Origin of the sequence: Pelagicoccus sp. SDUM812003 (genome assembly GCF_031127815.1) — a bacterium.
Lineage (GTDB): Bacteria > Verrucomicrobiota > Verrucomicrobiia > Opitutales > Opitutaceae > Pelagicoccus.
In genome coordinates this window covers 1-57,671 of the sequence record NZ_JARXHY010000022.1, presented here as the reverse complement: position 1 = coordinate 57,671, position 57,671 = coordinate 1, and the positions used below count along the sequence as shown (strand labels likewise).

Genomic DNA, 57,671 nt, shown 5'->3' with positions numbered 1-57,671 from the left:
GGCTTCAGTCGCGAGTGGCTGGAACGCCTCAACAGCTTCATTCAGGACTGGCTGCATAGCCACATCTGCGCTGTGGACATCGAGCTAAGACACTGCCGAGGCGCTCCGAAAACCTGACACAGCGCCTCCCCAAAACGCTACGCAGGCCCCGATCGAACCGCCCGAACGCGCCGAGGACGTCGCGTTCCACCCGCTCCCCCAAAAGGTGGTGCGTGACGTCCCCGGCACGCTCTTTCCCATCAGTCCGACCAGCACCGGACCAGCACCGGACCAGCCCTCTCCTACGCCAAGAAACCAAGTTTTTGCTACAACGTTGTAGCAAAAACTTTACGGCCGGCGCACCGGCGGCTCGCTGATCTTCTTGATGGAGTTGTCCTCGTTCATGAGGACGAGCTTGGGACGGTAGTTGTCGATCTCGTCATCCTCCACTTCCTCAAAGCTGGCGATGATGACCTTGTCGCCGCGATGCACCAGACGGGCGGCGGCGCCATTGAGGCAGATTTCCCCGGGCTTGCCCCAGATGACGTAGGTGGTGAGACGATTTCCATTGTCCACGTCATAGACGTCCACCTTCTCGAATTCCACCAAGTCAGCCGCCTTGCAGAGGACGGGATCGATGCTGATCGATCCTTCGTAATTCAGGTCCGCATCCGTCACCGTAGCGCGGTGCAGCTTCGACTTTAGCATGTGTCGCTTCATTGTAAAAATTCCTATTTCGCTCTTAAACTTCCGCCGCTTCGGCGGGCTCTTTCACTGGATTCAGATCCAGCACCGCATTCACTCCTCTCAGCACCAGATCCGGCACCATGACATCGAAAATCCCCGTTTCGCTAAACAGCCGCGAAAAGCCGCCCGTAGCGATGATCTGACATTGCCGATCCGAGAAGGCTTCCTGCCGGATGCGAGCGATGAGCTCTTTGATCATGCCGAGGTAGCCGAAGTAGAGGCCGCCTTGGATCGCTTCCGTGGTGGAGCGGCCAAGGGCGGATTTCGCCTTGGTGATTTCCACGAACGGCAGCTTAGCGGTCTTGGACCCGAGAGCGTTCATGGCCAAACCAAGACCGGCGCAGATGGCTCCGCCGAGGTACTCGCGATTGGCCGTCACCGCGTCGAGCGTGATCGCCGTTCCGAAGTCCACCACCACCGAATCCTTACCGGGAAACAGCTCCGTCACCGCGATTGCGTTGGCGATGCGGTCGGCGCCGACTTCCAGCGGATTGCGGGTCTTGATCTTGAGCTTGGTCTTCACCCCGGCTTCGAGGAAAAGCGGCTCGAGGTTGAAGTAGATGCGACACGCGTTGCGCAGAGAGTGCATCTCGTCCGGCACCACGCAGCTAATTCCGATGCGTTCGATGGCGTGCGGATCCACGCCATGTTCCTTCAAAACGGAAACCAGAAACAAGCCGATCTCGTCTCGAGAAGCGCGAGTGCTCTCCTTGCGGAATTGAATCACAAACCGGTCTCCATCGTAGACCGCCCCATGCATCTGGGAATTTCCTACATCTATACAAAGATTCATCTTAAACCCCTTCTTGGATAATAGCTTACGCCTTCGATGCCACCGCTGCGGCCGTCTCGGCGAGGTCCATGTTGTCAATCAACCGCACGCCCTCGAGCACCACCGCCCCGAGGCGACGGCCCTCCAGATCGGCCACGTACTCGACCTCGAAGCCCAGCGTCTCCAGCTCGCGGGTCGCATCCTGCGGCGTCTCGGCGGCGCGCATGGCCTGGTTGAAACGAGCCGCGAGCTCCAGCCCCTGCGGGCTCAGGCGACGGTTGCGCGAGCTCATGGCCAGCCCGCTTTCGGTGCGTCCGGTGGGACACGGCACGATTTCCACCGGCAGAAAAAACGCTTCCACCATGCCGCGCACCAGCTGCAGCTGCTGCCAATCCTTTTCGCCAAAATACGCCCGCGTGGCGTCCGCGATGCAAAGCAGTTTCATCACCACGGTCATCACCCCGTCGAAATGCCCCGGGCGATGCTCGCCCTCCAGCACGGTCGAAATCTCGCTCTCGGTGATGCGGTAGCGGTAGTCGTCGGGATACATCTCCTCGTAGGTCGGAGCGAAAACCGCCTGCACGCCGAGCTCCTCCAGAGCCGCCAGGTCCTCCTGAAAATCCGCCGGGTACTTCTCGAAATCCTCCGGGTTGTTGAACTGGGTGCGGTTGAGATAAATGCTGACCGCGGTCAGGTCGTTCTCCGCTAGCGAACGCTGCGCCAGCGAGAGATGGGCCGCGTGCAATCCTCCCATGGTGGGAATGAAACCGAGCGTCTTGCCGCCCGCTGCGCCATTTCGCCAATCGCGAAACGCGGAAGCCGTCTTGATAACTTGCAACATGGCAACGCCCTCCGCTTAGGAAGCCGCCTTGACCAGCTTCGACGAATATTCGCCGGCCGCTGGAAAAGCTTTGGACTGCACGTCGGCGCAGTAGCTGTCGACCGCCTGACCAATGGTCTCGGCCAAGTTGGCGTACTTGCGGGCGAAACGCGGCTGGAAGCTGCGATCCATGCCAAGCAAGTCGTTGACCACCAGCACCTGGCCGGAAACCTCCGGTCCGCAGCCGATCCCGATGGTCGGGATGGTCAAAGCCTCGGTCACCTGGGCCGCCACGTCGCCGGGGATGCATTCCAGCACCACGCTGAAGCAACCCGCTAGCTCCAGCATCTTGGCGTCCTCGATCAAGGCTCGGGCCGCGGCGTCGCTCTTGGCCTGCATCTTGAAGCCGCCAAACGCGTTCACCGACTGCGGCGTCAGTCCGAGGTGCCCCATCACCGGCACCCCACTATCCACGATGTGCTCGATGAGCTGGATGTTGCCCTTGCGCCGCTCCAGTTTCACCGCGTTGGCCCCAGCCTTCATCAGCTGGTCCACCGCGTCCATGGCGATTTCGGTGCCCTTGCGATTGGAGAGAAACGGAAGGTCGGCGATGATCACCTTGTCCGGCGCTCCTCGTCTCACGGCGGCGGTGTGGGTAGCGATCATTTCCACCGTCGCATGCACCGTGCTGTCGTAGCCGTGCACCACCATGGCGCAGGAATCGCCGACAAGAATCGAGTCCACACTCGATGCGTTCAAAATCTTAGCGGTCGCCGCATCATAACACGTCACCATGGTGATCGCGCGGCCGTCCGCCTTCCACTTCAGGAAGTCTGGTATGCTTTTCATAATTCGGGTGCCTGTCGCGAGGATCAGGATCCAAAGATGAGTGTTAGTAGGATTGTGTTTTCTTGAGAATCTTGGGTCAGCTGGATTAGGCGCCTGGCTGCTCAAGACCCGCTTAACAAACGAATAAGTTCACCTGAAGCAATGCAAAATGGCTCGAAATAGGGACGCTTAACACTTCTTTGCGCAACTGGTTTTTGTAACGTTGCAAAAACCAGTTGCTTAACCGTGGAGCTGCGAGAGGTTCCCTGCACCCGCTCTCCCTTGCGAGCGCAACCTTGCCTCCGCGTCCCCAATTTTATTGAAAACCGCTAGGCGGCTCGCGAAGCTCGGCTTCGAATCATCCCCATGGCCAATCTCATCGTACACGGCGGCAAACCGCTTTCAGGAACCATCACTCCTTCGGGCAACAAGAACGCAGTTCTTCCTATTCTCTGCGCTACTCTGCTCACGGATGAAGCGGTGACCTTGAGCAACGTGCCAGCCATCACCGACATCGAGAAACTGGTCAGCTTTTTCCGCTCAATCGGCTCCCGCATCGACTGGGATCGCGAAGCCAAAACCATGCGGCTGGACCATTCGGAACTGGAAACCGACTTCGACACCGCCTCTCTCCCGCAAGGCATGCGTTCGGCGGTGCTGCTCTTCGCCCCGCTGCTGCATCGCTTCAAAAAGATCGCCCTCGATTCCAACCCCAAGGGCTGCGCTCTGGGCATCCGCGAGCTCGATCCGCACCTCGAAATCCTCGCCTGCCTCGGAGCGACGATCGAGCACAACGGCGAACTGAAACTCACGATCGAAGAGCGCTTCACTGGGGCCTCCCACTGGGCGGACTACATGTCGGTCACCACTACCGAGACCTTCGTCATGGCCGCCGCTTTGGCCGACGGCGTTTCCACGCTGACCAACGCCGCCAGCGAGCCGCACGTGCAGGACCTCTGCCGTTTCCTCATCTCCATGGGAGCAAGCATCGAGGGCGTCGGCACTAGCGTACTGACCGTCACGGGCGCGGAAGCTCTCCAGGGCGCCGATGCCGCCATTTCCTCCGACCACCACGAAGTGGCGACCTTCCTCGCCCTCGGAGCCATCACCGGCGGCGAAGTTCAGGTGCTCGATTCCACGCCTCAGCATTTCGATCTGATCAACCGCAGCTTCGACAAGCTAGGCGTCACCATCGCCTACGACGGCAACACCGCCATCTGCCGCAGCTCCCAGGAGTTGCGTATCCAACAACCGTTTACACCCAACCTCCTTCCGAAAATCGAAGCAGCGCCTTGGCCTTACTTCCCGGTCGACCTGCTTCCCCCCATGGTGGCCCTGGCAACCCGATCGGAAGGCGTAATGCATTTTTGGAACAAGGTTTACGAAGGTGGCTTCTCCTGGCTGCCCGAGCTGGTGAAATTTGGCGCTCACGCCGTGGTGAGCGATCCGCACCGCATCATCATTTTTGGGCAACGCCCCATGCGACCGGCTGTAGTTGAAGCGCCATACATTATACGAGCTGCAGTCGCTCTCTACATGACTGCCGCCAGCATCGAAGGCCGCAGCATTGTGAAGAACGCCGATCCGATTCGGAGGGCCCATCCGAACTTCGCGGAAAACCTGCGCAAGCTCGGGGCGGAAATCGAGTGGGACGAATAGGACTTGCAGGCGAGAAGGGATAAGCCCCTCGCTCCTAGGCGCTTCCCTCGCCATGCAAAGCGCACGGCGCCAGCCCTTGGGCGCTGCATTGCGCAGTGAGAAGAGCGCCAAGCTGCAACTGAAGCCGACTGGCGCGAACATTGCGGAACCGAGAAGTCCTGTTCGCCTATCTGGCAGACCGATCGTTGCTATCGCCCAACGGCGGCGAGAGCCAAGCTCGATCAAGCTCCAAGGACGCGAAACCGACGACACCCAAAACGAAAGGACCGACAATGCTCTACAGTATGAAATACTTCCTCGACCAAGCCTTCATCGTGGAGGGAAAGGAAAACGGGAAGTGCTCAGACTTCTATTTCGACGACAACCAGTGGCGCCTGCGCTACCTCGTGGTGAAACAAGGCATCTTCCTAAACGCGTCCAAATCGCTCCTGTCGCCCAGCTCCTTGCTGCGAAGCGAAATCGAGGCTCGAGCAGAAGGCATCCCGCTCAACATCAGTAGCGAAAAACTGGATACCGCTCCCACTCTCGACGAGCGACTTCCTGTATCCCGGCAAAAGGAGATGGAGATCGCAAGCCACTACAGCTGGTCCACCTACTGGGAAGCTCCCAGCGCCATCCAACCTGCCGCATCGATGGATGTGCCCCCACTGCTCGAGCCGCAGGACGAGCGCGACCAGGACCCCAACCTGCGATCCTTCCAAGAGGTGCTCGGCTACCGAGCGCAAAACGCTAACTCCACGCTCGGGGAACTGAACGACTTCATTCTCGACCTCAGCGACTTTTCCATCCCCTTCATGGCGATCGACGCGAAGCCCGGCGAGTCAGGCGGCACGCGCCTGATATCCACTCGCCTGCCGGAAAACCGTATCCGCTTCAACTACGCGCAAAAAGAGGTTCTAACCGACTGCAGCTCCTTCCACTTGAAGGAAAGTCCCAGCGCCGATCTGAGCGACGGACGCCTTTCTCTGGGCGATCAGCAAAAGGTCACCCTTGCTTCCCATCTCTAGCTACCCCGATACGACCAACCTTATCCGATAAACTGCCGACGAAACCGGCACGCCCAGTCTTATGGACATGAAAGAATTCCTCTCAAAAATCGACGGACAAGCAGTGCTGCAAGGAGCCATCACCACAGTGATCATCCTAGTCGGAGCGATGCTTATTTGGCTCCTCATTTCCAGAGGACTCCAACTCCTAGAAAGACGCCCAAAGGTATCCAAAACGCTGATACTTCCGATCAGGCTCGCATTGCGATACGCCCTCTTCCTGATGGCGGTTCTCCTCATCCTGACCTCGTTCGGCATTCCGATCGGAAACTTCTGGACCTTCGTCTCCACCTTGCTCGGTTTGATCGCCATCGGCTTCGTGGCGGTGTGGAGCGTATTGAGCAACATCTCGGCCACCTTCTTTCTCCTGCTGGTCCAGCCCTTCCGAGTGGGAAACTTCGTGAAGGTCGTTGGCGATGACATCATGGGCGAGGTCATCGATATCAACTTCATGTTCACCACCATCCGCAGTACGGAAGGCGACGTCTTCAACGTTCCGAACAATCAGTTTTTCCAAAAGGCGACGCTCAGACCCGCCGATCCCAAAGCCTACATGAAAAAGCTGGAGGCGAAGGAAGACGAGGCCTGATCTTCGCGAGGCAATTCTAGTCGCCGGAAAGCGCGGGCTCCTTGGTCGGCAGAGATCGTCCGTCGACCCATGTGCCTTCGACCATGGTCGATGTCGGATAGGCCGGGAGGCCGAACTGGTTTTGCTGCAACTGACCCGCCAGGATCTCCACCGCCATCTCGCCCACGCGGTGGCAGTTGTGCACCACTCCGGCGATCTCCCCGTCCTTGCGTTCCGGATACACATCGATGTAAGCGACATCCTCAGGCAGCCTGACGTCCAGCTCTCGAAGCGCTTGCTCGACAAATAGCGAGTGGCTGACGATCACCTCCGGTCGCCATTGGTCCATCCATTGCTTGAGGTGCCGGGCATCGATCCTTCGATTGTTTTCCGGGCCCTTCTCAAAGAAAAGCATGGGGATGCGCTCCTCCTCCCGCAGCGCTAGCTGGCCGGAGAGAAAACCGCTGGACCAAGCCTGATTCACATAGTCGTCCCACCAGCGCGGCATGATGCATCCAATTTTTCGATACCCCGCGTCTATGGCCTTGCGCATAGCGAGCCGCATGATCGAGCGCTGATCGTTCGAAATGGTGTGCACCGCCAAAGAGCTGGGAAAAAAGTCGATCTTCACCGCGCTGAACTTCGTCCAATCCCAATCCAGCTCGTTGTCGATGGTCGGCATGTGCGAGGCGATCACCACGCCACGAATGCCCCGATTGACCAGAATCTCGCCGATGCGCTGGATGGAGAGGTTCGGATCGCCCAACCAAAAGTGATCGAGCTTGTAGCCAAGCGATTCGGCCCGTTCCGAAGCGCCCTCGTAGAACTGGCGGTGCGCGTCCACATCCTTCCAGCCGAAGCGGGTGTTCCAGTGCGTCACGTAAGCAAGAGGCGAGGCCTTGCGCGACGCGGTGGCGTTTCGCCGGTAGGCCACCAAAGCCCCGAGGGCCGGGTCGGGGCGATATCCCATCTTCTCCGCCAAAGCCTGAATTTTTTCGATGGTCTTCTGCGGAAGTCGCGGATGATTGCGCAAGGCCATGGACACCGTCGTCGGGTGGCATCCATACTCCTTAGCAACGTCCGCCAATGTTATGCGTTTCATCACGGGGTATCGAGGTAGTAGATCCGAACCAGCAAAGCGTCGATCGCCGTTTTTCGCAAGAAGGGTCTATAGTTAGACAAGCTTCCCCCATCGAGCCATTGCCCCGCGCGCCGGAAGACCCTAAATACCGGTCATGCTGCGCTTTCTCATCGCTTCATTCAGCCTTGTTTTCCTCGCCCAGGCCGCCCCTCCCATGACACCGCCAATCCGTATCGCGCTCGTATTTGACGATGGCCCAGCGCCCGAACAGGCGCCGAAGCTGCTCGAGATCCTCGCCTCCCGCGGCGTACGCGCCACCTTTGCCCACGTCGGCGAAACCATGAGCCAGCATCCGCAAGTCGCTCGGCTGATCAGCGAGCGCGGACATGAGATCGCCAACCACTCCCTGCGGCACCGCGATCCGGACAGCCTCAGTCCTAGCGAACTGCAGGAGCAGATCCAACGATCCCAAGCGATCATGGCATCGACTCTCGACACGGCCCCGCGTTGGTACTGGCCGCCGTTTCTCAAAACCAGCGAGTCGATCCGCGAAGCCTGCCGCTCTGCCGGCATCGCGCTTTACGAGCCGGCCTCCATCGTCGTCTCCCAGGATTACGACACCTCGGTTTCCGCGGACGAAATCGAGCGCCTGGCCACCACCGGCGTGACCGATGGGGCGGTGATTCTCTTCCATGAATGGCGGAAGGAAACGGCCGACCGCCTTCCCGCCATCCTGGACGAGCTCAAGCGGCAGGGCTGCGTCTTCCACACTTTCACCGAGCTGCACCAAGCCGTCGCGGCCAGCGCTCCTTAGCCGTCACTTCCCATTTCCGTCCGATAGCGTCCCCGAGCATCGCTTGGCGCAAGGATCGAGCTGAGGCGACCTAGGCGCCAAGGGTTACTGTGTATGTACAAACCGCTCCCGCTGCGCTAAACTCCCCGCCCGATCCGGCGGAGGCGCTCCAAGACATGTGCAGCGCTCCAATCCGCTCGTCGAACCTGCGCATGATAGCGGTTCGCCTGACGCCGAGCAAGCAGACTCGGACCAGGCGCCAGCCGGCTTTCAGGTCCTGCGGCCAGCTTTCGAAGTCAAGAAAAACCGAGGAGAATAATTACCCTTCTGTCTTTATTTCTTCTTTAACTTCCAGACCCCGGCGCCTACAAAAATCAGCTCCTTCGTTTTCTGAATTCGTAGCCCCCGCGAACCGCGATTTCACCTCATAGCACACACAAGACTATCCTTTTATTCATTCATGAAACCACTCCTAGAAGACAGCGCCGAAACCGCCACTGACGACATCTCTCTCGACTTGGGCTATGGTCAAACGCTCCAGCTCGAACCGCGCGAAAACCTCATCGGAGGCATGACCATCGAGCGCCGTTTCACCAAGGACAAACGCCATCCGTACGAAACGGTGGAGTGGGTGCGTCGCGACGTCGCCATCATGGACTGGAAAACCGGCAAGCCGAGTTTCGAGCGCGAGGGCGTAGAGGTGCCAGAGCATTGGGGCGACAGCGCGGTCAAGATCACCGCTTCGAAGTATCTTTTCGGCAACGATCCGGGTACGCCGCAGTACGAGGATTCGTTTCGCCACGCCTTCGATCGCATCGCCAATACCTACACCCTTTGGGGCTGGCGACACGGCTACTTCGCCACCCTCGACGACGCCCTGGCCTACAACCACGAACTGAAGCACTTGCTGGTCAAACAGATGTGGGCTCCGAACTCTCCCGTCTGGTTCAACATCGGCCATTGGGAGCAATGGCGCTGGGACCGACCCGACTTGCGTCCGTGCATGAAAGCCCGCGGCAACCGAGCTTACAAAGCCCATATCCCCACCGACGGGACCTCCGAGGACATCAAAGTCAGCGAGCTGGACAACGCCTACATCCACCCCCAAGCCTCCGCCTGCTTCCTGCTCGATGTGGAGGATTCCATGGAGAAGATCCTGGAGCACCAGATCGCCGAAGGCGGCGTATTCTCCAGCGGCTCCGGCGTGGGCATGAACCTTTCCACCATCCGCTCCTCCGTTGAGCCCATCAGCGGTCGCGGCCAAGCCTCCGGTCCCATCTCCTTCGACAAGGGCTACGACCGCATGGCGGGCGCCATCAAGTCGGGCGGAAAAACCCGTCGTGCCGCCCGCATGGTGCTGCTCTTCGCTGACCACCCTGACATTTTCAAATTCATCCGGGCCAAAAACGACCAGGAGGAGATCGGCAAGATCGTCCTGCGCGAGCACAACGTCTCCGTGGCCCTGCGCGGCATCGCGTCCAAGTTCGCCACCAGCGGCACCCCTGCCCAGCGCATGGCGGCCTCCATCGTGCTCGGCATGCCGCTCTCCAACGAGCTCACCTACGGGGCCGGCATGGACGACCTGCTGTACGGCGAAACGCTCGCTCATCAGAACGCCAACCACAGCGTCTCCCTCAAGGGCGACTACTGGCGAGCCCTGCAAAGCAACGGCGACTACCACACCCGCTGGGTCAGCGACCCCAACCACGTGGCCGACACCTTCAAGGCGGAGAAGATTCTCGACGAGATCGCGGAATGCGTGTGGCACAACGCCGAACCGGGCGTGCACAACAACGATTTCATAAACCTCTGGAACCCAGTCAAAAGCGACGGCGACATCCTGACCAGCAACCCGTGCTCGGAGTATCTTCACCTGAGCTTCACCTCCTGCAACCTTTCCAGCTTCAACGTTTATCGCTTCTACGACGCCGAGACCGGCCGCTTCGACGTGGAGGCCCTGCGGCACGCCGCTCGTCTGGCCATGATCGCGGCGGATCTGAACGTGGAGGAAGGCGGCTTCCCCATTCCGGAAATCGCCCGCGGCACCTACCTCTACCGCACCACCGGCATCGGCTACGCCAACGTGGGCGGCCTGCTCATGTCCATCGGCGTGCCTTACGACTCCGACGAGGGTCGCATGATCGCCAGCCAGCTGGTGAGCCTACTCACTTCCGCCTGCTGGAAAGCCAGCGCCGAGATGGGCAAGGAGCTGGGAAGCTATCCGCGTTTCGAACAGACCGAAGAAGACCTGCGCGAGGTGCTATCCCTGCACGCCGCCACCCAAGAGCTTTCCAACGAAATCGCCAAGGGCTGCAACGATGTCCTCAAGGCGGCCGACGCCATCTACAAAAAGCGCAACAAGGAGCTCCCGCAGTCCCAAGGCCTCACCGGCCGCGACGCCCTGCGCGGCTTCGCTCGCAGCATCGAAAACAAGTCCGCCGAATCCCACCCGATCGTGGAGCAGCTGCTGGATGAAAACGCTAAAGGCTGGGCCGAAGTTCTCGAAGCCAAGCGCTTCCGCAACAGTTTCACCACCGTGATGGCTCCCACCGGCACCATCAGCGCCCCCATGGGCGTCTACGAGGAGGGCACCACTTCCGCCGAGCCGGACTACACTTTGGTTAAGTATAAAAACCTCTCCGGCGGCGGCATGTTGAAGATGTTCAACTCCCTCGCCCTCAAGGGCCTGCGCAGCCAGGGCTACAGCAAGGCCCAGGTGCGCGAAGCGGCCTTGGAAGTGGCGGGCATCGACGGTTTGTTCGCTGCTTGCGGCTCCATCGACGAGGCCGCCAACCACCTGCAGCAGAACCTGTTTTTTGAAAAAGGTCCCATCCGCAAACAGCTGGACGACTGGCTGGCGGAAACGCACGACCCGGAAAACCCGTCCATCGAGCAACGCATCACCACCCTGCGAGCGAAGGGACAGGACGGCACCGCCAACGCGGAAGAACTGGTGCTGCTGGGCGGCGACAACCACATGGAGCGCATTCCTTGGCTGAAGCCGGAGCACCTGGCGGCCTTCGATTGCTCCGCCACCACCGGCGACTCCACCCGCTCCATTCGCCCGCTAGGCCACATGCGCATGCTGGGCGCCATCCAGCCCTTCCTCAGCGGAGCCACTTCCAAAACGCTCAATCTGCCGCACACCGCCACCAAGGCGGACATCAAGCAGAGCCTGGTGGACTGCCACGAGATGGGCGTCAAATGCGTCGCCATCTACCGAGCCGACTCCAAGGGCATTTCCGTCTACAACGTCAACACCCCCGAAGCACGCAAGTGGAACCCGGAATACCTCTGGGAGGCCCTGGTGGAATCGGTGCGCGACGAGGTCCAGAAGGTAGTGGTCGAGTCCAGCAAACCGCGCCGCATCAAGCTGCCGGGCCGCCGCATTTCCCAGACTCTCAAATTCACCGTGGGCGGAAACGTCATGGAAGGCTTCCTCACCGTGGGCGTCTATCCGGACGGCACCTGCGGCGAAGTCTTCGGAAAGGTAAACCAGAGCGGCTCTTTCGCCAACGGCATGTTCGAGTCCTTCTGCAAAGCCTTTTCCATCGCCCTGCAGTACGGCGTGCCCCTGCACAGCCTCATCGAGTCCTTCCGCTACACCGCCTTCGAGCCCAGCGGCTTCACCCAGGTGGGCGATGCCGAAGGCCACGCAGACAGCATCAAGACCTGCAAGAGCGTGGTCGACGCCATGATGCAGACCCTGGAGTGGCTCTTCCCCGCCAGCAACGGCGGCAAGCTGCAAGGCCTGGTTGGGCACGAGTTTACGGAAAGCAAGGCTCCCGTCGCTAGCAGCGGAACCAACGGCGCCTCTACCGTCGTCTCCGCCACCACACCGCCCAGCAAGCCAGCCGGCGAAGGCAACGCTCGCAGCGCCGAGTCCTGCCCCAAGTGCGGCTCGCTGGCCTACGTGCACGACGGCAAGTGCCGCTCCTGCCGCGATTGCGGCTTCAAGGACGGCGGCTGCGGCGAGTAAGCCGATCATATGCGAATCATCTCAGAAACCGCGTCGCCTCTTTTGGGGGACGCGGTTTTTTCGTTTCAACGCCTCACATTCTATCATTTCTGACCATACGAACCTTCCGCAAGTCGACTCGCTTGCCTTTCCCGTAGCGAGGCTTTGACTTGAACTTCGATCGTCGAACGTCCGGCAGGAAACGTCCCTTTCCCAATGAAACCAAAACACCTCGTCCCAACCCTACTCTTAACCGTGAGCTCCCTTTTCGCCCAAGACTCCGTGCCCGAATGGGAGAATCCGGAAATCTTTCAGATCAATCGCGAAGCGCCACACGCGTATTTCACCCGATTCGCCGACGAGTCGAAAGCCCTCGCCGACGATCGCTTCGACTCCTCCCTCTACCAGACGCTCAATGGCGAATGGAGCTTCCACTGGTCGCCCAACCCCGCGTCCCGCCCCACCGACTTCTACCAGCCGGACTACGACCTCTCGGACTGGGGCACCATCCCTGTCCCCGCCAACTGGGAGCTGCAAGGGCACGGACTGCCGATCTACACCAACATCGTCTACCCCTTTCCCAAGAATCCGCCGTTCATCGATCATGAGGACAATCCGGTGGGCAGCTACCGACGAGACTTCACTATCCCGAAAGCGTGGAACGGCAAACAGATCTACCTCAGCTTCGGCGCCGTTCGCAGCGCCATGTACATCTGGGTAAACGGCCAGCAGGTCGGCTACAACGAGGGTTCGAAAACCGAAGCCGAATACAACATCACTCCGTATCTGAAATCTGGCGACAACACTCTTGCGGTCGAAGTCTACCGCTGGTCGGACGCCAGCTATATGGAAGACCAAGACTTCTGGCGCCTCAGCGGCATCGAGCGCGACGTCTGGCTCTACGCCACCAATCCCGTGACCCTGCGCGACTTCGAGGTCGAATCCAACCTGGACGACGCCTACCGCGATGGCCTTTTCTCCGTTCGCCTCGACCTCAGCAACGCCACCGAGAAGAAAACCAAGACCACCGTCACCGCTCAGCTTATGGACAAGGACGGAAAACCCGTTCTCAGCTTCAAGGAATCAGTGAGGGTGCCAGCTGAAGGGGAGCTTTCCCATACCTTCGAAGGAAGAGTGGACGACGTTCGCAAATGGACCGCTGAAACTCCGGAATTGTACACCCTGAAGCTAAGCGTCTCGCCCGACAAGCAGGCAAGCGAACACACCAGCGTACAGGTCGGATTCCGTCGCATCGAAATCAAAAACGCCCAGCTTCTGGTCAACGGCAGAGCGATCTACCTGAAGGGCGTCAACCTGCACGATCACGATCCCGTCACCGGTCATGTGGTGGGAGAAAAACGCATGCTGCAGGACCTGGAGCTCATGAAGCTCAACAACATAAACGCCATCCGCTGCAGCCACTACCCGAAGGACAGCCGTTTCTACAAACTCACCGACAAGTACGGATTCTACGTCATCGACGAGGCCAATATCGAAACCCACGGCATGGGCACCACCAACCAGGGAGCCTTCGACGAGAGCGTGCACCCGGCCTACCTGCCGGAGTGGAAGGGCATGCATCTGGACCGTACCATCCGCATGTACGAGCGCTCCAAGAACTTCCCCTCGATCATCATCTGGTCGCTGGGCAACGAAGCCGGAAACGGGGAAAACTTCTTCGCCACCTACGACTGGCTCAAACAGCGCGAGGACAATCGCCCGGTGCAGTACGAAGGAGCGACCATGTATTCAAATACCGACATACAAGCCCCAATGTACTCGCCCATTCACGTGGTCGAAGACTACGCCGCCAACAACCCCGAACGCCCGATCATCCTTTGCGAATACGCTCATGCCATGGGCAACAGCGTAGGCAATCTGCAGGACTATTGGGATGTATTCGAAAAATACGACGCCGCTCAGGGTGGCTTTATTTGGGACTGGGTCGACCAAGGCATTGCGGCTACCGATGAAAATGGAAACTTCTACTGGGGATACGGTGGAGACTTCGGAGCCGGCCACCTGCACCACGACCGCAACTTCTGCCTCAACGGCCTAGTCAACGCCGACCGCAGCCCCCACCCCGCTCTGCACGAGGTCAAAAAGGTCTACCAGCACATCAAGTTCTCCGACTTCGCTCCGGCGACGCAAAGCTTGTCTATAAAAAACGGATACGACTTCACGAACCTGAGCGACTTCCTCTTCACCTGGAAGCTCTTCCGCAATGGCGAGCGAATCGCCGGCGGAAATCTGCCTACACTCAATGTCGCGCCCGGCAAAAGCATTCGTACCAAGCTCCCCTTGCCACAGATCCCCGACGACCAAGCGGAATACATCGTGACCATCGCCGCCCTCACCAAGGTGGAAACGGACATGCTCGATGCTAGCTACCCGCTCGCGAACGAGCAATTCAGCCTGAGCGAGTATCCGTTTTTCACTCACACATCCGCCCCCGGAGAGATTTCCGCGCAAGAGGTCGATAGCCGCCTCATCGTGAAAGGCGACGCATTCGAAGCGGTCTTCGATAGGGAAACCGGAGCTCTGAGCCGCCTCGCCTACGGCGAAAACGAAATCCTCGAGGAAGCCCTCACGCCAAACTTCTGGCGCGCTCCTACCGACAACGATTTCGGCTTCGGCATGCCCACAAAGCACCGCGTCTGGAAGGAAGCGGGCGAGGAGCCCGTCCTGGATAGCCTCACCCATGAGACCTACTACGACGGATCCCTCAACGTCATCGCGACCTATCAGCTCCCGCCAGTCGAAGCCAAGCTGACCATTCGCTACGTGGTCAATCCCGACGGCAGCATCCAAGTGAGCAACGCCCTCTCGCACGTCTCGCAGGACTTGCCATTCCTGCCTCGCTTCGGCAACACCCTCGTATTGAAAGACGAATACAGCCAGGCGAGTTGGTACGGTCGCGGTCCTTTCGAAAACTATCAGGACCGCAACACCGCGGCATTCGTGGGAATCTACGAAATGCCGGTATCCGATATGATGTTCGCCTACGCACGACCCCAAGAAAATGGATACAGAACCGATACGCGATGGGCTCGCTTCATCAATGCAAACGGGAAAGGCATCGAGATTCAGGCCGTGGAGCGGCCTTTCAGCTTCAGCGCCCATCACCAATACCAGTCCGACTTCGACCCGGGCACCGAGAAGGCCCAGCGCCACATGAGCGATATCTTCAAGCGCGATCTGGTAAGCGTGAATATCGACATGGCCCAGATGGGCGTTGGCGGAGACACCAGCTGGGGCGCCCTTCCGCATCCCCAATACCGCATCCCGGCCCAAGACTACCGCTACTCCTATCTGATCAAGCCGATAGAAGTGACCGTGCACGAGGAGCCCAACACGCCCTATCCTTTCGACTAGAGCGATCGACTCAAACGAGCGAGTCTGGCTCCACGCCCCTAGCGGGAGCCAAGCTCGTCAGAAAAGAAACCTCAAGGAAACGAACAACGACACGCCACCACGACCATGAAGATCGAGAGAGCTCCGTAACGACTCTCCATAGCCAGCGACGAGTTCCATAATGTGAATACAGAGCAGATCCCCTGCGAATCGGACCAGGGCGCTTCGGACGACTCCGATCGTCCAAGCCCCGGCAAGACGGCAGCCGCTCAGGGACAGCCCTCGAGCGAAACCGACTCTTCGAAACGAGGGCAGCGACTGGAACTCAATCTCATGATCATCTGCGGAGTCAGCCTCATCGCTGGAATCGCGGCGGAGTCGTTCGCTCCTTTTCGCTGGCTGCCGCTCTCGCTCTACGCGCTGTGCTACGCCACAGGCGGCTACTTCGGCGTGATCGAGAGCGTTCGTTCCTTGCGGGCGGGCAAGGTGGACGTGGACCTGCTCATGGTTTTGGCCGCGCTGGGCGCCGCCTACGTGGGCGCCGCTTTCGAGGGCGGAATGCTGCTGTTTCTCTTTTCCCTCTCAAACGTCCTGCAGAGCCACGCCCTCGATCGCTCCCGCAAGGCGATCCGAGCCTTGATGAAACTTCGTCCGACCGAGCTGCTGTGCCAGAGCGGATCGGGTTTCGAGCTGCGCCCCATCGAGTCGGTCGAGGTCGGGACCATCGCTCGTCTTCGCCCGGGGGATCGCATCGCCCTGGATGGTCAGGTCACCGAGGGCCAGGGAGACGTCGACGAATCCTCGCTCACTGGCGAGTCGATGCCAGTTCAGAAATCGCCTGGCAGCGAACTCTTCGCCGGCACCATCAATCTGACCGGAAGCCTGCTCTTTCGCATCACCAAACGCGCCTCCGAATCCACCCTCGCTCGCATCATCGCCATGGTGGAGAAGGCTCAAGCCCGCAAGGCCAGGACCGAGCGCTTTCTGGAGAAGGCGGAGCAGTACTACGCGGTCGGCGTCATCCTCTTCACCCTCGCTCTCATCGCTCTTCCGCCGTTGCTGGCGGAAAGCGATTTCTCCGAAACCTTCTACCGCGCCATGACGGTCATGGTGGTAGCCTCGCCCTGCGCCCTCATCATCAGCACGCCTGCCGCCTTCCTAGCCGCCATTGCGGGCGCCGCGAAACGTGGCGCGCTGTTCAAAGGTGGCGTGCACTTGGAGCGGCTGGCAGCGGTCGACACCATCGCTTTCGACAAAACCGGGACCTTGACGGAGGGAAAACCGACCTTGACCGCCGCCCTTCCCTTCCCCCTGCAAACGCTCGAAGGGTCCGACGCCGAGGAACGGCGCCTGGAACTCATCCGCATCGCCGCCTCGCTGGAAAGCCAGTCCGAACACCCCATCGCTCGGGCGATCGAACGGGCTGCCAGCGATCTGGATTTGAAACCGCTGCTCGCGCGCGACTTCCAAGCCATCCCCGGAAAAGGGGCCTGGGCCACGCTCGGTGACGCCTCCTATCTGATCGGTCGCCCTTCGCTCATCGCCGAACGCGGCGGCTCGACCTCCCCAGAGGAAGCCCAGGCCGCCGAACAAGCCCCGGCCCGAGGGGAAACCGCATTGCTGGTGGCCCGTCTCGACCACACCGGAAGATGCGAGCGTGCCATCGGCCTGATCACCGTGGCCGACACCATTCGCCCGGAGGCCAGGGAAGCGATCGCAGGCCTGAAGGCTCTTGGCATCCGCAAGATCGTCATGCTCACCGGCGACGCGCGACCGGTAGCGGAAGAGACCGGGCGGCGCCTCGGCATCGACGAGGTGCATGCGGAGCTGCTGCCCGAAGACAAGCTCCGCATCGTGGAGCGCCTAACCGAAAGCGGAAAGGTCGCCATGGTGGGAGACGGGGTCAACGACGCTCCCGCCCTCGCCGCGGCTCACGTGGGTATCGCCATGGGAGCCGCCGGCACCGACGTGGCCATGGAAACCGCAGACGTGGTGCTGATGAGCAACCACTTGGGGCGCCTGCTCGACGCAGTTTCCCTAGCTCGGAAAAGCAGACGCGTCGTGGCGCAAAACCTCAGTTTCTCCCTCGCCGTGATCCTGACCTTGGTTTCCCTTTCCCTCTCCGTCGGGATTCCGCTGCCCCTAGGCGTGGTGGGGCACGAGGGCTCCACCGTGCTGGTTTGCCTGAACGGTCTACGCCTGCTTGCTCATCGCTCCGCTCGCTAAGGCGCTTTTCGGTTTGACGACCCATGCATCGGCCCACGCGTTCGGCGAGGCGAACCCGTTTATCGTTTCTCGTCCTGGCCGTCTCCAATCGCCCGCCCGCTTGCGCAACGTGACAACGCGACTACGCTTCAATTCCCGTTCAACCCTCGGTACCCCTTGTTAGAGATCATGAAACGTCACCTCGCCCCCCTCGCCGCTCTCCTCTCAAGCGCCCTTCTCAGCTCGCTTTCCGCAGAAGTCACCCTGCCTAGCATCGTAGGCGACGATATGGTTCTGCAGCGCGATCAGGAGCTGACCATTTGGGGATGGGCCGATCCAGGTGAGTCGATTTCCCTCTCGTTTCGCGGCCATGAGAGACACGCCACCACCGACGAAAAGGGCCGCTGGTCCTTGCAGCTTCCGCCCCTCGAAGCTGGCGGTCCGGACGACATGCTGATCAGCGGGGAAAACGAAATCACCTTGACCGACATCCTGGTTGGCGACGTCTGGCTGGCTTCCGGACAATCCAACATGACTCACATGTTCAACCGCTGGACCGAGGAGTACGCCGCCGAAATCGCCCAATCGGAAAACTCGGAAATCCGGCAGTTTCACGTTCCCACCAGGACGGCCCTGACCGGTCCGCAGGACCGCTACCCCGGCCTCGAGTGGAAGCGGGCCAACCCCGAAAACCTGCTCTCCTTCACCGTCGTCGGCTACGCCTTCGCCAAAACGCTTTACGACGAGTACCAGGTCCCGCAGGGCATCATCATGTCCGCCGTGGGCGGCACCCTTATCGAAGCGTGGACCAGCGAAGAGGGGTTTCAGGAATTTCCAGAGCAACTCGCCATCATCGAGCGCAACAAGGATGCCGAATACGTGGAGCGGGTGAACGCCGAGGCCCAGGCGGACCGCGAGGCCAATCCCGGGCCGCAAACCGAAGACGCCGGGCTCACGGGCGAAGTCAAATGGTACGACCCTGCCTACGAACCCCTGAACTGGAAAACCATCAACGTTCCTGGCTACTGGGAGCATCAAGGCATTCGCGATCTCGACGGGGTAGTCTGGTACCGCAAGGAAATCGAAATCCCGGACGCCATGCTCGGAACGGACGTCACGCTGAAGCTGGGTCGTATCCGCAACGCAGACGACGTCTACGTAAACGGCCAACGCGTCGGTGGCTGGGGCTACGAGTATCCACAACGTCGCTACACCATTCCGGCAGATCTGCTGCAGCCGGGCAAAAACCTTTTCGTGGTGCGCGTCGCCAACCAATGGGGCAATGGAGGCTTCATACCCGACAAGCCCTACCAATTGGAGGCCAACGGCGAGATCGTCGACCTCAAAGGCGCTTGGAGCTACAAGGTCGGCGAGGTCTACCGCCCAAACCCCTACCAATACAAGCAGGGCATCAACGCCCAGTCCCAGCCGTCCTCCCTCTACAACGCCATGATCGCCCCCTTCACCAGCTACGGCATTCGCGGAATCCTCTGGTATCAAGGCGAGAGCAACGCGGGCAACCCCGATGCCTACGCGAAGTACCTTCCGAACCTCATCGACGACTGGCGCCGCCATTTCGGCTCGAAGCAAATCGATTTCTACATCGCCCAGCTCCCCAAGTTCATGGACGTCGACTACCTGCCCGCGGATAGCAACTGGGCCAAGATGCGCGAGGTCCAGCTGCAAACCGCCCGCAACACCCCAGGCGTCGGCATCGGCATCAATATCGATCTGGGCGAGTGGAACGATATCCATCCAGGAAAGAAATGGGAGGTGGGCGAACGTCTCGCTCTGCAGGCCATGACCATCTCCTACGACCAAGACCTCGTGGCCTCGGGCCCCATTTTCACCTCCCAGAAGATCGAAGGCGACCAGATCGTTCTCTCCTTCGAAAACGTGGACGGCGGGCTCGTCTCCACCAATGGCGAGCCGCTCGCGCACTTCGCCATCGCGGGCCCGGACAAAAACTTCGTATGGGGCGAGGCGAAAATAGTGGGCGACACCGTGGTCGTATCCAGCGATGAAATACCAAACCCCAAGTACGTGCGCTACGCCTGGGCCGACAATCCCGACTTCGCAAACCTAGGCAACGAAAAGGGCATGCCTGCAGCTCCCTTCCGAACCGATCACTAGGCGAACGCCTCGCGAGCGAAAGCCCCTCCCTCCAAACACCCGACCAATTCGTCCTTCGCGTCTCGGCGCCCTGCCATCGGCATGGATGCCGTTGATCGCCAGGGCGCCCGTCGAACACGGCGCGGCGCCCGCCCGCAGTTGAATCCTGCACTATTCGCTAGGCTTGGCATCATGCGTTCTGCAATGCGGAGCCGCCCCTCGCCCCGTCTTCCGGGCTTGGCGCGCCCTTTGCACCTCCATGCGAAACGAGCTGCAACGCTCGAAACCGCCAAACGCACACGCGCCAAACTGGCGCAAAACCCAAACCACCGAAAGTACCATGAAACACTACCGCACAGAGATGCTAACGCTATGGCTATCCATCGTTATGGTCACTCTCGGATCGAGCTCGCTCACCTTGGCCGCGTCCGAGTCGCAGAGTGACATGACGGTTGACGACCCCTCCATCACCGTGGCGATCGAAGAGGAGTACTTGTTCGACAACGCCGTGCCATACAACGACATCGATATCACCACCATCGACGGCATCGTGAACCTGGAAGGCACCGTCAACAGCCTCGTCGCCAAACGACGTGCCACCTTGATCGCTGAAACGGTGAAAGGCGTCCGCGCCGTCAACAACCGCATCGAGGTGCAGACCAGCGACACCCTTTCCGCCGACGCTATGGAGGATATCGTGACAACCGCATTGCTACAGGATTCGGCTACGGAAAGCTACGAAATCCAAGTCGAGGCCGACGACGAGGGCTCCATCACCCTCACCGGCTCCGTCGACTCGTGGCAGGAAAAGCGGCTCGCCGAAATCGTCACCTCCAGCGTCGCAGGGGTCACTGAAGTGAACAACCTGATCAGCATCGACTACAAGACCGAGCGCCCGGACAGCGAAATGCAGGCGGAAATCGAACGCATGCTCTCCTGGAACATTCTGGTGGACGACTCCCTGATCGAAGTCGAAGTGATCGACGAAGACGCGAAACTCTCCGGCGTGGTGGGCAGTCTCGCCGAAAAGCGACAAGCTACCAACCTGGCCTGGGTGGCCGGAATCGACTCGGTCGACGCCAGCGGACTGACGGTCGAACGGTGGGCTCGCGACGAAGACCTGCGGGCCGGCAAATACACCCCGAAGACGGACGAGGAAATCCAGCACGCTCTCAACGACGCCCTGCTCTTCGACCCTCGCGTCATCAGCTTGACCATCGAACCCGAAGTAAACGCGGGCTGGGTATCGCTGCGAGGCAGGGTCCAGACCATGCGAGCTAAGGAAGCGGCCGAATCCATCGCTCGAAACACCGTAGGCGTAACCGGCGTATCGAACTTGCTAAAGGTCCGCTACGACAGCCCAGTCGACAAGCGGGAGATAGAGCAGACCGCTAAGGACAAGTTCTCCCGCGATCCCTGGCTGAGCGCTGAATCAATCCACCCCGTAGCCCGCGATGGCGAGCTGCGACTGACCGGGGTGGTGAGCAACCTCTTCGAAAAGGCCCGAGCGGAAACTCTCGCCCATTCGATAAACGGCGTGAACCGCGTGGAAAACCGTATCGAAGTTTTTGATACGGAATCCGTCGTGGTGTACGACCCCTACATCTGGAGCGACTACCCGCTCCCGTGGAGCTACTACTCCCCCGGAGAAACCGTGACCGCTAAGGTGCACGCCGACACGCCGGACGATCGCATCACCGCCAAGGAAATCGCCGAGGAGCTCTTCTGGAGTCCCTACGTTTCACTCGACGATGTGACGATCAGCGTGGAAGACGGCGTCGCTACGCTCATCGGCTCGGTCGACTCACGCAAGGAGAAGGACGCCGCTACCGAAAACGCCATCGAAGGTGGCGCCAGCGCCGTAATCAACGAGCTGACGGTCGATAGCTGACCTTGCCGCTCGCAAAAACGAGCTTTCTCACTACAACTCCCCAAGGAGCTCCTTGGGGAGTTGTTTTCTTGAAAAACCGCCAACGCTTCCCGCTCCATGACACACACCGCTTCACCCACTATGGAAACCGCAAACACCGAGCCCCGAGTCGAAACCGACTCGTTGGGAGAAATGAGCGTGCCAGGCGACGCGCTCTACGGAGCCTCAACCGCCCGAGCCCTGGAAAACTTCCCCATCAGCGGGATGACCATGCCCCTTCCCCTCATCCACGCCCTCGCTATGATCAAGAAGGCCTGCGCCTTCGCCAATCTCGAACGCGGCGAACTCGATTCCCAACGGGCCCAGCTCATCACACAAGCCGCCGAGGAAATCCGAGAAGGGCGTCACGACCACCAGTTTCAAGTCGACATTTTCCAAACCGGCTCCGGCACCTCCACCAACATGAACGTCAACGAAGTCATCGCGAATCGTTGCTCGCAACTGGCGGACGAGCCCATCGGATCAAAAAAACCGGTCCACCCAAACGACCACGTCAACAAGAGCCAATCCTCAAACGATACCATCCCCACCGCGCTTCACCTCAGCGTAGCCCTGGAAATCCGAGACACGCTTCAGCCAGCCATCAAACTGCTCGCCCGCGAGCTCGAGGAGAAAGCCGCCCTATGGAACGAGACCATCAAGCTGGGCCGTACCCATTTGATGGATGCAACGCCCATCACGCTTGGTCAGGAGTTCAGCGGATACGCGCGTCAGCTCCGCAAGGCCGAACAACGCTGCCAGCGGGCGATCGACGCCCTTAGCGAGCTCGCCCTCGGCGGGACCGCTGTCGGCACCGGACTCAACGCGCCCAGCGGATTCGCTCAAAGCGCCATCAATTTCCTTCGCAAGGACACCATGCTCGACCTGAGCGAAGCCCAAAACCACTTCGAAGCCCAGGCCGCGAGAGACGATCTGGTAGAGGTCGCCGGTCATCTCTGCGCCCTCTGCTCCTCCCTCACCAAGATCGCCAACGACATCCGCCTGCTGGGCAGCGGCCCTCGGTCAGGACTCGGCGAGCTCACTCTTCCGGCGACTCAACCGGGCTCCTCCATCATGCCTGGCAAGGTCAATCCCGTCATGCCAGAAATGCTGGTGCAAGTCTCCCACTACGCCATCGGCCAGTGCCAGACCGTGACACGATGCGGCCAAGACGGTCACTTCGAGCTCAACGCGACCATGCCGCTGATCGCTCACTGTATTCACAGTTCCATACATTGCCTAGCAAATGGCATCACGACCTTCGCGAAACGATGCATCGCGGATCTGAAAGCGAACGAATCGACCTGTTCCCATCACGCCCACAACGCTATCGGACTGGCCACCGCTCTCAATCCACATGTTGGATACGATACCGCTTCCTCCCTCGCCCAAAAGGCCCACGAGACCGGAGAGAGCGTCAAGGCGACCGCCCTCGCCCAAAACATTCTCTCGGAAGAGAAACTCGACGAGATCCTGGACCCGAAGCGGCTCGCCTTTCCAAACGCCCACGAAAATGCCTAGCTCCCCCCGAGACGCGCCTCCCGATTTCGCTTCCAACGCAGCGATCTGGAAAACCGCAAATGCCGAAGCGTTCACGCCTCTAGTGGACGCCGCCCCCTACTTCGCCGTTCTTCGTTCCGCTTTGCTCAAGGCTCAACGGCGCATCTGCATCGTAGCCTGGGAGTTCCACAGCCAGACCGAATTGTTGCACCAGGAAGCGGACGACGGTTATCCCACCGAAATCGGACCGCTGCTCAACGCCTTGCTCGAAGAAAGAGAGGACCTCGAAGCCTACCTGCTAGTCTGGGACTACGCCTTGATCTACCTGCAGGAGCGGGAGTGGAAGATCTTCTCCAACTGGCTAAACAATCCGCATCCGCGCCTTCATTTCGTCTCCGACGAAACCGCCCCTACCGGAGCGTCCCATCACCAGAAAATCGTCACCATCGACGACTCCATCGCCTTCTGCGGAGGCACCGATGTCAGTATCTCGCGGTGGGATCGCATCGAACACCGCTTCGAGGACCCGGACCGCGTCAACCCCGACGGCAAACCGTACATGCCCTATCACGATATCCACGCCGCAATGACTGGCGAGGTGGTGGACGCTCTGCAGGAGGTCGTATCCGAGCGATGGCTACACGCCACAGGGTCGAACCTGTCCGCTCTCCCCAAGGACCAAAGACACGACATATGGCCCGAGGACTTGGACAAGCGTTTCGAAAACGTGCCGCTCTCCCTCTCGAAAACCGAGGCCTCTCCCTTGGACTCGCCTTCGCAGATCCATCAGCTCCACCTCGATCTCTTCGCAGCCGCTAAATCATTCATCTACATAGAAAACCAATACTTCTCCTCCGAGTCGCTCTGCGTGGCTCTGGCAGAACGTCTCAAGGAAAAGGACGGACCGGAGATCATCCTAGTGCTGCCGCTCGACACCAGCGGTTGGCTGGTGGAAAGCACAGTCGGACTGCTCAGAGACCGCCTGCTGGAGCGACTCAAGGAAGCGGATACCTACGACCGGCTTCGCGTGTACTACCCGCTTACCCAGGGCGAGCGTGACAAGTCGCAAGCGATCTACGTCCACGCTAAGCTCATCGTAGTGGATGATAGGATACTGAAGATCGGCTCCTCGAACCTCAGCAATCGATCCATGAGCGTAGACTCGGAAATCGATTTCAGCCTGGCTTTCGAAAAAACCAACGATTCGATCGCCTCGTTCCGTCAAACGCTCATCGCGCAGCATTTTTCCGCGGAGCCAAAGGCTTGGCAGGAGGCCGAGGAAAAGGAGGCGTCGCTTGCGAGCTGCTTCGACGCCTTCAGTCGGAAGTCCGGTCAGCGAAACCTGCAGCCCCTGTCCTACGGCTGCGACTCGCAGCTGAAACGAAGCCTCGCCGACACTCAACTCCTGGATCCGGAGGATCCGATCGACCCGGAGTTTCTCATTCAGAAGAACCTGGACAAGCAGGAGCGCTCGCGGACCTGGAAAAACGTCCTCACTCTCTTCGTCTCCCTGTCATGCGCCGCCCTGCTCGGGCTAGGCATCTACTGGGCATGGGGAAGCTACTTCGGCAAGGAGGAAGCCATCGCGTTTACGGAGTCTCTCTCCGAAAGCCCCTGGGCGCCTTTGATCGCCTTCTGCCTATTCACCTTCGGCGGCACCGCTGGCATTCCGCTCAACGCCATGCTGATAACGGTGGCAGTGGTCATGGGCTCGCGCTTCGCCATCACCTACGGCGTCAGCGGCGCCATCGTAAGCAGCTGCATCGGCTTCGCTCTCGGGCACGCACTCGGCAAACCTCTCATTCGCAAGCTTGGCTCGGGAGCAGTGGACGCGGTCAGCCGCAAGTTGGGCGAGCGCAGCTTCCGATCCGTGGCCTTCGTCCGTCTCCTGCCCATCGCTCCCTTTTTCATGGTCAACATGGTAGCGGGCGCCTCCCACTTGAAATTCAAGGAATACCTGATCGGCACCATCCTCGGCATGGCCCCTGGCATGTGCATGGTGGTGCTGCTCGCGAATCGAATCGAGGCAACCGCTCGAAACCCGAGCTGGGGCACCACCCTCAGTCTCCTCCTCGTAGTGGGAATTCTAGTACTAGGAATGAGCTATTTGAGAAAATCGCTTGGAGCCAATCGCGAGCAATCCCCGCCTAGCCATGCCTAAAAGGAATCTGGTCCGACTCCTAACCTACAACATTCACGGTTGCATCGGAACCAACGGCCAATACGACTTCCGCCCCATTCTGGATCTGCTGAACCACTGCGCGGCCGATGTGGTCGCCCTGCAGGAAGTCTACGATGAAACCGACAAGCAACGCCAGTTTTTGGCCGCGCTGCACGAGTCCGCGTATCCTCATGTCGCATACGGTCCAACTCTTCACCATCCGGAACGAGGCGACTACGGAAACGTGCTGCTTTCGAAGTGGCCTCTGAAAAACCTGCAGCGCATCGACCTCAGCGTGCCGGGACGCGAGCCGCGCGGAGCCATCCGGGCCACCATCGAGATGCCAAGCCTCAAGCTCGATCTCACCGCGACTCACCTCGGGCTTAGCCGAACGGAACGCAACCTGCAGCTGGCAATCCTTTTCAAACGCTGGGGCAACGCCTTCCATCGAGCTAGCCTACGCCGACCTCTTGTCCTGATGGGAGACCTCAACGAATGGCTGCCGCGGTCCTCGATCCTCTCAAAGCTCGAAAACCGGTTCGGCGCCACCGCGAGCTTTCGCAGCTTTCCCAGCACGTTTCCCCTTTTCTCTCTCGACCACATCTTCGCTCGTCCTCGCGGCATCGTGCAAACCATCGGCACGGAACAAAGCGAACCCTTTCGCTACGCCTCGGACCACCTGCCCTTGGTCGCGGAGCTCGCCCCGCGACGATGGGTCGTATAGATGGGCGGCAGCCAATCTTCCCTAACGCTCTATGGTCAGGATTCGCTGGCCGGGATCGAGCGCTCGGCGATCCACATGACCATCGGGCCAGCGCAGCATCAGCTCCAGTTCCGACGCCCCTGCGGGCAATCCGAAGAAAACGTACCGACTGGACGCCCCCAGCCCGCCTCCTCCGCAGCTGAGTTCCCGAATCTGAGACCAACCTCCGCCATCGCTCAACGCCAGCAACGAGCCGATCGCCATGGCGTTTCCTGGTCTACCCTTGAGCTCGATTCGCAGGGTGCCGCCCTCCGGTTTCGCCTGATTTCGATAAGCCAGCACGCTGCTATGGTTTCTGGTGAGCAGAAAGTCCGGCCTTCCATCATCGTCGATATCCGTCAGACAAAGGGCCCTCGCGTCACCTGTCACCAGCAATCCACTACGTTGCGTTGCGACCGCAACAAAACCTCCGGCTCCATCGCCCCGTAAAAGCTGACTCAATCCGCCATCGTACCGTCCCACGCTGGGAATCGGTGAAAAGTCGTTCTGCAAGGCGTATAGATCATCCCATCCATCCCCGTCGAAATCCCCAGCTGCGATTCCTTGAAAGGGAGCGAACTGCGCCAACAGGGGGAAGGGCTGAAACTGATGCCGCCCTGAGGGCGAGCTCATCAACACGCCACTTCGAAGCTCCGTCACTTCGAATCTATGCGACGATTGCAGGAACCTTTCGCCAACCACCTGTTCCAACGAAGCCTTGGCGTAAGCGTCATTTCCCGAAAACCTCTCCTGCAGCCCGGGTACTCGTTTTTTCAATACATCCCAAGTTCGAACCGGATAGAGCGTCCCGTCCTCGTACTTCCCTTCGATCAGATGCTTCTTTCCTCCCGCCTGAAACGCTCCGTAGAGCAGGACCGCAGGTTCCGCCTTTGATGCCCTATACGGAGTGTTCAGCCCATCGTTGCCCAGCGCATAGTCCATGCGCCCATCGGAATTGAAGTCCGCTGCGACGATGGAATTCCATGCTCCCAAGCCCGCCGTATCGAATCCCCAATCCTCGCTCGCCTCCACGAAGCCTGAGCCTTGCGCATTGCGAAAGCAGCGGACTGCTCCCAATTTCGTCACCACGATAAGGTCCTGCCAGCCATCGCGATCGACGTCCGACCAGAGCGCGTCGGTCACCATCCCGAGGTGATCCGTCTCGCCGAGCAGTTTCGCCCCGGCGCTCGAAAACGCGCCGCTTTCATTCTCCCACAAGGCGCTGCGAGGAGACATCGGGTAGTCGCCTGGCTCCACCCTGCCGCCGAGAAACAGATCCAGGTCTCCGTCGCGATCGTAATCCGCCACCGCCGCCGCTCCCACGCTGACCGGGAAGTCCGGCAGAGCGTAGGTTCGCGAGGAGTCGAAGTTTCCCGCTCCATCGTTGAGCAGCAGCCACGGCTGATAGCTTGCATCCCCGGATGGGGCAGCCACTCCGCCCTTTGTGACCAAGAGATCGTTCCAACCGTCGCCATCCGCATCGAAGATGAGCACGGGTCCGTCGTTCACCCTCGGATCTCCGATGCGGAACGGCGTTTGCTCCACCGAAGCGCCTTCCGGCTTCAACTCGAAAATCGTCAGCGGATCCAGAGACGTTCCGCCAACGACGACGGACCCGCCGCCCCGCCCATGCAATTCCCCGATCGCCAGCGCCGGTCCGATTCGATTGTGACGGCGAGGAAGAAACGGCTGGTCCTTGCGCTCGAAGAGGAATCCTTCGCGGCTTCGATGAAGCAAGCCGATAGCGCGACTCATTTCGGAAAAAAGTGGTTCCGCCCTCCTCTCCTCTTCCCGAATCCTAGTATTCTCTTCTTTGATACAATATCGGTATCCGGCGGGCAGTTCACCTATCTCCTGTACGTTCCCGCTCGGCCAGCGTACCACGACGCGATCCGCCTTATGCGCTTCTCCAAGTCCGAAGTGCAGAATCGGCTCACTCGTCGAGGCGTATCCACGGGATAGCGACAGCGCTTTGGTCTGCGAGCCGATCGACGTTTCTACGGTGACCAAGGCTCCGATGCCGTAACGGTTTGAGCCATCCCCTTCGAGCTCCAGCACAATTCGCCCTCCTTTCTGCGACCCGTTTCGAAGCATGCTCACGCCTTTCTTGTAGTTGGCGTACACCAGATCGAGGTCCCCATCACAGTCGAGGTCGCCCGTCGCGGCTCCGAAACTGATTCCCATTTCATCGAGCCCCCATTCAGCGCCGACTTCCTCGAAACGTAGATCGCCAAGATTGCGATAGCTGAGATTTCTCTCGCTCAGCGGAGGACTCGATTTCACCACCGCTACGCGTTGCTGAGGCGACTTGGCCGATCGGAGCGTCCTCATCAAGTCCGTATTGTGGAGCTCGCGCACCATGCCGTTGGTGACGTGCAGATCGGTCCAACCATCGTTATCGAAATCTTCGAAACGCAGCGACCAGGTCCAATCCGTAGCAGCCAGCCCCATGGCCTGCGCTCCTTCCGCGAAGGGTCCCATGCCGGAGTTCAGGTAGACCGCGTTTCTCGGGTATTGCTGGGCAGCGAAGGGGTTCGAAACAGGATCCGTCGCCTCCTCTCGCCCATGCACCATGCCGCGCATGTCCTTTTCGTGCGTGGTCGTGGCCATGTCAGCTACCATGAAATCGATCAAACCATCTCCGTTCAGATCCGCTATGTCAGCGCCCATTGAGGAATTCGGCGTGCGCGATACCACGTAGCCTAAGACGTCCACAAAGCGTCCGTCCCCAGTATTGTGATACAGTTTGTCGGCAGGCGTAAAATCGTTCGCCACGTACAAATCGGGCCAGCCGTCGGCGTTGTAGTCCATCCATGTCGCGGAGTGCCCCTGTCCCACGCCTTCGATGCCTGCGGCCTGCGTGACATCCTCGAAGGTCCCGTCTCCCCGGTTGCGAAAGAGCAGATCCGGCTCGCCGCTCGGATTCTCTCGAATGTCGAAAAGGTTCGTTAGAAGATAGAAATCCAAGTCGCCATCTCGATCATAGTCGCTGAACGACGCCATACCACTCGAACTCGTTACGGCCACGCCCGCTTCCTCGCCCACCTCGTCGAAGGTGCCGTCACCGCTATTCAAATACAGAAAATTAGGCGCTCCGAAACGACAGACGTAGAGGTCGAGATATCCATCACCGTTCACATCGGCAAACGCAACCCCCTGGGTCCACACACCCGTTTCGCCTCCTACGCCCGATTCCTCCGTCACGTCTTCAAAGCGAAAATCGCCAAGGTTCCGAAACAACCGGTCCGACTCCGTCTTGCTGGCCACAAACAGGTCTGGAAGCCCGTCTCGATCGTAGTCGCCGATCGCGACGCCGGTCCCCATGGCGCCTAGGGTGAACTCGAGAAAGCGCTTTCCCCACATGTCCGGGTCCGCATAGTCATTGCGATCGATCAAGCCGGATCGCTCACGCTCAACCGCTTCGAAAAGGGTATCCGACTTTTGGGCGCTCGGTTGCGAAAGCCTTGCCTTCTCTATCACTTGAGCCCCTCCAAGGGAACTGATCATGGAGAAGAACGCGACCCTCTGAAGGGTCCGAACGACGGGATCTGAAGCTGCTTCGAAACGTATCCGCATGGTCCTAAACGCAGAAAGCGAAGGCCGAGCAAGCGGCCTTCGCTGTAAGCGCAATTTCTGTGCTACCTACTACTCTTGGGATCGATTTCTTTCACCCTAGAATTCCAAACTCGTTGTGAAGAAGAACTGGCGCGGATCGACGATGCGGAAGGCGGTCTTTTGCCCGTCCGGGTTGACCGCTATCGGCTGAAGGCCACCATCCTCCAAAGCGTCTCGCACGTTCAGCTGAAACTTCAAGGTCGCCTTGTCCGACATGACTGGCATGGTGTAGCTGGCCCACAGGTCGACGTGGAACTCCTCACCGGAGTAGACTGGCTTGTCACCATCCAACCTACGAATGACGCCGTCAGGATCGGCAGGAGCGCCCAGGTAGCCGATGATCGCGCTATCCTCCCAGCGAGCGCTGCCGCCTATGCCGACTCCTTGCAGCGGACCATTCATGAACTGATAGTTGGTGATCGCGTTCCAGCGCCATTCCCGCTGTCCCGGCGTGGCCTTACCCGCAAGAGTCGTCTGCAAGGCCATCTGCGAATCGACATTGGCATTGAACCACTTTTCCGGCGTATTCAAAACCCCATGCAGCGCATTGCGCTTGGTGCCGATATCGAACGGCGCGTTGTCGTTGTCGTAATCCCAGAAGCTCTGGAAGCCCTCGGGCAAGGCATCGGAGCTAGCGCTCTGCCAGAGAGCGAGCCGCTCCTCGCGCCAGCGATAGTACTCTGGAGCGATATCGCTAAACACGGTCTCCTGCTGGGCCACGTTGAACTTGAAGTTCCAGTTCGGAAGCGGGTTGTAAATCACCTGCAGCTCCACGCCCTCAGACTCCAGCGTGCTGGTGCCCAGGACCGAATCGTTGTACTGCGCATAGTTTTCTGGATACTGGGTAATCTCTGCGACACGGGCTTCAGCCGCCGCTCCCTCCAGCCCTTCCTCCTGTGCCACATAGCTGGCCCAATCGCCGAAGAAGTCCTCGTCGAAGTAGCCCATGCGCCAAATGAAAGTGCCAGTGCCGCCAACGCGGGAGTTGAGCTGTCCAGTTTCGAAGAAGTTCAGGTTCGCGTAGAGCTTGCCCTCGAAGAGGTTGACTCCGACGCCCCAGTCCTTGCCTTCTCCCGTCGGCAGCGGAAGCGGTTCTCCAGTGGAGATGTCGTAGACCACGCCTTCGGGCGTGAAGTTGTCCGACTCGTTGTAGTGGAAATTCAACCACTCGGTGGGCTTGAAGACGATACCCGCAGTCGAAGTGTCTCCAGACACTTCCTGCCAATCGTTCCACTCAGTCCCGACGTCCTCCGGATACGCTTCCCCTGTGGCAGGATCGATCGTGGGGAAAACGGAGCTACGTCCTCGATTGTCGTCCGTGCGCCAGCCTAGAGTCGTGACGATCCTGTCCTCCCAGAAGGCGCTTTGCAGCACGAAGGCTGTCGAATCAGTCTCCTGTTCGTTGGATCCGGATACGAAGTGCAAGGTCTCGTCGGTACGAACCGATTCGGTGGTCCAAGTCCAGTTATCCAAGCTCGCATCCGCCGCCACCGCGCTATCGGGATAGGCGACAGGCATCTGAAAGTTGCGATTCTCGTTGATAACGATGCCAGGGGAATAGGAAACGTTTCCGTCCGCTCCTCCAAGATACATCCGACGATAGACCGCTCCGCCTGTGCCCGCGGTCAGGTTCTCCTGATTCACCCAAGGGTTGTCGGAATGAGTGACCTGACGGAATCGGTATCCAGTATTATCATACTCTCGCGATGACGCTAGGGCCATCGCCCGATGCGAACCGAGATGGCGTGTGATGCCATCCGTCTCCGTGAAATCGAGCTCATAGGCCAGAGTGGCGCGCATCACAGTATTGTTCTCCGTCTGCAAAAAGCGGTCCGGCTCGCGAATCTCAACGAAGGGGTGTCCGAAATAGGGATTCGGGCTTCCATCCAAGAGATGGGTATTGGGATCGATCTCAATGGTCGCTCCAGTTTGCTGGCCGATGAAGTAGCTATTGTTCGCCTCGTAGCTTTCATCGTAGTACCCAAGGTTCAAATACAGATTTGGCATGATCTGCTGATCCAGCTCGAAACTGGCAATCGATGCGTCGCTGTTTCCCACGTTGCTCGATACGATATTGATTTCCTCCCAATCGTAGACCGATTGATCGGTCACGCCTGGGTAAATGAAGAGCGGCTGGTCGATCGACCCGCTTGAGGTCAGCATACGGTAGACCGAATTTCCGTTCACCTCGTTCGGGTTGGTGGATAGGCTACGCTGGTAGGCTTGCTGGAACTCCCCTTGATCGAAGACGAAGAGGGGTCGTCCGGACGGTACAGCCAAACCATCCGGCAAGTCGCTGTTCGAATCGATCGGACCATAGCTCGTGCCATTGACGGTGTACGTCCGCTCGATCGGGTTCCACGCCGGGCTGCCGGCCTGTCTCCACGGAGTCACCAAATCGCGCGGCGTCACGTTGTTCGGGCGCTGGGCTTCGTTCTCGTAGTTTTCGTAGTTCGCGCGAATGGTGGTCCTCTCCCACGGCTGAGCCGTGATCGAGAGGTACTGACGATCCGTCTCGTCCTTCGATGGCTTGCGACGGAAGCCCTTCTCCTCATGCAAGGCGGCGACGTATACCGCTAGCTTGTTGTCCAGCAGCGGCTTGTTGTAGCTGAGGCCAAAACGCTTCGCGCCCCAGCTTCCAATCCTGGCTTCGACTCGGCCGAACTCGTCGCCGATCACCGCCTTGTCCTGGCTTTGGTTCACGATCCCCGCGGCGCTGCCTAGGCCGAAGAGAATGGAGTTCGGTCCGCGATTGATCTCGATGGTTCGCGTATTGTAGGCGTCGAAGGGGATGCGAGCGATGCTGGGGAAGTAGTCCCTCGCCGTATCCGCTGGAGCGATACCGCGCACCCGATTGGCGACTCCCGGACCGCTGGCGATATTGCCGTTGCTCTTGCCCGCTCCCACGTCGTCGATGGCGCCGCTCTTGTCGACGCCGTAGGCGGTGTAGTTTCCTAGGCCCTCGGTGTTCGCTTCGTAAAGAAACACGTCGTTGATGTCGACCGCGGCGGTGTCTTCCAGCTGCTGATCCGTCACCACGGTGATGGAAGAGGCCAGGTCGGATATGCTGCTATTCAGACGACTGCCCGCGAGGGTGTTTTCCGAATAATAGCCAATGTCGTTTTCAGAGTGCTTCACTTCAAACGGGGAGAGTTCAAAAACCTCTTCCTCCGAACTGGCGTCCTGAGCGGTGCCCACGGTAGTGACCACCGCGGCGCCGAGGCCGAACAGGCCACCAAAGAATTTACGCAGGGGTTTGTTTTTCTGTTTCATCAGGGTTGTATCTTGCAGTTCATCCATCCGGCGAGCTTCGTCGCCAGAGGGCTTGGTTGGTTGCTCCACTACAACAGCCAAAGCGCCTGTCTCCCTATCGCATATATAAGACAATGGACTATCCGATAAAAGGGTGATCAGAGCTTCCTCTGTTGTCATTTCACCAACTACCGCCTTCGTTTTATAACCGCGCACACTGGCTGCATCAAAAATGATACTGACCTCCGCTTGCTTAGCAAAGCGCTTCAAAGCGACCGCCGCGTCCTCCTGTTTCAGGTCAAAGACATGCGCATCCTGCATGGAAGCGATTCCAAATAGGAGAACAGACAGCGAAGCCAAGAGTACGAACGCTCGCCGAATCAATCGAACAATCTGGGGCATTTACGAGCAGCGTGGCAATGGCGTATAACATTTAGGCAATATGTTGGTTTACTACTACAAACCTCGCCATGGCCTTTTCCGCTAAACCTTTTTAAATTTTATATCAACTTTCCGTTCCAAGGGTTCAGATTCCATATATTCTCTTACGTGGCCAAGCGCGGCCATGCCGCGGTACGGACTGGCGCACCTGCAAATTTGTTGAATCCATGGGAGGGGTGGCGAAGAAGGGCCCTGGGCCGAGCTCTCCTTCTCGTCCGTGGCAGACTCCCGCCCCAGCTCCTCGCTGAGCCCTCGCCCCACCGCGAAAGCCCCGGTCGCGGCGTCCCTATCCGCCGTCAATCCCGTGCCGCTTAACATCTTGCCCAAGGCATCGCTTGGCGAATAGGAGCCGCTGACTGCGTTGGTCAACGCTCCTTCCACCGCCTCGGCATCGTATATGATCTCCACCTTGGCCTGTTTGGCGAACTGCATCAGGGTCAGATCGGCTCGGCCAGCAGGCAGATCGAAGTCATGCCTCTCCTGAGTCCGGGCGCAGCCAAGCAAACCAGCTAGTATAACCAATGCCAGCGAACCTAGGCGCTGGATACGATCAAGTCTCCAACGCAGGCGCATTCGAACGATATATCAAACCGATAGGCATTATTTCACGACTTGCCGAGCCTCGGGTTCGGCTCTTTTTAGCAAGATTTCCTCATCTCTATAGACGGCTCGCAAATCGAAGCTCAGCTCCATAAGACGGACGAAGCCCTCGACATTGTCGGACCAAAAGGAGCAGCTCAACGAAATCTGTCGGATCTCCTCGCTGTCGACGACGATCTTTATAGCGTTTCTCCGATTGAATTCCTCTATAATGGTCATCAACGGGACGGCGTCGAAATCGAGCAGCTTGGGCTGCCAGATCAAGGCTTGCTCGATAAACTCGCGCTCGATCGAATAGACTTCCAGCCGAGGCCGTTGTCGGTCTTCCTTCACCACGGCGCGCTGGCCAACCGTAACCACCGGACTCTCCGACTCTTCGCCTCGCTCCACTTCGCGGGTCTCCACCTTGACCCGACCTTCCGTCACGATCAGGTCCACCAAAGCTGCATCGGCCCGCACGTTGAAGACGGTGCCCAAGGCTCGTAGGGTGACCTGATTCACCTCGACCACGAAGGGGCGATTCGGATCCTTGGCCACTTTGAAGTTCGCTTCCCCGCTCACCAAGCGCAAGCGACGCTCCGCAGCGGTGTAATGGGTTTCCACTCGGGCTCCTCGATTCAACTCGACTTCCGAACCATCGGGCAGGTTTAGCTTTTCGATGCGGCTGAAGGACGGTATCCGCTCCTCCTGAGCGGCTACGGGGACGCTGGTTGGCCGGGACTTTGCTTCCTCGAAGTCCCAAAGCTTGAATACGAGAAGCAGACAAGCCGCAGCAGGAAGCAACGCCGCACCCCACTTGACCAGCCGACGGATCTGGTGGGCCCGGGCGTACGGATTTCCAGGGGCCAGCAGATCCGGCTCGATGGGGGAGTGCCGTGACGAGGGCAGACCGGATAGCCGGTCGAGCTCAGCCCAGCCCCAGGCGCAGAGCTTCATCGCTTCCCGATGGCTGCGATCCACGGCCAACCAATTGGTATAGTCATCCTGCTCTCGCGCCGTGAGCCCACGGTCGATTTTGAGGGTCCAGTCGGCTGCCTGGCGCTCCACTTCGCTACTGATGGCGCTACGCGTCTCTCGCTTCTTCATGTTTGCTTGCGTGTCGGATACCCTTTCCGACGGAAGTACTCGATACACTTTCGCAGCCCGATGCTTCCCTGGGCTTCTACAGTGTGTTCCGAAATGCCGAGCCGGTTCGCGACCTCCTTCTGCGACAGGCCATAGATCTTTCTCAAGGTCATCACCTGACGGCAACGCCTCGGCAGCGACTGGATGGCCGCGATGAGATGCTGCACCTCCTCCTTCACCGCCAAGTTGTCCAGCGGCGATCGCATCTCGTCCACGATGCTGAGCGGATCCATCTCCCGGCTCCCTTCCGGACGCTCGTATCGGAGGTGGCGGAGGTGGTTGAGGGCTAGATTGCGAGCGGTCACGAAGAGAAAGGCTCGCGGGTTCACGATCGGTCCGGAGGCTCTGGCCTTGATCAGACGACGAAAGCTCTCTTGCAGCAGGTCGTCCACATCGCTGATGGATGGAAAACGAGCCCGCAGCCAGGCCTTCAAATCGTCCTGATGAGGCAAAATCTCGCTATCAAACCATTGCGTCGTCTCTGGTTCGCTGAATTCCATAGGTCGGGGTAAGCACAGAAAAGAAGCGCAACAGGGCTTCCTCCTATGAAACACTTCATACCGCAGGTTCCGCTAAAGGAAACTCACCGAAAAACGGATCGTCAGAAACAACCTTCTTCGGTCCGAAGCGCCGCCTGGAGTTTCGCCTGATGGGATTTCCGGCTTCCCAGTCATCGAGAGGTCTGGATCGTTCCCCTAGATATGATTCCTCGCTTTCCAAGCTCGTCGAACGAAGAGGCGCCGTTCGAGTACCGTCGTTTCGACGAAGTCGACCCCGCGGCTTTCATCGCCTTGCTGAATCGCGCCAAGATTCGAGAACACCTGGTTCAGCACGATCCCTTTGATGCGACGTCTATCAATATCTGGATACAGGAAAAACTCGATGTCGATGCGACCGCGGGCTGTCGCGTACGGGCCATCACCTACCAAGACGCGCTTGTCGGCTGGTGCGGAATCCAAGCCAACGGCGACGACTTCGAACTAGCGATCGTCATCGACGAACAGCACTGGGGCATCGGCAAACGCGTGTTCCAGAAACTCATGCTCTGGGCCAGGGCCCTCGGACATTCGGAGGTTCTGATTCACTTTCTCCATACGCGTCCCGAGTACCGCTTTCTGCGACGGGTCGCATCCAAGGTGTTCGAGAGCGAGTGGCTCGGAAGAACCTTCACCAGCTATCAACTGCGGGTGGACGCCTTCGCAGCGCCAACAGCCAGACTTCGTTGAAATCGAGATAGGACCTGCGCGGCCGCCGGCGTTGTGGAAACGCGCCCCGCGTCCCATTGCGGAGCCTGGGGCGCTTCTGCGCCTCGGTTGCAGCGCCCTCAGGCCCTTGCCAAGCGCTTGAATAAAAAAACGGCCTGCAGATTCGCCAAAGCAACGCCTCGCTCGCCAGAGCTCAGCCGAACCTGGTATTCAGCTCTCAACTACTCAGTCCCCTTCCTGCTTCGTTTTCAAAAAAAACGGCAAGCTTCCCCCGAACAGGGGATAGACCAGACGACCGCAAACGCGTATCCTAAATTCCGATTCGCGAACGGAATTCCGTCGCTTGCTAATGCCCCCGATCAGGCGTTCTGATTTCACCACCTAGCCTGTATAATATTTTTGGGCACTGGCGAGCGACGCGACAAGATCGCGGCATCTCTCCGTAAAAGGCGAGGCCCAACGGACCGCCTTTCCCTCCCCCCAAAAAACCTCAGACGTCTCGCGCGCATGTCACTTCCAACGACCCTGCCGGCTTCTTCACGCTACGACCTGGTGGACGCCCTCCGCGGCTTCGCCATTATGGGCATTCTGCTCCTGCATAGCATCGAGCATTTCAACTACTACGTCTTTCCGGACAACGCCCTGCAACCGGAGTGGATGGTCGAGCTCAACGGTGCCATCTGGACCGGCATGTTCTTCATCTTCGGCAGCAAGGCCTATGGCATCTTCGCCCTCTTGTTCGGCTTCACCTTTCATCTCCAGTTCAGTCGAAGAGCGAAGGATGGCGTCGATTTCGGACCGATTTTTCTCTGGAGGATGCTGATCCTTTTCGGATTCGCCTGGGTGAACTCCATCCTTTTCCCCGGAGAAGTGCTGCTCATCTACGCCCTGCTGGGGCCCATTCTCTTCTTCATGCGTCACCTGAGCAATCGCATGCTGCTTCTTGTCGGTTGCCTCTTTCTGGCCCAACCGTTGGAGCTCTACCAGCTTGCCCAAGCGTATTGGAACCCCAACTACGAGAGAATAGACATGCGAGTCGGCGAGTTTTGGGGCCTGACCAGCAGCTACATGAGCGAAGGCAGCTTTTGGTCCCTGGCCGCGAATTCATGGACCGGCTTCAAATCCACATTCTTTTGGTCCCTGGAAAACGGTCGCATCGAGCAAACCGCCGGCCTATTTACCCTCGGCGTCTTCATCGGTCGACAAGGCTGGTTCGAGACCGGCCAGCGGCTCAGGAAGCGTTGGCTCACCGTTCTCGGGGTCAGCTCGACGATCTTCGCCGCATTTCTCCTCTTCGAATTCAACGTTCTCTCGTCAGTGAACGATCAATACAGATGGGCCCTGCAAACGCTGAGCAACGTATGGAAAAACCTTTTCCAGATCGGCGCGATGGTTTCCCTATTCTGCTCGCTGCACGCCACCGGGTGGTTTCGTGCGTTGGTCAAACCCTTGCGAAGCTACGGCCGCATGAGCCTTTCGAACTACATGATGCAATCGCTCGTCGGCGGCTTCATCTTCTATCCCTACGGCCTCGCTCTGGCCGAGCATTTCAACACCGTATATAGCCTTCTCCTTGGCTTCGGGCTCTTCGTCGGCTTCGTCACCTTCTGCAACCTCTGGTTTCTCAAGTTCAAGCAGGGCCCTTGCGAAATGCTCTGGCACTACCTGACCTGGCTTCCCCTGAAACGACGGCCCATCGCCACCAAACAAGCAGCGTGAGGGCAAAGCCGCCGCGCCCGAAGGCGTGGCGGCTGAAATCGTTTCTTCTCGATCGATCGTCTGATCAGTCTGCAAGCAAGGGGTCGGTTCCGTCCTCGAACTCCTGCTCGTTGGTGCGCTTGTCCTTGTCAGGATCCGCCCCGTTGGCGGCGATGCCAGTCGCTTCGAGCTGGGCGAAGTGGATCACCCTCCATTGCTCGAATGCGCTCAGCCACGGCTGATCGGTAGCCAGCACCACGGAGAAAGCGTCCACTCCGATGGTCTTGGAGTTTCCGTTGAGCGGCGTGATGCCGAACACCCCAGCGTAAAGGTCCGCCTCGCCTTCGAGGAAACCAGGCTGGGTGGTCGGAGCCCACGACACGCCATCGACAGCGTAGCCCCACTGCCCGTTCTCGCGAGCGATAGTGACATCCATGCCATCGCTAACATCGAGACCGAATCCCGCGAATCGACCGCTGTGATCGACCGCATTCTGAGAATGAGTGGCGAAGTACTCCGGAGCCGCGAAGACGATGGTGCCAGCTCGCGTAAGAGCGTCCTTGCTCGTACCAACGTAGAGGCCGACCTGATCGATCAGCTCCAGCCCGACCAGCGGCAGGAAGCTAACCGAGATCGCGAAATCGCCTTCGCCGCCAAAGCCGAGACCAGCGAGCGATACGCCGGGCATGCTAGCGCCAGCCAGGCCTGCTCCGCCGAAGAAATCGGAAGTCGTAGTCTGCACCTTGAGCGCGCCAGCGGAGGTGTCCAACTCGACCAGCGGATCCAGCTCTGGCAAGTCCCCGCCAGTGCCCGGAAGGCGATGGGTGAAACCTGTGGCCGCGCCATCGACATCTAGCAGCCCGCCTGCTGCTTCGGAATCGAAGTCGAGCGACACTCGCTCCACTGTTGTCGGCGCGTAGGTGGCGAGATCAAAGGTGTACAGGTACTCGATCGGGTTGTCTGGAGCGGTGTTCATCACTCGAACCGTCACTGTGTAAACCTGTCCCGCATCGGTTAGCGTCGGTCGCCAGTTCACGTAGCCGGTAGCCCGATCCACCGACATGCCTGTAGGTCCCTCCTCCAGGGTGTAGCTGTAGACGCTGTGAGGGTTCCCTTTCGGCTGGGGCAACTGGAACGAGAAATCGTATCCAAAAAGCGCCGAGCGCTCCTGAAGCAGCTGGTACTCGGTAGGACGTTCGCTCACCACCGTCTTGCTACCCCAAATCGATACGCCTTGGTCGGAATGGGCCGAAAAACAATAAACCCACGCGGCCTGCTCATCGTCCCACTCCGTGCTGAACACGCCTAGATAGCGCTCTCCCTCCAGCTCGATTTCAATGCGGTCGCCCGGGCGGCGCTTCCATTTGCCAGAGGCTTCGCCCGTCACCTTTCCATTTGGTTGCAGCGTGATCAGCAAGGAAGGGCTCACCGCGCCGGAAATCTCCTTTTCATGAAGGATCAGCTTGTAGTCGCCCGGAACATCGCTGCGGCGCTCATGGGCCGTCTCCTCGCCTGCGTAGCGATGCGGAGCCATGACCGGCCACCCCTCTTCGTTGAAGTACAGCTCGTGCACGCGCACTTCGTGGGCTTCGCCCCGACCTACGAAGCGAGTGTGGAAAATGTTGTACCAGTTTCCCGTATCCGGATCTCGGATCACTGAATTGTGCCCTGGCGACAGATAACCGGTGGACTCAGCGAGCTCGCCCTCCTCCGGGAGAAACTGCCAGTTTCCCGCAAGCTTCAACCCATGCGGTTCGATGGTCGAAAAGTCCCATTCGACCTCGGCTTCAGTCATGTTGGTCCCCTGTGGGTCGTAGTAGGGCCCATCCGGGTTTTCCGAACGAAACACACGCATGTTATAGCCATCCGCGGCCCCGAGGCCTCCGAAGGAAAGAAACAAGTAGTAGTATCCAGTTTCTGGATTATACTCGATGAAGGGCCCTTCCATCCTGGCATGGTCGCCTCCCATGAGAAAGGTTCCCCAGCCCTGACCATCGAGCGGCATGCCGGAAACCGGATCCATCTCCAAAATATAGATACCGCCCGAGTAGGAGCCATAGGTCATCCACAAGCGCCCTTCCTCATCGTAAAACAACGCAGGATCGATGGTATTCGGATCCACGCTAGGATTGAATCCCGGCACTCCGGTCCCCGCCCGCATGATCTCGCCTAGGTCCGTGTACGGACCCTCGATCTCGTCCGCCACCGCAAGCCCCATGTAGCTGCGATAGCCCTCATAATCAGTCCAAACGTTGTAATAGTAGTAGAACCTGCCGTCTTCGAGCTGGATCACGTCCGCGGCCCATAGCGTGCCCGCCGCCGTCCAGTCGATGAGCTCCGAAAGCTCGCTCTGAAAGGTGTCGAAGTGAGGCGGATTGCCCGCGTTCACCGTGGAGGCCACTTGCGTCCAGTTCAGCAAATCCTCCGACCATGCGGAAGCCCCATGGGAACCGAACACGTAGTAGCGATCGCCCGCCTTGATCACCGATGGATCATGCACCGAAACATTGGAATAGGTTGGAATATCCTGCGGCGGCTGCTTCGCATCGACTTGAGAAACGAAACCGGAAAGGCCAAGTAGGCCGCAACCAAGCGCAAGGCTGGCTGATGATAGGGTACGCGAGAGCCGCGAGAACTGAGAACGTAGCTCCTCGCCGCCCAATGAAGACAGTGAGCTCATAGATTAGGGATGGTGTTTAGATTACACTAGGAATGCGTGACCAGACATCGCAGTCCGATCCGCAGGGTGGGTACTCAGGAAAAAATGCGCGAACGCCCCAGGAAACCCGCCAGAAAAAACGCCTAACGTCACAAACTCGCTTCACGCGCCGCGGGAACTCGAACGCGCTTCGCGGCGTAACTGGTGAAAACGCCGAAGTGAACCTTCGTAAGGGAATCAAAGACGAGCCAGTTTCGTATCCAGTTTCTCTCTACAAGTAGACGAACATCCCAACCAAGCAGTCGCTCACGGACTGCGTTTTGCGTCTTGTCCCATGCAGCTTGCATCGTCTCGATGCGCGATAACCGGCCCCTGCTGTGGTCCTCTCGTCGAGCCCGCATTGGTATGGTTTGAGCTAAATTTCAACTATGAACAATCTACCGAAACTCTACCTGCCCGAGGACCAAGCGGACACCCACCCGGTGGCCGAATTTCTCGAAACCCATGGCATCGGCTTCCGCGACCGATCCGGGGCGCCACTCAACGAGGTGGCCGACGAAACCGGCATCGATCAGGAAAGCATCTCCGGCAAGCTGCCCGTTCTCCAATGGCAGGACGGATCTAAGCTGGAGAACTGCGATACCGATTCACTGATCTCGTTTCTCCACGACCGCGGCTACGAGCTAGAGGACAGCTAAGCGACCCCCCAAAAAGCACGGCTCCGCGCGCGAATGCGAGCTGTCTCGAAAAGGAATCGGCTGATGGTTCCAAACCACGCGTTTTTTGCTAGCGTGCAAGACCGCCAGACCTTCGTCGCTTCAAGCACAAGGCCCACGCGCCTTTCACTCGACTTCAGTGTCCTTATAATGGATACACTTTATAAAACGTGCGATCGGTGTTCAGCATCTCCTAAACCTCCGGCGACTCCGACTCGTCCCCGCGCCAGGCAAGTTTGAAATAGAACGCATTCTTTCCGTTCGAAACAACTTCGGCGACCGTCACCGGCTCCTCGAGCAGGGTGCCGGGTTTCGGATCTGATCGTTTCCCGCTTGTAGTCATTGAAGGCGTTTCTTCCTTGATCGCCAAAACCGACAGGTCGACCTAAGTTGGAACTCGTCGTCGCGCCTTCGAGCCAAGTCGGCGTTTTGGGATTGTCACAGAAGTTGAATACAGAGGGATCACTCAGCGTTTGATCGAAGTATTCGACCGCTCCTTGATGAGCGCCCTGAAAAGGCCGATCGCAGGCAGAAAATTCCTCAGACACCTTATCCGCGCTGCGAGCGACCTCCAGCCCTTCGTAGACATCGCATTGCAACCACGCCGCGCGGCCCTCCGCCACCGCTTTCATGGCCGCCTTTTCGACCCGGAAAATGCCTCGGCTCGCGTCCATCCACAAATATCCCAGCCCGTCGGGCACAATCGCGTACACCGAGTCCTCATGCAGGCCGTCGCTACGAGTGAGGACGTTCGCATCGCCCTACTCTATGCGCAAGCCCCGCCTCACGCATCCGACCACGCAATCATCCACGAAGCGATCCATGTTCTATCGCGAGCCGAAAAAGTACACGTCGCCATCCCGAGCCACGAAAATTCGCTCGATCCAACTTGAAGTGAATCCGTCGGAAGCGCCGCGACCAAAGTTCTGGAAGCGGCCGTCCCGGTAGCGAGACACCCCATTGGGCGTTCCGATCCAAACGGCTCCGTCAACCCCACTCGCCACCGACAGGGCCGCATCCGACACCATTGCCTTCCGAGGAAGCGTTGGTTGGAAAGAGCGTATCAGAAAGCTGCGTCAGACCATTGGAGGTGCCAATCCATATGCTGCCGTCCTCGGACTCGGCCAGCGAGACTGGAGATCATCCGACCGCCAGCTTCCTCATCCGCCAAGTCGCCTGCCATTCGAAAACTGGCCCCGTCGAAAAAGACCAGCCCGGCCGAGGTGCCCAGCCAGATTCGCCCATCTGAGGACTGAGCGAGTGTCCGCACCACATTCGCCGGCAAGCCGTGGTCTCGGCGGCTCCCGTACTGCCGCAGGCTCAAGTCCGGATCCACCACCTCTACCTGGCACAGAGTTGCCACCACGAAAAGCGCGAAAGCGGCCACCCGCGCCGTCACAGCGGGCGACCAGGGGCAAATGGGGCAAACAGTCGTAACGGGTCTTTCCCAAGCCTTACTTGGTCGCATACCAAGCCCAGTACATCCTCGCACGCCCACTTGACACTTGATTCACCCCCCTGTCCCGCCATTTCCCCAATGGGCCCGACCGGCCCCGGGTAAAGTTAGTCCGAAATCAATGAAAATCAACGACCCCGCCAACGGGTAGTCCGATCGCATGGGGGACGCGCGATCGCAATTCCACCCTTCAAAGACGAGCCCTCAACGTTCGCGAAAACACTACTCGCGAGGCAGTGGCGGCAGATGTCCGCTCTCTTCCCAGCGCAACAACCTTAACACGATGCGCCAAGTCGTGCGCAGCAGCATCGACCAGGCCGCCAAAGCCCACGGCTTTGGCGGCCCGTAAAGGATTGGTTGTCGCTGACGCTTCAAGTCCTGCGGACTCGCTCTTCGCGCGCCCCTTCTCCGCTCGCAGGCTCGCTACGTCGAACCTCTCTTTTACGGTTCTCATCCTTTCCCCGCCACCATCTCCTTCAGAGCTGGCGTCCCGTAAAGGATTCGAACCTCTGTCTCTTGGATGAAATCCAAGTGTCCTAAACCTGGCTAGACGAACGGGACCAACTGGCACAAAGCAGCGAACGGTAGAAAAGCGCCTTTCACATGCAAGAAATTTTGCTTCCGGTCGGGGCGGCCGACCTCGCCCCCTCCAACATCTAGGTCCCCCGCTCCACGCGCACCAGCAGGCGTCCATTGCGGTCTTGATCGGCTGGGACATCCCCGCATAAGTCAACCCTCGAGAGGCTCCTCCTGAAAAGGTCGCCTTGCTCCATTCGCTCATGCCAAGCCCCCGCTTTCAGTCCTTCCTCCACAGCCCCAAGTTCGCTCCGGCGATGGCGATCCTGGTGTTTCTCCTAGCTCTCGTCTGCTACTGGCCCTCCATGCACGGCGAGCTGCTCTGGGACGACCCCGCCCACGTCACCAAGCAGGAACTGCAGTCACTGGAGGGACTGGGGCGCATCTGGACCGACGTGCTAGCCACCCAGCAGTACTACCCGGTTCTGCACAGCGCGTTTTGGCTGCAGCATCAGATCTGGGGCGACTCCACTTTCGCCTACCACTTGAACAATACCCTGCAGCACGCCCTCGCCGCCTGCTTGCTGGCCATGCTGCTGCGACGGCTCTGGTTTCGCCCGTCGAGCGGGGATGAAACAAGCGCGTCGAAACCAAGATTCCAAATCCCTCCCGGAGCGGAATGGCTGGCAGCGATTCTCTTCGTGGTCCACCCGGTTTGCGTCGAATCGGTGGCATGGATTTCCGAGCAGAAAAACACCCTCTCGCTAGTCTTCTACCTTCTAGCAGCCCTAGCCTATTTGCGTTTTTACGAAACGAGAAACAAGCTCCACTACGCCCTGGCCGCCCTGCCTTTCGTCTTGGCTCTGCTAACGAAAACCGTCACCGCCACCCTGCCCGCCGCCCTGCTGGTAGTGATCTGGTGGAAAAACGGCGCCCTCTCCTGGCGACGCGACGTGAAGCCGCTGCTCCCATGGTTCGCTCTGGCTCTCGTCAGCGGGCTCAGCACGGCATGGATCGAAAAGAACCTCATCGGAGCGGACGGAGCCGGCTACGATCTCGACCTTCTGGAGCGGACGCTGCTGGCCAGTCGCATCGTCTGGTTCTACCTGGGCTCCTTCGCATGGCCGACCGATCTGGCATTCTTCTACGAGCTCTGGGACGTGCCTGCTTTGGCCATGGGCTGGATCGGATACCTGGCGGCCGCCTTGGTCCTGACCGCTGGGCTGTGGTGGCTGTCTCGCCGCGAAGCCCGCGGCCCGCTCGCCGTCTGGCTGCTCTTCGTTGGTTCGCTTTTCCCGGCTCTCGGTTTCGTGAACGTGTTCCCTTTCGCCTTCTCCTACACTGCGGATCACTTCCAGTACCTGGCCAATCTCAGCCTGTTCGCTGGCGCACCGGCAGCCGTTTCCCTGCTTCTCGTCTCCCTGCCGAAAATCGGAAGGCTGCTGCTCGGCGGCTTCGTCGCTCTCCTCGTCTTCGCCTTGATCGGGCTGGCTCGCGAGCAAAGCGCTCTCTACGTGAACAACGAAACCCTCTTCCGCGCCACGGTGGAGCGAACCGACAACTGGATGGCCCATCGCATCCTCGCCTGGTCTCTGTCAAAGAAAGATGGATACGAGAAGGAAGCTATCAGCCACTACGAGCGAGCTATCGAGCTCAACCCTGGATCGCCCGACGCTCACTACGGCTACGGCCTGATGCTCGATCGCATCCCCGGACGACAAGCCGACGCCCAGCGACAGTTTCTACGCGCCATCGAATTGCGACCCAATTTCGCCGAAGCCCTGCACAGCCTCGGCAGCAAGATCGCCAAGAACCCGCAAGGTCAGGAACAGGCCATCGAGCTTTTCGAAACCGCCATCGAAAGCAACCCCTTGTATTCTCCTCCTCACTACGAATTGGCGAAGCTGCTGACAAAGATTCCGAACCGATGGCCTGAAGGCATGGCCCACTTCGAGGAAGCTCTGCGCCTTGAGCCTGACAACGCGTCTTATCATCAGGCTTACGGACATGAGATGGCCAAGATCGCTCCGCGACGCGCCGAGGCCATCGAGCACCTGCGCAGAGCGCTGGAGCTCGACCCAAGCTACGGCCCCACCTACTACAGCCTGGCTCTCGCCCTCACACCCCAGCCCGAAAACTATCCGGAAGCCGTCGCACTCTTCCAAAAGGCCCTTGAGCACGATCCGACCAACCTCGAAGCCCACAACGGTCTGGCTTTCATCTACGTGCAGACCGGACGCCCGCAGCTGGCCGAATCCCACTGGAAGCGAGCTCTGGAAATCGACCCCACCTTCGAGACCGCACGCAAGAACCTAGTGAGACTGGAGCAGCTAAAAAACCGATAAACGTAACGATTTTTCGAATACGCCACAGCGTTCAAAGGCAGGGCGTAGCCGCCGTGCCACGCCTTTGAACGCGCTTGGAGGTCGCGTTCCTCCTTATCTCGACAGATGGACGGTGGAGCGGGACCTCCGGGCCCGCTTTTCACACCGACATCACTTTTCCAACAAGCCACTGCTGACTTTCAGGGCGGGACTGAACGTCTTCAAACCGGAGGCGAGCGCGCTGGGCTTCAAGCCTAGCAGCGCAGAGCCCCGCACCGCTTGAGCCAGCAGACGAACGCAGCTGCGCTCCTGCGGCATGCGCAGCGAGAGTTAGGACACCGCAGCGATATCGGCCTCTACCAAAGGGTCCAAAGGGAGCAATGGATCACGAGATTTCGTGCGTTTCAGCTCGAGATTTCGTGCTCCTCAATTTTTCGTCCTACCGACCGAAACCCGCTGTTTTTTTATTCCCCTTTCCATCAGGGAGTTAAGATAAACTCAAAGCCCTTGGCACGCCCGATGATTAAGGATTGGCATGAACTCGCCACTGCCGCGCATCAATCCAATCGATTTTTCCAGACTGCCCTCGCCGCTGGCTCACAGCCTGCAAAGTTATCAGAAGGGAGAGCGGACCTTTGACCAGTTTGTCCGGACTCTAGCCGACGCCCCGGTCATCCTGGAGGCCTATCTGGCATTCAGCGACGCCCTCGACCGCAGCGCCCTCCCGGAAACGGTCCGCCGCAAGATCGCAATCGCGGTGAGCGAGCTCAACAGCAGCGAGTACGACCTCGCCGCTCATGCTGAAAAGGCCCGTGAACTCGGCCTTTCGGAGGAGGAAATCCAGCTCTGCCGCCAAGCGACGTCCAGCAGTCGCAAGGACGAGGCCCTGCTGCGCTTCGCCCAGAACCTAGTGGGCAAGCAAGGCCACCTGAGCGAAACCGAGCTGGAAGAAGCCCGCCAGTACAGCGACGACGATCAACTGCTGGTGGAAGCGATCGCCACCGTGGCCCAAGTCCATTTCGCCAACCTGATCAACAACCTTTCTCGTCCCCCTCTCGACGCCCCAGCTCCCAGCGAGCTGCAAGACTAGACCGAGAAGACTCTCACCAATCATAACCAAAAACTGAATACAACAATGAAAATCAACTGGACCGCATCCATCATCGCCGGAATCATCGGCACTCTACTCTTCGATATCTCAGGTTTCGTCATGACCGGAACCTGGTGGGACATTCCCGGGCTCATCGGGCAAAAACTCGGTTTCGGCCTGCTCGGCGGCCTTCCCGTTCACTACGGAAACGGCATCGCCCTCGCCGTCATCTACGCCGCCCTGCGACCGTCTCTTTTCGGACCGGAATGGTTCCGAGCCTTCGCCTACACCACCGCTCAGACCGTGCTGATCGTATGGCTCTTCATGTTCCCCCTGCTGGGAGCCGGCATCGCGGGATGGGACCTCAACAAGGCTCTACCCGTCATTTCGCTGGTTCGCCACTACGCCTACATGGTACCGCTGGCCCTGCTGCTCAACCCCAAGAGCCGATTCTGCAGCGCCTTCGGAATCTGCGAAGAACAGAAAGCAAGCTCCGCGTACTAAGATGACCAATACAGCAGTAGAGTCACGCCCTCCGCTTCCGCCATTCTCCCTAGAGACAGCCAAAGCGAAGGTGCAAGCAGCCGAGGACGCCTGGAACTCCCGCGACCCGAAAAAGGTATCCTTGGCCTACACGCCGGACACGGTCTGGCGCAACCGCTCGGAATTCCTGCAAGGACGCGATCAGGTTCAAGCCTTTCTCGAACGCAAGTGGCAGCGGGAGCTGGACTACAAGCTCAAGAAAACGCTGTGGGCCTTCACCGAAAACCGCATCGCGGTGACCTTCATCTACGAATGGCGCGACGACAGCAACCAGTGGTACCGCTCTCACGGAAACGAGATGTGGGAGTTCGCCGCTAACGGACAGATGCGACGCCGCGAAGCAAGCATCAACGACCTGCGTATCCAAGAATCGGAACGCACGCTGTTCTGAAAGCAATCGTATCCATTTTTCTAAAACAACTATTCACACAAAGAAACACACTATGAAAACAGCAATCGTCATATTATCCGATCCTAACTCCGGATCCGAAGAAGCCCTTGGCCGCGTATTCAACGCTCTCGCCGCCGCCTACGACTACAAGCAGGCGGGAGCGGACGTGATCATCCAATTCCAAGGAGCCGCCACCCGCTGGGTAGCGGAATTGACCAAGGAGGATCACATCGCCTACGAGCTCTTCCAAGCCGTATCGGACAAGGTCGACGGGGTCTCCTGCGGCTGCGCCGACGTCTTCGGCGGCACCGAGGAAGCGGAGAAAAACGGCTTCGCCCTCATCAAGGGCAACCCCGTTCCCGGCACCTCCGGACTGCCGAGCTTCTATCAGCTGCAGAAGGACGGACGCCAGATCATCACCTTTTAGTCGAGGGACCAGGAAGAACATAGCAACCGCGGGAGAGTCGCCAACGGCTCTCCCGCATCCCGCCCAACCCATTTCCCCGCCATGCCAAAGAATTTCGCCCTGCTCACCTTCAGCAACACCGTCAAACAACTCCAGGAGGAAAACGCTTCGCGCAAAGCCTACCAACGGGCAGAAGCGGTGGATCGATATCAGCTCGGCCCTGCGGAAATCGCCTTCATCGCCTCGCGCGATCACTTCTACCTTTCCACAGTCGGCGAAAACGGCTGGCCCTACCTGCAACATCGCGGCGGGCCGACGGGATTCCTGCAGGTGGTGGACGACACCACCTTGCGCTTCGCCGACTACAGCGGAAACCGACAGTACATCAGCGCCGGCAATCTGCTCGATAACGCCAAGGCCTGTCTCTTTCTGATCGATTACGCCCAACAGCAACGGCTCAAGATCTGGGCCACCGCGACGACGCAAACGCTGGACGAACTACCGGATTTCGCGGCCTCTCTGAAACAAGAGGAGCGCTCCGCAAAAATCGAACGCGTATTCACGCTTAAGATACAAGCATTCGATTGGAACTGCCCAAAACACATCACCCCTCGCTTCACGCTTCAACAAATCAAACAAACACCTGAACTCATGCGCGACATTCTCGCCTAAGCCAACTGACACATGAAAACGGAAACCAACCACCCCCAACTCACCACCGAGCAGCTCGTCCGAGCCGCTCGTCAATACGCCTACTCTCTCTCTCAAAACGAAAGCGACGCTCAAGATCTCGTGCAACAGTCGTGGATGAAGTTGCTCAGCAAATACGGAGAAGTCGCCAACCGCCGCATTCTCTTCACCTCCATCCGCAACCTCTGGTACGACCAGCTGCGTCGCCAGAAGGTGGTGTCCTTCTCCCCACTGGAGGGAGCGCCAGAGCCGCACACACATCAAGATTTCGGATACAGCGTCGACATGGAGTCCGCCCTGGCCCAGCTCAACCCACGGGAGCGCCAGTCGCTCTACCTCAACGTGGTCGAAGGCTACACCGCCCGCGAAATCGGCGAACGCCTCGACACGCCGCGCGGAACCATCCTGTGCGATCTCACCCGAGCCCGAGCCAAACTGCGCAAGCTCTTCAGCGAGGAGTTCGAGCGTCCCACCCAGCTTTCTCAGGCATAAGCTTGTCGAGAGCGGATAGGCTATGAAGCGAGGACCTTGGTCGCCCTGGTCCTCGCTCTGCGAAATCCGCAACCGCCCTTACGGATATCATTGACGAGGCGTCTGATGGGGTTCGAAATTCTCGGCCACGCGCCTTTCTCCGCCGCCCGCCGAGACCCGTTTTACCAAAAACGCTTCAAGCGCGGCGATGGAAGCGACCGGCTTATTTCAACCTAAACCTTTCCAAATGGCTCCTCCCTCAAGCGGCCTTCAAAACCCGAACCAGCCAAACTCCGCCCAAACCGCGCCGCCGCGCTGGACTCACGCTAAACTGCAAGACGCTCAACCCGTGGTTTGGCGAGCGAGCGCCTTCTCCATCTACGCCCAACGCCTCAAGGAAGACCTCATGCTGGCCCACAGCGTGGACCGAGACCAACCGAACCTTGCGACGTCGCCCCAGCCGGTCAACAGCTTGCCCCTTGGGCTGGACTGGAAGCGCTGGGCCTTAAGCCTTTCCGACGACCACATCGCGTTCAAGCCCGCCCTGCCGGATCGGCCGATCGTGGTGAAAACGCGCACGCCAGTCATCGTGCCGCCCAACGCTCAGGTTTCCCTTTTCGTGAGCCTGCCCGTGTGGGTGGAGGTTTCCGCAGGCAAATCCGCCAGCGATCTGTCGCCCCTCGAGGTCTTTTGCACCCAAAAGCTTTCCAACACCTGGTACGGGACGAACTTCGAAGGAGAGCTCTGCTACGCCTTGAAAAGCCGGGCGCGACGCAGCCTGGAGGATTTGGACGACGAGCCGCTCCGAGCGGTCTGCCGCTTCTCCACCCGCAACCGCTCCGAAGAGGCTCTGCCGCTGGAGAAGATCCGCGTAGCCCCGGAACACCTCGCCATCTACGAGACCAAGGAACACCTTTGGACCACCTCGCTTAACGTGGAGTTTCTCGGCAAGGACCTGCCCAGTCGGGTCACCTACGAGAGCGAGCGTCCCGGCGAGGCCAAGGGAGGCAAGCTCATGCGCGAGCCCGCCAAGTCGCCAAAGTCTGCCTCCTTCCTGGATCACTTCGTATTCAAAAATCTATTTCACAACGCCTGATGCCCCTACCGCTCGCAGACATCTCGGAAATCACCCAAACCGTGGAGGAAACCGTCGGACCAAACGCCTGGGAAACCAGCCTGCGCCTCGCTTTCCTCATCCTCATCGGACTGCCGCTGTGCTTCGCCCTCTCCAGACTGGGAGGCCGCTTCATCAAAAAACGCTTCAGCCAGCACGTCGGCCTCATCGTGCAAAAAGCGATCCTCTTCGCCGGTCTTATCAGCATCGCGGTGAGCGTGATGCTGGAGTTCGGCTTCAAGCTCGGGGCCTTGCTCGGGGCCGCGGGCATCGTTTCCGTGGCGGTCGGCTTCGCCTCCCAAACCAGCCTTTCGAACATCATCAGCGGCCTTTTTCTCTACGGAGAAAAACCGTTCTCCATCGGCGACGTCATCAAAGTGGGCGACACCACCGGCATCGTGCTCTCAATCGACCTGCTTTCGGTGAAGCTGCGCCAGTTCGACAACCAGTTCGTGCGCATCCCAAACGAAACCATGGTCAAAGCCCAGGTCACCACTGTCACCAAATTCCCGGTACGCCGCCTCGACATCGAAGTCGGAGTCGCCTACAAGGAGGACATCGACCACGTCATCCGCACCCTGAAAAAAGCCGCCGATTCCAACACCTTCTGCCTAGACGAGCCGGCGCCCGTCGTCATCTTCCGCGGCTTCGGCGACTCCTCGCTCAACTTCACCCTCGGCGCCTGGTGCGAGCGTACCCAGTTTCTCGATCTGAGAAACACCCTCATGCGAGACGTAAAAAAGCTCTTCGACGCGGAGGGCATCGAAATTCCCTTCCCTCAGCGGGTGGTGCACATGCACGAAAAAAGCGCCCCTGCGGAACCAAGCGCCCCGCGCTCCGTGTCCTAGCAATCTCACTACACGATCAAAGAACGAAACGCGGCGGCAGTCGGTTAAAAAAACGGCTTCACACCCGCCTCGTTCACCCAATTAACCATCACCGCAATGAAAACACTCGCCCTCGCTGGCTTCCTCAGCAAAACGCGCCTTCGCGGCCTGGCCGCCTTGGCCTTCCTTTCTCTCTTGCTCGGAGGCTGCGCCACCATGCCGCCGCCATCCGTGGCCAACGTGGGCTACGAGTTCGACTCCGCCTACAACTTCGAGCAAATCCGTACCTTCGCCATCGTGCGGCCCGAGAGCCTGTCCCCCATGAGCCCCATTCTGCGCAAGAACCTGCTCAACGAAGCGGCTTCCCGACTCGGCCGCATGGGCTACCAGCAGGTGGACTCGCCCGAGAAGGCGGACATTCTGGTGTCCATCCACGGCACCTCGAAGCAAGTCATCGACAGCGTCACCTACAGCAACGTCTACTATACCAACACTTACCGACGCAGCTCCTGGGTCTACATCGGCGGCTACCCCAGCACCTACATCACCACCCGCGAAGAAGGCACCTTGCTGATGGACATCGCCGACGCTCGCAGCAAGGAGCTCGTCTGGCGCGGCTGGGGCACCCGTCGCTACACTCTAGAAAGCAAGGTCACCGACCAGCAGATCTACGAGTCTATCAAACGCCTGATGGACAACTTCCCGCCCAGTCGCTAAGCCGGTCAAAAACCGCCCCGAAAGCCCCGCTCCACCGTCAGTCCGAGGCGGGAACTGGCTCTCCTCCCCAGCGCACCCTATCTCGCTCCGACCGAGTCACGCCTCGCAACCTGCACAACTCGTTTTCGTAACCTTACAAAAATGGGTTGCGCAAGGTCCTGCCTTTGGTCGCGTCTTCGCCGAAGCAAAGGTGGCGGAAACAGAGTGGCGAGAGGGACCTGTCGGGTGAATTTCGTTTTTTCCACGGGACGCTTAGCCGGCTTCCAGCATCCCGGATAGCATGCTGGCGATTCCGAGAAAGGACATGAAACCGGCGATGTCGGTGACCGTGGTCAGGATGATCGACGAGGAAAGGGCTGGATCCTGTCCTAGCTTTTTCAATACGATGGGTACCAAGGCGCCGGAAACGGCTGCGATCGTCATCGACGAAATCATCGCCAAGGCAATGATCAAAGCGAGCCCTACGCTCCCGCTCCAAAAGTAGACGCACGTCCCGCAGGTGATGGCGATAGCCAGTCCGTTCATCAGACCGGCCCCCATCTCCTTGAGCGTCACTCGCAGCCAATGCCGCACCGTTATCTCGCGAAGGGTGAGCCCGCGCATGGTCACCGCCAGGGCCTGGGCTCCCGTGTTTCCCGACTGTCCCGCTGCTATGGGCAGCAGGATAGCTAAAGCGGTGTAACGGGCGATGGTGGACTCGAACATGCCCACCACTGCGGAGGCGAGGAAGGCGGTTAAGAGATTGACCTGCAGCCAAGGTTGACGCTTTCGGACCGCGAACCAAGCGCTGGAAAGCGCGCGCTCGTCCTTGCTGGCGCCGACCATGGTTTGCATGTTGGTGGATATCGTTTCCTTCAAGGCATCCCTGACCGACGAGTCGTAAATGATACCCGCGAGGCGCTCGTTTCCGTCAACCACTGGCAGGATATCCACCCGAGCTTCCTGCATCTTGTCCAAAACCTCATCGCGAGGATCGAGCACCGTGACGAACGCCCTGATGGGAACCGCCAAGGAGCTGAGCAGCTCGCCGGCTTCCGCCAATACCAAGCGTTCGATCTGGACTTGGCCTACCAAGCGGTTTTGGGCGTCCAACAAAAACAGGCTGTGCACCCTCTCCAGCCCTCTCTTCCTCAACTGGTCCAAAGCAGCCTCGACCGTGACGTGTCCGTGAAAGGCATTGATCCGCGTATCCATCAGGCGCCCTGCGCAATCCCCCGGATAATCCAGCAGGTCCCTCAACTCCTTTGACACTGTCGGCTCCATGCGAGCCAGCCAGCGATCTCTTTCCTCCTCGCTGAAACGACTCAAAATACCGGCGCTGATTCCCGCGTCCAGCGATACCAGCAAGTCCGCCGCCTTCCCTTCTTCCAGCTCCGCAAGCAAGCGCTCCGCAGCTCCGGGAGCCAGATTCTCCCAAACCGGCTGGAGCACGTAGACAGGAAGGCCACCGACCGCTTCGCCCGCTTCCTGAGCGGTCATGGTTTCGAGTTTGCGCGCCGCCTCGATCGGGTAGTTCAACAGGAACGCCCGGTTCAAGGCTTCGAGCGATCGAGGATTGTTTTCGAGGTTCGGCTTCATCGTTTTTTGGATACGGTCATCGCTTCGTCACACCACCCAATGTGTTAGCCAAAGCCACCATGCTCTTGCCGTAAGCCTTGAAAATCTGCGTCGCCACTCCATCGGAGCTTTTCGCTTGGGCGGGTTTTTCAAGTTGAGCGAGTCCTTTGCGTAAATCCAAGCTGCGCAAAACGCCGACGAATTGGCGGTGACGCGTCACCACGGGGAGCACGTCGCGCGTTCTCCACCCTACGCTATCTCGGGCAGCGACCAGGGTCGAACGTCCCAGCAAATACCTGTAGTCTCGATTCATCAAGCCGCTCACCCTGCTTTCCGAATTAGCCCGAAGCAGCTCCTGACCCGAGATCGAGCCTTGCAGCAAGCCATCGCGATCCACCACGAAAACCTGTCCCAAGTCGAACAAGTCCTCCGCCGAAGCGAGGTGCTTGAGCCCTTCGCTTGCGGAGCAGTCTTCAGGCAAGGTCGCAACGTTCGGCAGCATCCAAGCCCCCACGGAATCCTCCGGATAGCTGAGCAGGATGCTGCAGGCGATTCGCTTCTTTTCCGGCAGGCTCTTTTTCAGACGCTTGCTCATCTCCGGAGGCGAGTATCGGAGAATCGCAGCCACGAGCGAGGTATCCATGCGCGACAGAAAACCCGCTGTCGTTTCCTCGCTGAGCAAAGGACACAGGCGAGCCGTGTACTGAGGCAACATCCGGGCGAGCAACAAAGCCGAATGGGAATGCGGAATCTCGTCGATGAAAAACGCCACATCCTCCAAAGGCTGCTGCTCCAGCAGTCGAGCCGCAGGGCCCGGCTGCGACTGGACGAACGCCAGGGCCAAGTGGATGCCTTTGCTAGGCACGGTCGGTCTCCTCGTTCTTAGGTCTTTCTGGCGTTCGAACGACTGCTCCTGAGTCGAGATTGCTCACGGTCTCGTGAAAGAGCTTGGCCGGCACGACAGCCCGTCCGTTGCCCGTATCCAGCACGATGGAGGTCTGAGTTATTTCGACCAAAGCGCCTTCCGCCTCGCCGATCCTTAGCTGCTCTCCCAACTTGTAGTGACTTTTCGCATACTGAGCTCCTATCACATTCGCCACCAGGGACCGAGCCCCCAGTCCAAATGCAAGCGCTCCTCCCGCGAGGAACACGCCTGCCGCGACCACCAAAGCGTCGGTGAAAAAGTGCACGTTGATACCGGCCTGCTCGACACCGATCACCGTCATGATCAGCACTACCACGATCTGCCCGATGCGGCCGAGCAGTTCGCTGTGCTCCACTCCAGCCGAGTGGGCGCCCTTCGTGACCAAGGCTCGAGCGGTACCGGCCAGCAGCAAACCCGCGAGCACGATCAGCAGCCCCGTCACCATGCGCGGCAGGTAGGCGACCAGGTTTTCCATCCAAGTGGAAAACAAACCCCAACCTAGCAGGTTCGCAGCAGCGGCAACGAAAAACAGGAATACCACCCATAACAAGACGCGACTGACGATCACGGCATAGGATTGGCGAACGCTGGCCTGCTTGCTGCCATCGACCCGCACGAAACGGTTTAGAATCGAGTCGACTCCCCCAAAGAGCCGCAGCGTAACGATCTGAACCAGCTTAGCCAAAAGCCAACCAATCAGCAGCAAAGCGACCGCGCCTAGGAATTCGGGGGCATTATCGACCGCCTCCCTAGCAAATTGCTCATAGGTCTGGGACAAAGATTCTTTCAGGCTGAATCCACTAGTTTCATCCATTGAGGGAAGCTCCGATTTGGGTTGAGGCACAGTCACGCCGGCAAGACCGAGCGACACCCAACTTAGCTACCCAGCCCTCCGGGTTTTTGCAACTGGTAAGTGGAAAAGCGTAAACGCGGGCCTCGACTCCGGAGCAGAGCGCGACCTAACGAATGCGAGAGCCGAGAAGCGTCGCCCGGCGAAATCCGCTGGTTCGAGTTGCAGCCCAGCCGACTCGCTGGCATGGTGCCTCGTGCGGTTGGCCCGAACCTGAACGTCGCGCGAGCCGACTGACCCCCTTGGCCCTCAACCCGTTTTTATATGAATTCCAACATCTACAACTCTCCCGTATTCGAAATGGCATGCCGTCAGTTCGACCGAGCAGCGGATATCCTAGAAATGGATACACGGCTACGCCAACGCGTAAAAATGCCGAAGCGTTGCCTCGCTGTTTCCTGCCCCATCGAACTCGACAACGGCGAGGTGGTCGTTTACGAAGGCTTTCGCGTGCAGCATCACCTGTCGATGGGACCCACTAAAGGCGGCCTGAGATTCCATCCCAAGGTCGATCTGGGCGAAGTCGCGGCCTTGGCCATGTGGATGAGCTGGAAATGCGCTCTCGCAGGCTTGCCCTACGGCGGAGCAAAAGGCGGAATCGCCGTCGATCCCTTCGCCCTATCGCTAGGCGAGCTGGAACGACTTTCCCGACGCTACATGCAGGAGATGATTCCCTTCGTCGGCCCCAACGTCGATGTCATGGCACCGGACGTGGGCACCACCCCTCAGGTCATGGCCTGGATGATGGATACCTACTCCAGCTACGTCGGCAGCAACGCGTCGGCAGTGGTGACCGGCAAGCCCGTCGGCCTCGGCGGCTCGGAAGGCAGAAAGGAAGCCACCGGATACGGAGTCGCCTATTTCGCAAAGTCCTATCTAGACGATCTCGGAATCGCTCCCGAGGAAGCGACCGCTGTTGTTCAAGGATTCGGAAACGTCGGCTCCGAGGCGGCCAAAGCCCTCAACCGATTCGGGGTGAAGGTCATCGCCATCAGCGACGTGAGCGGAGGATACCACAATCCTCACGGAATCGATATCGGAGACGCCATCAAATACGTATCCAAAAACCGGACACTCGAAGGCTGGAACGGAGGCGACCAAATCCCCAACGACGAACTCCTCGAGATCAAGTGCGACATCCTTGCTCCCTGCGCCCTCGAGCGCGTCATCAACGAAACCAACGCGAGCAAGCTGAACTGCCGCATCATCGCCGAAGGCGCCAACGGCCCCACCACCAACCAGGCCGACGCGATCCTGGCCGAGAATCCCGATGTCCTGATCGTGCCGGACATCCTCTGCAACAGCGGCGGCGTGATTGTTTCCTACTTCGAGTGGGTCCAAGACCTGCAAAGCACCTTCTGGACGCGAAAGGAAGTGCTCAACCGACTCTGCAAACTGCTCGACCGCTCGAAAGCGGAGCTCGAAGCCCAGCGCAGCAAGCTCGGCTGCTCCCGACGCGAAGCCGCCCTCTCGCTCGGAATCCATCGAGTCGCCGAAGCCAAGCGCATCCGAGGCCTATTCCCCTAAGATCGAGCGAAGCTGAAGCCGGGCTGGAGCGAAGAACCAGCCGGCCCAACACCGCCTCCCAAAAACGAGGGAATCGGACCTGCTTGCCCAGCGGATGGCCTGGCCAAAGAGCTTAGCCCTACTCCGTCAAATCCGATCACCCTCAGTCGAAGACCGTTTGTCCAAACCAAAATCACTCAGCCCTTCCGGTTTCTTTTTTCGCCCTATCGCTACCTTCGCGAGAGCGTCCCTCTCATCAATCGCCACGTCCGGAAGCTCCCTGCTCGCGTCCGCCGGGTTCCCCTACCATTTTCTATATGGCACGTCTATCCCGCTCAGCCCCAGGGAGCTGGAGCGCGTCGAAGAGCATCGAAGCGTTTCGAAATCCACCCACTAGGCGAATTGCTCAATCGCGAGATAGCGTAGCGGCTTGCGAGGCTCCATTCGGTCCTTCCACCGCTGGTCCCGCTTCGACTTTCCCCTAATCGGGGGATGGAAGATCCACGAGTGTCCCTATATTCTAGAAAGCTTCGCGGCAGCCGGCGACGCGCTGGGCCTCGATTGAACCACCCCACTTTCAACCGAAAAACTTAGCCCTACCACCCCCCTGAAATGGCCATCGCCAGAAAAACCCTTTTGACCGTCTCCGCAGCGATCGCTTGCTCCTTCAGCCTCTTCGGCCAGGGGAACGAGCTCGACACCCCGGAGATCTTCCAGATCAACCGCGAGGCCCCGCAGGCAAA

At 59.3% G+C, this 57,671-nt stretch carries 44 protein-coding genes and 1 tRNA gene (1 of these 45 running past the window's edge); 27 read left to right on the top strand and 18 right to left on the bottom strand.

The features are described from left to right. A protein-coding gene (locus QEH54_RS21185) for a hemerythrin family protein (protein WP_309020722.1) crosses the window boundary here: on the top strand, positions 1-117 show its 3' portion. It extends 294 nt beyond the left edge of the window; 117 of the gene's 411 nt are visible here — the last part of the coding sequence; its start codon lies beyond the left edge, outside the window; its stop codon occupies positions 115-117. 210 nt (positions 118-327) lie between these two features. Here the strand turns inward: QEH54_RS21185 and panD are convergent, their stop codons facing one another. From panD to panB, 4 genes are read right to left on the bottom strand one after another with little or no spacing between them, the layout of a single operon-like run. Beyond that, entirely contained in the window at positions 328-699 is a 372-nt protein-coding gene (panD, locus tag QEH54_RS21180; RefSeq protein ID WP_309020721.1) for an aspartate 1-decarboxylase, read from the bottom strand. A 22-nt stretch (positions 700-721) separates the two neighbouring features. Continuing rightward, positions 722-1,519, bottom strand: coding sequence for a type III pantothenate kinase (locus QEH54_RS21175; protein ID WP_309020720.1), 798 nt, complete (start codon positions 1,517-1,519; stop codon positions 722-724). A gap of 25 nt (positions 1,520-1,544) precedes the next feature. Then, entirely contained in the window at positions 1,545-2,339 is a 795-nt protein-coding gene (gene panC / locus QEH54_RS21170; protein WP_309020719.1) for a pantoate--beta-alanine ligase, read from the bottom strand. Between the two features lie 15 nt (positions 2,340-2,354). Next, a complete protein-coding gene (gene panB, locus QEH54_RS21165; RefSeq protein ID WP_309020718.1) occupies positions 2,355-3,167 on the bottom strand; it encodes a 3-methyl-2-oxobutanoate hydroxymethyltransferase in 813 nt (270 codons plus the stop codon). A 345-nt stretch (positions 3,168-3,512) separates the two neighbouring features. On the opposite strand from panB, the gene QEH54_RS21160 reads away from it, so the two are divergent. The 3 genes from QEH54_RS21160 (at position 3,513) to QEH54_RS21150 (ending at position 6,440) form a co-directional block, all read left to right on the top strand. Then, the gene (locus QEH54_RS21160) at positions 3,513-4,805 is read left to right on the top strand and encodes a UDP-N-acetylglucosamine 1-carboxyvinyltransferase (RefSeq protein WP_309020717.1); all 1,293 of its coding nucleotides are present in this window, start codon (positions 3,513-3,515) and stop codon (positions 4,803-4,805) included. A 284-nt stretch (positions 4,806-5,089) separates the two neighbouring features. Continuing rightward, positions 5,090-5,812, top strand: coding sequence for a hypothetical protein (locus QEH54_RS21155; protein WP_309020716.1), 723 nt, complete (start codon positions 5,090-5,092; stop codon positions 5,810-5,812). A 67-nt stretch (positions 5,813-5,879) separates the two neighbouring features. After that, positions 5,880-6,440: a mechanosensitive ion channel domain-containing protein gene (locus QEH54_RS21150; RefSeq protein WP_309020715.1), complete on the top strand. Its 561-nt coding sequence runs from the start codon at positions 5,880-5,882 to the stop codon at positions 6,438-6,440. Between the two features lie 16 nt (positions 6,441-6,456). Here QEH54_RS21150 and QEH54_RS21145 read toward each other — a convergent pair whose 3' ends face one another. Beyond that, positions 6,457-7,521: a LacI family DNA-binding transcriptional regulator gene (locus QEH54_RS21145; RefSeq protein WP_309020714.1), complete on the bottom strand. Its 1,065-nt coding sequence runs from the start codon at positions 7,519-7,521 to the stop codon at positions 6,457-6,459. A gap of 133 nt (positions 7,522-7,654) precedes the next feature. Between QEH54_RS21145 and QEH54_RS21140 the strand changes: the two genes are divergently transcribed. The 9 genes from QEH54_RS21140 to QEH54_RS21100 all read left to right on the top strand — a co-directional run bounded on the left by QEH54_RS21140 (position 7,655) and on the right by QEH54_RS21100 (position 26,216). Then, complete coding sequence (locus tag QEH54_RS21140) at positions 7,655-8,314, top strand: polysaccharide deacetylase family protein (RefSeq protein ID WP_309020713.1); 660 nt, start codon at positions 7,655-7,657, stop codon at positions 8,312-8,314. Positions 8,315-8,753: 439 nt separating this feature from the next. Continuing rightward, a complete protein-coding gene (locus tag QEH54_RS21135) occupies positions 8,754-12,272 on the top strand; it encodes an adenosylcobalamin-dependent ribonucleoside-diphosphate reductase (RefSeq protein ID WP_309020712.1) in 3,519 nt (1,172 codons plus the stop codon). 234 nt (positions 12,273-12,506) lie between these two features. Next, on the top strand, positions 12,507-15,626 hold the full coding sequence (locus QEH54_RS21130; protein WP_309020711.1) for a glycoside hydrolase family 2 TIM barrel-domain containing protein: 3,120 nt from the start codon (positions 12,507-12,509) through the stop codon (positions 15,624-15,626). A gap of 162 nt (positions 15,627-15,788) precedes the next feature. After that, positions 15,789-17,831, top strand: coding sequence for a heavy metal translocating P-type ATPase (locus tag QEH54_RS21125; protein WP_309020710.1), 2,043 nt, complete (start codon positions 15,789-15,791; stop codon positions 17,829-17,831). Positions 17,832-17,999: 168 nt separating this feature from the next. Beyond that, on the top strand, positions 18,000-19,943 hold the full coding sequence (locus tag QEH54_RS21120) for a sialate O-acetylesterase (protein ID WP_309020709.1): 1,944 nt from the start codon (positions 18,000-18,002) through the stop codon (positions 19,941-19,943). A 319-nt stretch (positions 19,944-20,262) separates the two neighbouring features. Beyond that, a complete protein-coding gene (locus QEH54_RS21115) occupies positions 20,263-21,813 on the top strand; it encodes a BON domain-containing protein (RefSeq protein WP_309020708.1) in 1,551 nt (516 codons plus the stop codon). A gap of 120 nt (positions 21,814-21,933) precedes the next feature. Continuing rightward, on the top strand, positions 21,934-23,352 hold the full coding sequence (locus tag QEH54_RS21110; RefSeq protein WP_309020707.1) for a class II fumarate hydratase: 1,419 nt from the start codon (positions 21,934-21,936) through the stop codon (positions 23,350-23,352). Further along, positions 23,345-25,492, top strand: coding sequence for a VTT domain-containing protein (locus QEH54_RS21105; RefSeq protein ID WP_309020706.1), 2,148 nt, complete (start codon positions 23,345-23,347; stop codon positions 25,490-25,492). The genes QEH54_RS21110 and QEH54_RS21105 overlap by 8 nt, the downstream gene beginning before the upstream one ends. Then, complete coding sequence (locus QEH54_RS21100; protein ID WP_309020705.1) at positions 25,485-26,216, top strand: endonuclease/exonuclease/phosphatase family protein; 732 nt, start codon at positions 25,485-25,487, stop codon at positions 26,214-26,216. The genes QEH54_RS21105 and QEH54_RS21100 overlap by 8 nt, the downstream gene beginning before the upstream one ends. A gap of 21 nt (positions 26,217-26,237) precedes the next feature. On the opposite strand, the gene QEH54_RS21095 is transcribed toward QEH54_RS21100, so the two are convergent. The 5 genes from QEH54_RS21095 to QEH54_RS21075 form a co-directional block, all read right to left on the bottom strand. After that, positions 26,238-29,741 (bottom strand): FG-GAP-like repeat-containing protein, encoded by a 3,504-nt coding sequence (locus QEH54_RS21095; RefSeq protein ID WP_309020704.1) that lies wholly within the window; start codon positions 29,739-29,741, stop codon positions 26,238-26,240. A 165-nt stretch (positions 29,742-29,906) separates the two neighbouring features. Next, positions 29,907-33,122 (bottom strand): hypothetical protein, encoded by a 3,216-nt coding sequence (locus QEH54_RS21090; protein ID WP_309020703.1) that lies wholly within the window; start codon positions 33,120-33,122, stop codon positions 29,907-29,909. A 462-nt stretch (positions 33,123-33,584) separates the two neighbouring features. Further along, positions 33,585-34,115 (bottom strand): STN domain-containing protein, encoded by a 531-nt coding sequence (locus tag QEH54_RS21085; protein ID WP_309020702.1) that lies wholly within the window; start codon positions 34,113-34,115, stop codon positions 33,585-33,587. Between the two features lie 27 nt (positions 34,116-34,142). Then, positions 34,143-35,228, bottom strand: coding sequence for a FecR domain-containing protein (locus QEH54_RS21080; RefSeq protein WP_309020701.1), 1,086 nt, complete (start codon positions 35,226-35,228; stop codon positions 34,143-34,145). After that, positions 35,225-35,767, bottom strand: a complete 543-nt coding sequence (locus QEH54_RS21075; RefSeq protein WP_309020700.1) for a sigma-70 family RNA polymerase sigma factor — start codon at positions 35,765-35,767, stop codon at positions 35,225-35,227. The genes QEH54_RS21080 and QEH54_RS21075 overlap by 4 nt, the downstream gene beginning before the upstream one ends. A gap of 201 nt (positions 35,768-35,968) precedes the next feature. Between QEH54_RS21075 and QEH54_RS21070 the strand changes: the two genes are divergently transcribed. Next, entirely contained in the window at positions 35,969-36,493 is a 525-nt protein-coding gene (locus QEH54_RS21070; RefSeq protein ID WP_309020699.1) for a hypothetical protein, read from the top strand. Positions 36,494-36,979: 486 nt separating this feature from the next. Next, a complete protein-coding gene (locus tag QEH54_RS21065; RefSeq protein WP_309020698.1) occupies positions 36,980-38,191 on the top strand; it encodes a DUF418 domain-containing protein in 1,212 nt (403 codons plus the stop codon). Between the two features lie 64 nt (positions 38,192-38,255). Here QEH54_RS21065 and QEH54_RS21060 read toward each other — a convergent pair whose 3' ends face one another. Next, on the bottom strand, positions 38,256-40,850 hold the full coding sequence (locus QEH54_RS21060; RefSeq protein WP_309020697.1) for a family 43 glycosylhydrolase: 2,595 nt from the start codon (positions 40,848-40,850) through the stop codon (positions 38,256-38,258). Positions 40,851-41,257: 407 nt separating this feature from the next. On the opposite strand from QEH54_RS21060, the gene QEH54_RS21055 reads away from it, so the two are divergent. Continuing rightward, positions 41,258-41,527: a hypothetical protein gene (locus QEH54_RS21055; protein WP_309020696.1), complete on the top strand. Its 270-nt coding sequence runs from the start codon at positions 41,258-41,260 to the stop codon at positions 41,525-41,527. A gap of 211 nt (positions 41,528-41,738) precedes the next feature. Here the strand turns inward: QEH54_RS21055 and QEH54_RS21050 are convergent, their stop codons facing one another. The 3 genes from QEH54_RS21050 to QEH54_RS21040 form a co-directional block, all read right to left on the bottom strand. Continuing rightward, a complete protein-coding gene (locus tag QEH54_RS21050; RefSeq protein ID WP_309020695.1) occupies positions 41,739-41,888 on the bottom strand; it encodes a hypothetical protein in 150 nt (49 codons plus the stop codon). A gap of 720 nt (positions 41,889-42,608) precedes the next feature. Then, a complete protein-coding gene (locus tag QEH54_RS21045) occupies positions 42,609-42,908 on the bottom strand; it encodes a two-component regulator propeller domain-containing protein (protein WP_309020694.1) in 300 nt (99 codons plus the stop codon). Between the two features lie 576 nt (positions 42,909-43,484). Next, a tRNA-Glu gene (locus QEH54_RS21040) sits at positions 43,485-43,562 on the bottom strand. A 218-nt stretch (positions 43,563-43,780) separates the two neighbouring features. Here QEH54_RS21040 and QEH54_RS21035 point away from each other — a divergent pair. Next, positions 43,781-45,862, top strand: a complete 2,082-nt coding sequence (locus tag QEH54_RS21035; RefSeq protein ID WP_309020693.1) for a tetratricopeptide repeat protein — start codon at positions 43,781-43,783, stop codon at positions 45,860-45,862. 150 nt (positions 45,863-46,012) lie between these two features. Here QEH54_RS21035 and QEH54_RS21030 read toward each other — a convergent pair whose 3' ends face one another. Next, a complete protein-coding gene (locus QEH54_RS21030; RefSeq protein WP_309020692.1) occupies positions 46,013-46,159 on the bottom strand; it encodes a hypothetical protein in 147 nt (48 codons plus the stop codon). 217 nt (positions 46,160-46,376) lie between these two features. On the opposite strand from QEH54_RS21030, the gene QEH54_RS21025 reads away from it, so the two are divergent. From QEH54_RS21025 to QEH54_RS20985, 9 genes are all read left to right on the top strand, one after another. After that, a complete protein-coding gene (locus tag QEH54_RS21025) occupies positions 46,377-46,931 on the top strand; it encodes a carboxymuconolactone decarboxylase family protein (protein WP_309020691.1) in 555 nt (184 codons plus the stop codon). Positions 46,932-46,976: 45 nt separating this feature from the next. Then, on the top strand, positions 46,977-47,435 hold the full coding sequence (locus QEH54_RS21020) for a hypothetical protein (protein ID WP_309020690.1): 459 nt from the start codon (positions 46,977-46,979) through the stop codon (positions 47,433-47,435). Position 47,436: 1 nt separating this feature from the next. After that, complete coding sequence (locus QEH54_RS21015; protein WP_309020689.1) at positions 47,437-47,865, top strand: nuclear transport factor 2 family protein; 429 nt, start codon at positions 47,437-47,439, stop codon at positions 47,863-47,865. Between the two features lie 52 nt (positions 47,866-47,917). Then, complete coding sequence (locus tag QEH54_RS21010; protein ID WP_309020688.1) at positions 47,918-48,292, top strand: DsrE family protein; 375 nt, start codon at positions 47,918-47,920, stop codon at positions 48,290-48,292. Between the two features lie 81 nt (positions 48,293-48,373). After that, positions 48,374-48,943 carry a pyridoxamine 5'-phosphate oxidase family protein gene (locus QEH54_RS21005; RefSeq protein WP_309020687.1) on the top strand — a complete coding sequence of 190 codons (570 nt, stop codon included), beginning with the start codon at positions 48,374-48,376 and terminating at the stop codon, positions 48,941-48,943. 12 nt (positions 48,944-48,955) lie between these two features. Beyond that, a complete protein-coding gene (locus QEH54_RS21000; protein WP_309020686.1) occupies positions 48,956-49,453 on the top strand; it encodes an RNA polymerase sigma factor in 498 nt (165 codons plus the stop codon). A gap of 226 nt (positions 49,454-49,679) precedes the next feature. After that, positions 49,680-50,528, top strand: a complete 849-nt coding sequence (locus tag QEH54_RS20995) for a DUF432 domain-containing protein (RefSeq protein ID WP_309020685.1) — start codon at positions 49,680-49,682, stop codon at positions 50,526-50,528. Further along, positions 50,528-51,394: a mechanosensitive ion channel family protein gene (locus QEH54_RS20990; RefSeq protein ID WP_309020684.1), complete on the top strand. Its 867-nt coding sequence runs from the start codon at positions 50,528-50,530 to the stop codon at positions 51,392-51,394. Before QEH54_RS20995 ends, QEH54_RS20990 begins: the two co-directional genes overlap by 1 nt. 96 nt (positions 51,395-51,490) lie before the next feature. Beyond that, a complete protein-coding gene (locus tag QEH54_RS20985; protein ID WP_309020683.1) occupies positions 51,491-52,090 on the top strand; it encodes a DUF4136 domain-containing protein in 600 nt (199 codons plus the stop codon). A gap of 252 nt (positions 52,091-52,342) precedes the next feature. On the opposite strand, the gene mgtE is transcribed toward QEH54_RS20985, so the two are convergent. Genes mgtE through QEH54_RS20970 form a run of 3 tightly spaced genes read right to left on the bottom strand, consistent with a single transcriptional unit; the run spans position 52,343 to position 55,386 of the window. Beyond that, entirely contained in the window at positions 52,343-53,668 is a 1,326-nt protein-coding gene (gene mgtE, locus QEH54_RS20980) for a magnesium transporter (protein WP_309020682.1), read from the bottom strand. A 16-nt stretch (positions 53,669-53,684) separates the two neighbouring features. After that, positions 53,685-54,512, bottom strand: a complete 828-nt coding sequence (locus QEH54_RS20975) for a CBS domain-containing protein (RefSeq protein ID WP_309020681.1) — start codon at positions 54,510-54,512, stop codon at positions 53,685-53,687. Next, positions 54,505-55,386: a mechanosensitive ion channel domain-containing protein gene (locus tag QEH54_RS20970; RefSeq protein WP_309020680.1), complete on the bottom strand. Its 882-nt coding sequence runs from the start codon at positions 55,384-55,386 to the stop codon at positions 54,505-54,507. Before QEH54_RS20970 ends, QEH54_RS20975 begins: the two co-directional genes overlap by 8 nt. A gap of 300 nt (positions 55,387-55,686) precedes the next feature. Between QEH54_RS20970 and QEH54_RS20965 the strand changes: the two genes are divergently transcribed. Continuing rightward, complete coding sequence (locus QEH54_RS20965) at positions 55,687-56,949, top strand: Glu/Leu/Phe/Val dehydrogenase (RefSeq protein ID WP_309020679.1); 1,263 nt, start codon at positions 55,687-55,689, stop codon at positions 56,947-56,949. Positions 56,950-57,671 lie beyond the last annotated feature (722 nt).

Coding starts and splice junctions, on each gene's coding strand:
- QEH54_RS21145 (WP_309020714.1), bottom strand. CDS start 7,521: ATGAAACGCATAACATTGGCGGACGTTGCTAAGGAGTATGGATGCCAC.
- QEH54_RS20985 (WP_309020683.1), top strand. CDS start 51,491: ATGAAAACACTCGCCCTCGCTGGCTTCCTCAGCAAAACGCGCCTTCGC.
- panD (WP_309020721.1), bottom strand. CDS start 699: ATGAAGCGACACATGCTAAAGTCGAAGCTGCACCGCGCTACGGTGACG.
- panB (WP_309020718.1), bottom strand. CDS start 3,167: ATGAAAAGCATACCAGACTTCCTGAAGTGGAAGGCGGACGGCCGCGCG.
- QEH54_RS21155 (WP_309020716.1), top strand. CDS start 5,090: ATGAAATACTTCCTCGACCAAGCCTTCATCGTGGAGGGAAAGGAAAAC.
- QEH54_RS21095 (WP_309020704.1), bottom strand. CDS start 29,741: ATGATCAGTTCCCTTGGAGGGGCTCAAGTGATAGAGAAGGCAAGGCTT.
- QEH54_RS21150 (WP_309020715.1), top strand. CDS start 5,880: ATGAAAGAATTCCTCTCAAAAATCGACGGACAAGCAGTGCTGCAAGGA.
- QEH54_RS21060 (WP_309020697.1), bottom strand. CDS start 40,850: ATGAGCTCACTGTCTTCATTGGGCGGCGAGGAGCTACGTTCTCAGTTC.
- QEH54_RS21000 (WP_309020686.1), top strand. CDS start 48,956: ATGAAAACGGAAACCAACCACCCCCAACTCACCACCGAGCAGCTCGTC.
- QEH54_RS21175 (WP_309020720.1), bottom strand. CDS start 1,519: ATGAATCTTTGTATAGATGTAGGAAATTCCCAGATGCATGGGGCGGTC.
- mgtE (WP_309020682.1), bottom strand. CDS start 53,668: ATGAAGCCGAACCTCGAAAACAATCCTCGATCGCTCGAAGCCTTGAAC.
- QEH54_RS21070 (WP_309020699.1), top strand. CDS start 35,969: ATGATTCCTCGCTTTCCAAGCTCGTCGAACGAAGAGGCGCCGTTCGAG.
- QEH54_RS20990 (WP_309020684.1), top strand. CDS start 50,528: ATGCCCCTACCGCTCGCAGACATCTCGGAAATCACCCAAACCGTGGAG.
- QEH54_RS21050 (WP_309020695.1), bottom strand. CDS start 41,888: ATGACTACAAGCGGGAAACGATCAGATCCGAAACCCGGCACCCTGCTC.
- QEH54_RS20965 (WP_309020679.1), top strand. CDS start 55,687: ATGAATTCCAACATCTACAACTCTCCCGTATTCGAAATGGCATGCCGT.
- QEH54_RS20995 (WP_309020685.1), top strand. CDS start 49,680: ATGGCTCCTCCCTCAAGCGGCCTTCAAAACCCGAACCAGCCAAACTCC.
- QEH54_RS21035 (WP_309020693.1), top strand. CDS start 43,781: ATGCCAAGCCCCCGCTTTCAGTCCTTCCTCCACAGCCCCAAGTTCGCT.
- QEH54_RS21020 (WP_309020690.1), top strand. CDS start 46,977: ATGAAAATCAACTGGACCGCATCCATCATCGCCGGAATCATCGGCACT.
- QEH54_RS21160 (WP_309020717.1), top strand. CDS start 3,513: ATGGCCAATCTCATCGTACACGGCGGCAAACCGCTTTCAGGAACCATC.
- QEH54_RS21005 (WP_309020687.1), top strand. CDS start 48,374: ATGCCAAAGAATTTCGCCCTGCTCACCTTCAGCAACACCGTCAAACAA.
- QEH54_RS21135 (WP_309020712.1), top strand. CDS start 8,754: ATGAAACCACTCCTAGAAGACAGCGCCGAAACCGCCACTGACGACATC.
- QEH54_RS21105 (WP_309020706.1), top strand. CDS start 23,345: ATGCCTAGCTCCCCCCGAGACGCGCCTCCCGATTTCGCTTCCAACGCA.
- QEH54_RS21115 (WP_309020708.1), top strand. CDS start 20,263: ATGAAACACTACCGCACAGAGATGCTAACGCTATGGCTATCCATCGTT.
- panC (WP_309020719.1), bottom strand. CDS start 2,339: ATGTTGCAAGTTATCAAGACGGCTTCCGCGTTTCGCGATTGGCGAAAT.
- QEH54_RS21080 (WP_309020701.1), bottom strand. CDS start 35,228: ATGAAGAAGCGAGAGACGCGTAGCGCCATCAGTAGCGAAGTGGAGCGC.
- QEH54_RS21065 (WP_309020698.1), top strand. CDS start 36,980: ATGTCACTTCCAACGACCCTGCCGGCTTCTTCACGCTACGACCTGGTG.
- QEH54_RS21025 (WP_309020691.1), top strand. CDS start 46,377: ATGAACTCGCCACTGCCGCGCATCAATCCAATCGATTTTTCCAGACTG.
- QEH54_RS21100 (WP_309020705.1), top strand. CDS start 25,485: ATGCCTAAAAGGAATCTGGTCCGACTCCTAACCTACAACATTCACGGT.
- QEH54_RS21015 (WP_309020689.1), top strand. CDS start 47,437: ATGACCAATACAGCAGTAGAGTCACGCCCTCCGCTTCCGCCATTCTCC.
- QEH54_RS21075 (WP_309020700.1), bottom strand. CDS start 35,767: ATGGAATTCAGCGAACCAGAGACGACGCAATGGTTTGATAGCGAGATT.
- QEH54_RS21010 (WP_309020688.1), top strand. CDS start 47,918: ATGAAAACAGCAATCGTCATATTATCCGATCCTAACTCCGGATCCGAA.
- QEH54_RS20970 (WP_309020680.1), bottom strand. CDS start 55,386: ATGGATGAAACTAGTGGATTCAGCCTGAAAGAATCTTTGTCCCAGACC.
- QEH54_RS21055 (WP_309020696.1), top strand. CDS start 41,258: ATGAACAATCTACCGAAACTCTACCTGCCCGAGGACCAAGCGGACACC.
- QEH54_RS21140 (WP_309020713.1), top strand. CDS start 7,655: ATGCTGCGCTTTCTCATCGCTTCATTCAGCCTTGTTTTCCTCGCCCAG.
- QEH54_RS21030 (WP_309020692.1), bottom strand. CDS start 46,159: ATGCCGCAGGAGCGCAGCTGCGTTCGTCTGCTGGCTCAAGCGGTGCGG.
- QEH54_RS21090 (WP_309020703.1), bottom strand. CDS start 33,122: ATGAAACAGAAAAACAAACCCCTGCGTAAATTCTTTGGTGGCCTGTTC.
- QEH54_RS21120 (WP_309020709.1), top strand. CDS start 18,000: ATGAAACGTCACCTCGCCCCCCTCGCCGCTCTCCTCTCAAGCGCCCTT.
- QEH54_RS21110 (WP_309020707.1), top strand. CDS start 21,934: ATGGAAACCGCAAACACCGAGCCCCGAGTCGAAACCGACTCGTTGGGA.
- QEH54_RS21085 (WP_309020702.1), bottom strand. CDS start 34,115: ATGCGCCTGCGTTGGAGACTTGATCGTATCCAGCGCCTAGGTTCGCTG.